The organism is Pseudomonas sp. P867, from assembly GCF_019891455.1.
Taxonomy (GTDB): domain Bacteria; phylum Pseudomonadota; class Gammaproteobacteria; order Pseudomonadales; family Pseudomonadaceae; genus Aquipseudomonas; species Aquipseudomonas synxantha_A.
In genome coordinates this window covers 453,987-511,657 of sequence record NZ_JAFLXB010000003.1, presented here as the reverse complement: position 1 = coordinate 511,657, position 57,671 = coordinate 453,987, and the positions used below count along the sequence as shown (strand labels likewise).

The following is a 57,671-nucleotide window of genomic DNA, read 5'->3' as shown; positions in this document are numbered from 1 at the left end:
GAACTGCGCCCGCTGAATGAAACCCGCGAACTGTGGCCCGCTGTTGATCTGGAGCATGATACGTCCATCCGGTTCCACATCGCCCACAGCGCCCAGCGCGAAGTGGAAATCCTCCACGACCAATTGCTCCAACGCTTCAGCGCCGATCCAACGTTGCGCCCTCGGGACATCATCGTCATGGTTCCCGACGTCGACAGCTACGCGCCGCACATCCGCGCGGTCTTCGGCCAGCTTGAGCGAAATGACCCACGCTTCATCCCCTATACCCTGACAGACCAAGGCCAACGCGGCCGCGATCCTCTACTGATCGCCGTCGAACATCTGCTCAAGCTTCCCGACAGTCGTTTCCCCGTCAGTGAAATCCTCGACCTGCTCGACGTTCCCGCCCTGCGTGAGCGTTTTGCTATCAAAGAGCGCGACCTGCCCACCCTGCATCGCTGGATCGAAGGCGCCGGTATCCGTTGGGGGCTGAACGCCGAACAACGTGTCGGTTTGGGTCTACCCACAGATCTGGAACAAAACAGCTGGCGATTCGGCCTGCGCCGTATGTTGCTGGGCTATGCAGTCGGCACTGGCATGGCCTGTGAAGGTATTGAGCCCTACGACGAAATCGGCGGCCTCGATGCGGCATTGATCGGCCCGCTGGTCGCCCTGCTCGATGCCTTGAATGATGCCCATCAGGCGTTATCACAACCGGCTGCTCCCAGGGTGTGGGGCGAGCGATTGCAACGCTTGATGCAGCTGTTCTTCCTGCCCAGCAGCGAGCACGATGACTACCTCTTGGGCCAGCTTGAGCAACTGAGAGAGACCTGGCTGGAAACCTGCGAATCCGTTGGCTTGCAGGACGAGTTACCGCTTACGGTCGTCCGTGAGGCATGGCTGGCCGGATTGGATCAGGGTCGCTTGTCCCAGCGCTTTCTCGCCGGAGCTGTCAATTTTTGTACCCTGATGCCCATGCGTGCGATCCCGTTCAAGCTGGTCTGCCTGCTCGGCATGAACGACGGCGACTACCCACGAGCACAACCGCCGCTGGACTTCGACCTGATGGGCAGCGACTACCGTCCCGGTGACCGTTCGCGCCGCGAAGACGACCGCTACTTACTGCTCGAAGCGCTGCTCTCGGCCCGCGACCAGCTCTATATCAGTTGGGTTGGCCGCAGCATCCGCGATAACAGCGATCGCCCTGCCTCGGTATTGATCGGCCAGTTGCGCGACCACCTCGCCAGCGGCTGGCAGCACGCCGGCAGCGATAAGCCGCTGATCGACGCAATGACCCAGGAACACCCGCTCCAACCCTTCAGCGCCCGCTACTTCCATGAAGGCGATCCACTGTTCAGCTACGCCCGCGAATGGCAATTGCTGCATGAAGCGCGGGATGTCATGCCCCCAGCGAATGTATTGCTGCAGCATCAACAGGAAGAACCCCTGAGCCTCGGTCAGTTGCAGGACTTCTTGCGCAACCCAGTCAAACATTTCTTCAGCCAGCGTCTGAAAGTATTCTTCGAAGCCGCAGAAGTGCCTCTGGCTGACGAAGAACCCTTCGTCCTCGACGCACTGCAGCGCTATAGCCTCAGCGACAGTCTGCTAAATGCTGCACTGACCCACCCCGATCACCTCGACCAGGCCCTCAACGCCCAAGCCCTGCGTTTGCAGGGCAGTGGCCTGTTGCCGATGGTCGGTTTCGGTGAGTGCCTGCGTAAGGAGTTGATCGAGCCGTTGCCTGACCTGGTGCAGCGCTATCAACAGCTTCTGGCGCTGTGGCCGACCCCACATACCGGCGCTGAACCTATCAGTTTTGAGTATCGAGGCATTCAGTTGGAAGGCTGGATCAGCGGCTTGCATCGCCGCAGCGATGGCGGCCTGTTAAGCGTTACCACCATCCCCAACAGCATTGGCTCGATCAAGACACGCAAGTGGCATCGCTTGATCCGCCCCTGGGTCAACCATGTGGTGGCCTGCGCCTGTGGCCTGCCATTGAGTACCGGCCTGGTAGCAAGTGACGACACCTTGCTGCTCGAGCCGTTGGATAAACCTACTGCCCAGGAAATCCTCGGCAACCTGCTGCTGGCTTGGCACACCGGTATGAGCACACCGCTGCCCGTTGCAGTAAAAACCGCTTTCGCCTGGCTCGGCCAAACTGACCCCGCCAAGGCCCAAGCCGCGGCCAGCAAAGCTTACGAAGGCGATGGCATCACCACTGACGGCGAACGCCGCGAAACGCCTGCTCTCACGCGGCAATTTCCCGACTACGCGGCGTTGGTCGCCAGTGAGGAATTCGAAGGCTGGTGCGAAACCCTGTATCGCCCGCTCATCAACGCACCATGGCGATCGCTTTCCAGCGCGGAGGCCAGCGCATGATCGGCAAACCCTTGGCCCTGGCATTCCCGCTTAAAGGCAGCCAGTTGATTGAAGCCAGTGCCGGCACTGGCAAGACCTTCACCATCTCCGCGTTATACCTGCGCCTGGTGCTCGGCCATGGTGGTGATGAGTCAGGCTTCGGCCGCGAACTGCTGCCGCCGCAAATTCTCGTCGTCACGTTCACCGATGCGGCCACCAAGGAGCTGCGTGAACGCATCCGCATCCGCCTGGCCGAAGCTGCGCGCTTCTTTCGCGACGAAATCGAACAGCCCGATGCGTTGATCGCCGACCTGCGCGAGCAATACGCTCCGCAGCAATGGCCGGCCTGCGCCAACCGCCTGGACATCGCCGCGCAATGGATGGATGAAGCCGCCGTCTCGACTATCCACAGCTGGTGCCAGCGCATGTTGCGTGAACATGCGTTCGACAGTGGCAGCCTGTTCACCCAGACCCTGGAAACTGACCATAGCGACCTGCTGGGCGAAGTGCTGCGCGATTACTGGCGATTGTTCTGCTACCCGATGCACGACGATGCGCTCAACTGGGTGCGCAACAATTGGGGCGGCCCCGCGGCGCTGATGCCAAGGGTGCGTGCGCTGTTCGGCAGCGAGCGGCCCACCGACGAAAGTCGCGAGCCGGCCGAACTGATCAACGCTTGTTTGCAAGAGCGTCGCGCCGCGCTGACGACCCTCAAGGCACCCTGGCAACAATGGGCGGCCGAGCTGCGCGATATCTGCCTGCAAGCCGTCGCCGCCAAAACGGTCGATGGGCGCAAGATGCAAGCGCGCTACTTCGAACCCTGGTTCGAAAAGATCAGTGCCTGGGCCGCCGATGAAACCCTGGAGCAATTGGACATCGGTACCGGCTTCACGCGCCTGACGCCCGAGGGCATGGCCGAAGCCTGGAAGGGCGAACCGCCGCAGCACCCGGGGATCGAGGCGATGGCCGGCCTCAAAGCCAGCCTCGATGCATTGCCAACGCCCGACGCCGCGGTATTGCAACATGCGGCTGGCTGGGTGGGTAAACGCTTCGAAGAAGAGAAACGTCGCCGCGCTGAAATGGGCTTCGACGACATGCTGATCCGCCTCAACGCGGCCCTTCAGGCAGACGGTGGCGAGCGCCTGGCCAGTGTGATCCGTGAGCAATTCCCGGTGGCGCTGATTGATGAATTTCAAGACACCGACCCGGTGCAATACAGCATCTTCGACAGCATCTACCGCATCGACGAAAACCACCTGGACAGTGGCCTGTTCTTGATCGGCGACCCCAAGCAGGCAATCTATGCCTTTCGCGGTGCCGACATCTACACCTACCTGCGCGCCCGGCAGTCCACCACCGGCCGCCATCACACCCTGGGCACCAACTTCCGCTCCAGCCATGCGATGGTCGAAGCGGTGAACCACGTGTTCCAGCGTGCGGAAACCGGCCGTGGTGCGTTCCTGTTCCGCGAGCCCAACGGCGAGAACCCGGTGCCGTTTCACCCGGTGCTGTCCCAGGGCCGCAGCGAGCACCTGCAGGTTGACGGCCAACCGTTGCCGGCCATGAACCTGTGGCACCTGCCTACCGACCAGCCGATTTCCACCGCGGTTTACCGTCAGCACTTGGCTGCGGCCTGCGCCACACAGATCGTCGCGTTGCTCAATGGTGGGCAGCAAGGCACAGCAGGTTTTGTAAAAGAGGGCAGCCTCAAGGGCGTATTGCCGTCAGACATCGCCATCCTCGTACGCGACGGCAAGGAAGCCCAGGCCGTGCGCGCTGAGTTGGCCAGCCGTGGCGTGCGCAGTGTGTACCTGTCGGATAAGGACTCGGTTTTCGCCGCCCAGGAAGCTCACGACCTGCTGGCCTGGCTCAAGGCCTGCGCCGAGCCGGATGTCGAGCGCCCGCTGCGCGCCGCCCTGGCCTGCGTCACCTTGAACCTGTCCCTGGCGGAACTGGAGCGTCTGAACCAGGACGAATTGGCGTGGGAATCGCGCGTGATGCAGTTCCGTGGCTACCGCGCAATCTGGCGCACCCAAGGCGTGCTGCCGATGCTGCGTCGCCTGCTCCACGACTTCAAGCTGCCTCAAACCCTTATCGCCCGCAGTGATGGCGAGCGCGTGCTGACCAACTTGTTGCACCTCAGTGAGTTGCTGCAACAAGCCGCGTCGGAACTCGATGGTGAACAGGCGTTGATCCGCCACTTGGCCGATCACCTGGCACTGTCGGGCCAGGCCGGTGAAGAACAGATCCTGCGTCTGGAAAGCGATGAGCAACTGGTCAAGGTGGTGACCATCCACAAATCCAAGGGCCTGGAATACGACCTGGTGTTCTTGCCCTTCATCTGCTCGGCCAAACCGGTGGATGGCAGTCGCTTGCCGCTGCATTACCACGATGAACACGGCAAGTCCCAAGTGAGCCTGCGGCCAACGGCCGAGCTGATCGCCCAAGCCGATGACGAGCGCCTGGCCGAAGACCTGCGTTTGTTCTACGTGGCCTTGACCCGCGCCAAACACGCGTGCTGGCTGGGCATTGCCGACCTCAAGCGCGGAAATAACAGCAGCTCGGTCTTGCACCTGTCGGCATTGGGGTATTTGCTGGGGGGCGGGACGTCGTTGGGCGAGTCCACCGGCCTGGCGCGCTGGTTGCTGGATTTACAGGAAGGTTGCCTGGCCATCCGTTATGGCCTTGTGCCGGATATCCAGGACATCCTGTTTCACCCGCCGCGCAATGAAGCGACGTTGCTTGCGCCATTGCTGCCCAAACGCAAGGCTGCGGAAAACTGGTGGATTGCCTCCTACAGTGCCTTGCGCATTGGCGACAGCATGAGCGCCGCCAGCCTCGAAGCGCCGGAAAGCCCGCAGGCCCAGAAGCTGTTCGATGACGAACGCCTCGACCCCGATGCACCACGGGAAGTGGTGGCGTCCGGCGGTGATATTCACCGTTTCCCACGCGGGCCTAATCCAGGCACCTTCCTCCACGGCTTGTTGGAGTGGGCCGGTGAAGAGGGTTTCAACGTGACGCCCGAGGCCATTGAAAAGGCCGTGGGCGCACGCTGTAACCGCCGCAATTGGGAAGGCTGGATCGTCACCCTCAGCGGCTGGCTGGGGCATCTGTTGCAAACGCCGTTGCCGCTGTACAACGACCACGTGACCCTCAGCGGTCTTGAGCAGTACCAGATTGAAATGGAGTTCTGGTTCGCCAGTCACACAGTCGATGTGCTCGCCCTCGACAAGCTGGTGTGCCGGCACACCCACGGCGGCGTTTCCCGTGTGGCCGCGGAGCCGGTGCTGCTCAACGGCATGTTCAAGGGATTTATCGACCTGACGTTCGAACACGAGGGGCGCTACTACGTGGCGGACTACAAATCCAACTGGCTCGGCCCCGACGATTCGGCCTACACCCAGCAAGCCATGGAGCAGTCGATCCTTGAGCATCGGTACGACCTGCAATACGTACTTTACCTGCTGGCCCTGCATCGCCAGCTCAAGGCACGCCTGCCCGATTATGACTACGACCAGCACGTCGGCGGCGCCTTGTACCTGTTCCTGCGTGGCACTCAGTCGGTGAGCCAGGGGGCGTATTTCACCCGGCCGCCCCGTGAGCTGATCGAAAGCCTGGACCTGTTGTTCCAGGGCAAGCCAATTGCGCCCAAGGTCGAGCCCGTCTGGGAACAAGGAGTGTTGCTATGAGCCTGTCGCCGTTACCGCTGGAGGAGCTGGCACCGCTGAGTCACGCCACTGACCTGGTGCAGTTGCTTGAGCGTTGGGTCGAGCGTGGCTGGTTGCGGGCCCTGGACAAAGCCTTCGTCGGCTTCCTGCACGAGCTTGATGCCCAGGCCGATCCCTTGGTGCTGCTGGCGGCCGCGTTGACCAGCCATCAACTGGGCCATGGCCACGTCTGCCTGGACCTGTTCGAAACCCTCAAGACGCCGGACTTCGCCCTGTCTTTGCCGCCCGAAGGCGACCTGCACACCGGCGCCATGCTGCTGCCGTCGCAGTTGCTGCACGGCCTGGACGGTGCCCATTGGTGCCATGCCCTGGCGGGCAGCCCACTGGTCGCGCTGGCGGTCGATGGCAGCGACGTGGCCCAGAGCCGGCCATTGGTGTTGTCCGGCAAACGCCTGTACCTGCGCCGCTACTGGACCTACGAGCGACGTATCGATCGCGCCCTGCGCCTGCGCCTCGCGAGCGTGGAGCCCGCAGCTGCCGATTTGCCACAACGCCTCAACCGCCTGTTCGACCAACCGGCGCCGGATGGGGTGATTGATTGGCAAAAACTTGCCTGTGCGCTGGCTACCCGCGGCGCATTCAGTATCGTCACCGGCGGCCCCGGCACCGGCAAGACCACCACCGTAGTGCGCCTGCTTGCGTTGCTGCAGGCGCCCGCCGTGGAGTCCGGCAGCCCGTTGCGCATTCGCCTGGCCGCGCCCACCGGTAAAGCCGCTGCGCGCCTGACCGAATCCATCAGCCAGCAAGTGCTGTCGCTGACAGTGCCCGACAGCGTGCGGGAAAAAATCCCGACGCAGGTCACCACGGTTCACCGCCTGCTGGGCAGTCGTCCCGGTACTCGCCACTTCCGGCATCACCTCGGTAATCCATTGCCGTTGGACGTGCTGGTGGTGGATGAAGCCTCGATGATCGACCTGGAAATGATGGCCAACCTGCTCGACGCCTTGCCATCCCATGCGCGTCTGGTATTGCTGGGCGACAAGGACCAATTGGCGTCGGTGGAAGCGGGTGCGGTACTCGGTGATTTGTGTCGTGATGCCGAAGACGGCTGGTACAGCCCGCACACTCGGCAATGGCTGCAAGCCGTCAGCGGCGAAGACCTCAGTGCCAGCGGCCTGCAAGAAGACCTCGACGGTAGCCATCCCCTGGCCCAGCAGGTGGTGATGCTGCGCTATTCACGTCGTTTCGGCGAAGGCAGCGGCATCGGCCAGCTGGCGCGCTGGGTCAACCAGCAAAATGCCGAACAGGCACGTCAGCTGTTGGCCGCAGGTCGTCATGACGACCTGTTTTGCGTCAGCCTCAAGGGCGAGCATGACTATGCCCTTGAGCGCCTGGTGCTGGACGGCCAGGGCGACGGCGCCCAAGGCTATCGCTACTACCTGAATCTGCTGCAATCGGCACGTCCACCCTTGGATACGCCACGTGATGACGCGGCCTGGACGCATTGGGCGCAACAGTTGCTGCAAGCCTTCGATGCGTTCCAACTGCTCTGCGCGGTGCGCAAAGGCCCTTGGGGCGTTGAAGGGTTGAATCAGCGCATCACCGCGGCCCTGCGCAAAGTACGCCTGATCGAAGGCGACGAGCAGTGGTACGAAGGTCGTCCGGTACTGATGACCCGTAACGATTACGGCCTGGGCCTGATGAACGGCGACATCGGTATCGCGTTGAAATTGCCCGAAAACGAGGGCGGCTCCCACGTGCTGCGGGTGGCCTTCCCACGTAACGATGGCCAGGGCGGCGTACGTTTTGTGCTGCCCAGCCGCTTGAATGATGTTGAAACCGTGTATGCGATGACCGTGCACAAATCCCAGGGCTCGGAGTTCACCCATACGGCGCTGATCCTTCCGGACGCTTTGAACCCGGTGTTGACCAAGGAGTTGATCTATACCGGTGTTACCCGCGCCAAGCGCTGGTTCAGCTTGATCGAGCCCCGCGGTGGGGTGTTTGAGGAGGCGGTACGGCGCAAGGTCAAGCGTTTGAGCGGGTTGATGCTGGAGTTGGACGCCGTGCCTGAAAAACTGACTGATAGGTCATGAAATATTTCTGATTCAGATGTCTGATTTTTCTGAAAAAATAGTAGGCCTCGTGTCAGCCGTGCGGCATGGGGTTTCCCGCCGCTGTGCTATCGTTGCGGCATCACCCTGGAAAATACCTGAGAGAAGTGCTGCATGAACGTGGCTGTCTCGCCCACAGAGCGCAGTTTGAGCTGGAGACGGATGTTGCTGGTGGCGGTTCTGTGCCTGCTCGCACCGCGCGTCTGGGCGCAGACGCCGAGCCTCGCCGAGCAGCGCGCCCAGGCGGTCACCCAGGTCGTCCTGGGCATTCTCAGTTATGCGCGATGGCCGGTGGAGCCTGCGCAATTGCGGCTGTGTGTTGTGGGGCCGACTCAGTACACCGATGACCTGGTCAAAGGCACGACCCAGGCCACCGGTCGTCCAGTGCTGGTACGGCGCCTGCTGGTCGATCATCCGGATATCGTCAATGCCTGCGATGCCGTCTACATCGGCAAAATCACCCCCGACGAACGCAACCGCCTGTTTACCTCATTGATTGGCCACCCTGTACTCAGCATTAGCGAAGGGGGCGACCAGTGCACGGTGGGCAGCCTGTTCTGCCTGCGCGTCAGCGATGAGCAGGTGTCGTTCGAGGTCAACCTGGATTCCGTCGCCCGCAGCGGCGTGCGTATCCATCCCAGTGTGTTGCAGTTGTCTCGCCGTCGAGCGCCTGGCTCATGAGCCGCGATAAAGTGCGGCCGACCCTGCGCTCGGTGATTGCCCGCGGGCATATGATTCTGGCGCTGGTGGCGGTCACCCTGGCCAGTGTGTCCCTGACCCTGCTCGGCGTACTTGCCCTGCGGGTTTACGCCGAGCACAACCTGCACCTGATCGCCCGCTCCATCAACTACACCGTGGAAGCGGCTGTAGTGTTCAACGACAGCGCGGCGGCCACCGAAGCCCTGAGCCTGATCGCCTCCACCGAAGAAGTGGCCCAGGCAGAAGTATTCGATATCAACGGCAAGCTGCTGGCGCGCTGGGTTCGCCCGGAAACCGGCATGTTGTCACGGGTCGAGTTGCAAATAGCGCACGCCCTGCTCGAACAGCCCATCAGCCAGCCGATTCTGCGCCAAGGGCAAACCGTCGGCAGCATCCATCTGGTCGGCCACGGTGGCAGCCTGTTGCGCTTCTTGCTCAGCGGCCTGATCGGGATTCTGATCTGCACCGCCCTCAGCGCCTGGGTGGCCTTGCACTTGTCGCGGCGTCTGTTAAATGGCATCACCGTGCCACTGCAACGCCTGGCCGCCGTCGCTCACGCCGCGCGCAGCGAGCGAGACTTTGACCGCCGCGTACCCTCGGCGCAGATCGCCGAACTCGACAGCCTGGGCAGCGACTTCAACGCCCTGCTCGGCGAGATGGAGGCCTGGCAGAGCCACCTGCAAAGCGAAAACGAAACCCTGGCCCACCAGGCCAGCCATGACAGCCTCACTGGCCTGCCCAACCGCGCGTTCTTCGAAGGCCGGCTTATTCGCGCCTTGCGTAGTGCCGCCAAGGTCAACGAGCGGGTGGCGGTGCTGTTTCTCGACAGCGACCGCTTCAAAGACATCAACGACAGCTTCGGTCACGCTGCTGGCGATGCCGTGTTAGTGGCTGTTGCCGATCGCGTGCGTGCGCAACTGCGCGAGGATGACCTGGTGGCACGCCTGGGCGGCGATGAATTTGCGGTATTGCTGGCGCCGCTGCACAAGGCCGAAGACGCCCATCGCATCGCCGATAAAATCATTGCCAGCATGGACGTGCCGATTTCGCTGCCAGGGGGTACTCAGGTGTTGACCTCCCTCAGTATCGGCATTGCCATTTATCCCGATCATGGCGCCACTCCCGGCACCTTGCTCAACGCCGCCGATGCGGCGATGTACCAGGCCAAACGCCTGTCTTCAGGCGGCCAGCAAACGGCGGAGTCGGAGCATCCCGTCGTCAACGTTCAACACAGGAGTTGATTCCCTTGTTCGCTAACACACGCGTTTTATTTATTTCCTTACTCGTCGCCTTCCTGGCCCTCAGCGGCTGCCAGACGCCCCCGCCCAAGGGGCTCACCCCGGCGCAAGTCGCCGTACTCAAGCAGCAAGGCTTCGAGCTGACCGACGAGGGCTGGGCCTTCGGCCTGTCCGGCAAGGTCCTGTTTGGCAGCGACATCGAAACCCTCAATAAACCCAGCACCGACATCGTCGAACGCATCGGCCAGGCCCTGGTAGGCGCGGGCATCGAGCGCGTACGTGTCGACGGCCACACCGACGCCTCGGGCAAAGAACCCTACAACGTGGCGCTGTCCCTGCGCCGCGCCAAGAGCGTGGGCAAGGTGCTGACCCGCGAGGGTATGAAAGAAGAAAACATCCAACTGCGCGGTTTGGGCAGCAGCGAGCCGGTGGCGCCGAATACGACCACAGCAGGCCGCACCGAGAATCGCCGGGTGTCGATTGTTGTGATCGCAGACTAAGCGGGTTCACCTTCCCCCAGCTGAAATGCATTCAATATGTGGGAGCTGGCTTGCCTGCGATGGCGGTTGATCGGTAGATATAGCTTTTGCTGATACACCGCTATCGCAGGCAAGCTAGCTCCCACATTCAGCCTGCAAACCGCATCTCCCGCGTCTGCCCCATCAACAACCCTTGATTCTGCTCAGTCACCTCCCTGATGTAATCCCACAACAACGTAATCCGTTTCAACTTCCTCAAATCCTCCCGGCAATACATCCAGAACTGCCGCGTAATCGCAATCTGCTCTCCCAGCACCGGCAACAAGCGCGGATCCTGCGCCGCCAGAAAACACGGCAATATCGCCATCGACCGGCCCTGCTGCGCCGCCACGTACTGCGCGATCACGCTGGTACTGCGCAGGCTGGCGCTGGCGCCGGGCACCACGTTGGCCAGGTACAGCAGCTCCGAGCTGAAGGCCAGGTCATCCACGTAGCTGATAAACGGATGCTCGGCCAAATCCGCAGGTTTGCGGATTGGCGGGTGTTGGTCGAGGTAGTCCTGGGTGGCGTACAGCTGCAGTTTGTAGTCGCACAGTTTGCAGCACACATACGGCCCGTGTTCCGGGCGCTCCAGGGCGATGACGATGTCGGCTTCGCGCTTGGACAGGCTGATGAAGTGGGGCAGGGGCAGGATGTCTACCGAGATCGCGGGATAAGTGTCGACGAAATGGCTCAACTGCGGGGTGACGAAGAAGCTACCGAACCCTTCTGTGCAGCCCATGCGCACATGGCCGGACAGCGCCACGCCGGAGCCGGAGACTTGTTCGCAGGCCATGTGCAGGGTGCTTTCGATGGACTCCGCGTAGCCGAGCAAACGCTGGCCCTCGGTGGTGAGCACGAAGCCGTTGGTCCGGGATTTTTCGAACAGCAACGTACCGAGCGACACTTCCAGTGAACTGATGCGCCGCGACACGGTGGTGTAGTCCACCGCCAGGCGCTTGGCGGCCACGCTGGCCTTGCGGGTGCGCGCCACTTCGAGGAAAAACTTCAGGTCATCCCAGTTCAGGGCGCCTAGAGAGGTGATGTTTTTTTGCATATTGGACCGGCTTTTATGTGCGTTCTTATTAGAAGTTTGCACATCTATACTCCAAAAACAGTCCGAACGCCTCATTCTTCAAGGCGATTCAACGCCTTGGTTCTCTGCATAACTACAAGATTCTGGAGACCACATGAACGCATCTGCCGATATTTCCGTGCAACAGGTCAAGTTGCTGATCAACGGCGAGTGGGTCGAATCCAAGACCACCGAGTGGCAAGACATCGTCAACCCGGCCACCCAACAAGTGCTGGCCAAGGTCCCGTTTGCCACTGCCGATGAAGTCAACGCTGCCATCGACGCCGCCCATCGCGCCTTTCAGACCTGGAAGCTGACGCCGATCGGTGCGCGGATGCGCATCATGCTCAAGCTGCAAGCCCTGATCCGTGAACACTCCAAGCGTATCGCCGTGGTCCTCAGCGCCGAGCAGGGCAAGACCATTGCCGATGCCGAGGGCGATATTTTCCGTGGCCTGGAAGTGGTCGAACACGCCTGTTCCATCGGCACCCTGCAAATGGGCGAATTCGCCGAAAACGTGGCCGGTGGCGTGGACACCTACACCCTGCGCCAACCTATCGGTGTGTGCGCCGGCATCACTCCGTTCAACTTCCCGGCGATGATTCCGCTGTGGATGTTCCCGATGGCGATTGCCTGCGGTAATACCTTCGTCCTCAAGCCTTCCGAGCAAGACCCGTTGTCGACCATGCTGCTGGTGGAGCTGGCGCTGGAAGCCGGTGTGCCGGCCGGTGTGCTCAACGTGGTGCATGGCGGTAAGGACGTGGTGGATGCGCTCTGTACTCACAAAGATATCAAGGCCGTGTCCTTCGTCGGTTCCACCGCCGTCGGCACCCATGTCTACGACCTGGCCGGCAAACACGGCAAGCGCGTGCAGTCGATGATGGGCGCCAAGAACCACGCCGTGGTGCTGCCGGATGCCAACCGTGAACACACCCTCAATGCCCTGGTCGGCGCCGGTTTCGGCGCGGCGGGCCAGCGTTGCATGGCCACCTCGGTGGTGGTGCTGGTGGGCGCGTCCAAGCAGTGGCTGCCGGATCTCAAGGCCCTGGCACAAAAGCTCAAGGTCAATGCTGGCAGCGAAGCCGGCACGGATGTCGGCCCGGTGATCTCCAAGCGCGCCAAGGCACGCATTCTTGAACTGATCGAAAGCGGCGTGAAAGAAGGCGCCAAGCTGGAGCTGGATGGCCGCGATATCAAGGTGCCGGGCTTCGAACAAGGTAACTTTGTCGGCCCGACTCTGTTCTCGGGCGTGACCACCGACATGCGCATCTACACCGAGGAAATCTTCGGCCCCGTGCTGGTAGTGCTGGAAGTCGACACCCTCGACCAAGCCATCGCCCTGGTTAACGCCAACCCGTTCGGCAATGGCACGGGCCTGTTCACCCAAAGTGGTGCGGCGGCGCGTAAATTCCAGAGCGAAATCGATGTGGGCCAGGTCGGCATCAACATTCCGATTCCGGTGCCAGTGCCGTTCTTCAGCTTCACCGGCTCGCGCGGTTCCAAGCTCGGCGACCTGGGCCCGTACGGCAAGCAAGTGGTGCAGTTCTACACCCAGACCAAAACCGTCACCAGCCGCTGGTTCGATGACGACACGGTCAACGATGGCGTCAACACCACCATCAACCTGCGCTGAACCTGGGAGACGACCATGAAGATTGCATTTATCGGCCTGGGCAACATGGGCGCGCCCATGGCCCGCAACCTGATCAAGGCTGGGCACGCGCTTAACCTGTTCGACCTGAACCAGGCGGTACTCAAGGAACTCGCCGAACTGGGCGGCACCATCAGCAGCTCACCGCGTGATGCGGCCCAGGGCGCAGAACTGGTGATTACCATGCTGCCGGCCGCTGCTCACGTGCGCAGCGTATGGCTCAATGACGACGGTGTGCTCGCGGGCATCGGCAAAGGCGTCCCAGCGGTGGATTGCAGCACCATCGATCCGCAAACCATCCGTGATGTAGCGGCAGCGGCAGCGAAACAAGGCGTGGCAGTGGCCGATGCACCGGTCTCCGGTGGCACCGGCGGTGCCCAGGCCGGGACGCTGACCTTTATGGTCGGCGCCAACCCGGAATTATTCGCTACCCTGCAACCGGTGCTGGCGCAGATGGGCCGCAACATCGTGCACTGCGGCGATGTCGGCACCGGGCAAATCGCCAAGATCTGTAACAACCTGCTGCTGGGTATCAGCATGGTCGGCGTCAGTGAGGCCATGGCCCTGGGCGATGCGCTCGGCATTGATACGCAAGTGCTGGCCGGCATCATCAACAGCTCCACCGGGCGCTGCTGGAGTTCCGATACCTATAATCCTTGGCCGGGCGTGATCGAAACCGCGCCATCATCGCGTGGCTATACCGGTGGCTTTGGTGCCGACCTGATGCTCAAGGATTTGGGCCTGGCCACGGAAGCCGCACGCCAGGCGCATCAGCCGGTGATCCTCGGCGCAGTGGCCCAGCAGTTGTACCAGTCGATGAGCCAGCGCGGGGAGGGGGGTAAAGACTTCTCGGCCATCATCAATAGCTATCGCAAACCTCAATAAAGGCAAGTTCCGAGAGCCCTCCTTGGGTGGGTTCTCGGAGGTTGGCTTGTCTATGCGTTCGCAGCATTTCAGGCGCCTTGTGCACCTGCCCCCTCGATATATCCCCTAATACCTGTCCCCATCGTGATTACAACTTTTGCTGCCTCGCATTACGCGAGCTTCGCTGCTATATGCGTTTTTATTACTAATCAACTAACTGGTTCGCATGAGCCTGTTTGAGGTGTGTACCACCTTGAAATAAATTATTACAACTTGAAAAGGTTTGATGGTTTTTCTCGGTTTTTGATCATTGATTCATCATGTGGGTCGCATATGTGGAGTGATTAATTATCATGGTGTGATGATGAAAAAATAATTGATGGGCGTCATATATGTGATGGGCATGACCGTTAATTAGGCGTGCTTAATACCTGTTTAGTTTTCCCTTTGATGTCGGCTATTGCCTCGCTAGTATCTGGCTGGCGGGAGTTTTCAGTTGGGTATGCCTCCACAGTTTTCTCCGCAGTGTTTTATTTTTTCCAGGTTGTGCAGGTGCCTTAAAAATGGCTAGCGAAAGGAAGCGGACAGCGAGTATTGCCGAGCGATCAGCTGCTTTGGCCCACACCGGTCAGGGACTCGACAAGGCCAGTCTCATGGCTCTCCATCTCTCCCGATTGCTTGAGTTGTGGGCTTGCGGGCGTACCCACTCATTGCCGGTGGCGGCGCCTTCCAGGCTTACCTGCCTGTCACATCAATTGCCGCCTGTGAGTCGCGAGTCCGAGCCCATCAACGCGCGACTGCGTGAAGAAACGGGCGTGGGGTGATTGCCACTTAGTCCGAACAGTTCACCAATAACGCAAAAACAAATTTAGCGCTCGACGGTAATCACTGTCGTGGGCATTCGCTCGCGCTGAGCTTTGTGTGTCCATAAATTGAAACGGGTGAGAGATGAAAAATATAACAATTGTCGATAAGGCGACGGGGACGGCGACGGAACATGCCTTGGGAACTACCAGCCTCAAAGGCACCAGCATTGTAAAGTTGCCCTTCGGGCCGGAAAGCGTTCAGTCGTTTCAACAGTCCGGGCAGAATCTGGTAGTCACGCTGAAGTCAGGTGAGACCGTTACGGTTCAGAACTTTTTTGTGGTGGGCGCCGACGGTGCGAAAAACCAACTGGTGCTGGAGGGTGAAGACGGTACTTTGTTGCTTGGCAACTATTCCACGCCTTATTCGGGCTTCACCTTTACTGAAATTTCGACCCTCGACGAGCTGGGTGTGGCCGCCATTGCCGCAGACAGTTCCATCCCGAGCTGGGTGCTGTGGGGGCTGGGGCTACTCGCCGTGGGCGGTGCTGCGGCGGCAATGAGCGGCGGCGGCGGAGGCGGTGGTAACGATTCGCCACCCGCCGCTCCAGGAGCCGCGAGCGGTCTGGCCGTCAACAGTGCGGGCACACTCCTCACCGGTAAAGGCCAGAGCGGTACGACGGTAACGGTCAAAGATGCTGCGGGCAATGTGCTCGGCACCAGCACCGTTGGCACAGACGGTAATTTCCAGGTCAGCCTGGGCACACCGCAAACCAATGGTGAAACGCTGCAAGTCACCCTCAAGGATGCCTTGGGCCAAGTCTCGCCGCCTGCAACCGTTGTCGCCGGCGACACCACGGCACCTGCCGCCGCTTCAGCGTTGGAGGTCAGCGTTGACGGCTCGACCGTTAGCGGTAAAGGCGAACCCAATGCCACGGTGACCATAAAGGATGCCGATGGCAATGTAATCGGCACCGGCACGGTGGGGGATGACGGCAGCTTCCAGGTCACCTTGAACACGCCGCAGACTAACGGCGAAACGCTGAGCGTCATTCTCAAAGACGCTGCCGGCAATGAATCCCCTGCCAGCCCTGTGGTGGCGGGTGATACCACCGCACCTTCCGCACCGACCGACCTGGCGTTGAGCACCGACGGCGCAACGCTCAGCGGTAAAGGCGAACCCAATGCCACGGTGACCATAAAGGATACCGATGGCAATGTAATCGGCACTGGGGCAGTGGGAGATGATGGCACCTTCCAAGTGACCTTGAACACGCCTCAGGTTAACGGTGAAACGCTTGCCGTCACCTTGACGGACCCTGCGGGGAATGAGTCTGTCCCGACTAACGTGGTCGCCGTTGATATTGATGATACCGACGCGGACGCAGATGCGGATGCCGACGCTGACGCCGACGCCGATGCTGACGCCGACGCCGACGCCGACGCCGATGCTGATGCTGATGCTGATGCTGATGCTGATGCTGACGCCGACGCCGACGCCGACGCCGATGCTGATGCCGATGCCGATGCCGATGCTGACGCTGACGCTGACGCTGACGCTGATGCTGATGCTGATGCCGATGCCGATGCCGATGCCGATGCCGATGCTGATGCCGACGCCGACGCCGATGCTGATGCTGATGCTGATGCTGATGCTGATGCTGATGCTGATGCTGATGCTGATGCCGACGCTGATGCTGATGCCGATGCCGATGCGGATGCCGATGCGGATGCCGACGCCGATGCTGATGCGGATGCCGATGCGGATGCCGATGCGGATGCCGACGCCGATGCTGACGCTGATGCCGACGCCGACGCCGACGCCGATGCGGATGCCGATGCTGACGCTGATGCGGACGCCGACGCCGACGCGGATGCCGATGCGGATGCGGATGCTGATGCCGACGCCGATGCTGACGCTGATGCCGACGCCGACGCCGACGCCGACGCTGATGCCGATGCCGATGCCGATGCCGATGCCGATGCCGATGCTGACGCCGATGCCGATGCCGACGCCGATGCTGATGCTGATGCTGACGCCGATGCTGACGCTGACGCTGACGCTGACGCCGATGCCGACGCCGACGCCGACGCCGATGCCGATGCCGATGCCGACGCCGATGCGGACGCCGACGCCGATGCTGATGCTGATGCTGACGCCGATGCCGATGCCGATGCCGATGCCGATGCTGACGCCGATGCCGATGCTGACGCCGATGCCGATGCCGACCTAGAAGCCTTCGACGACCTCGCCACAAGCGAAGTGACCATCAAACCCGTTACATCCAACACCAACCTGGCTGATATGCGTGTCTTCACCCTGCTGGGTGTTGGCGGGATCATCCTGGGCGATCACACCAAGGCGCAGGAGTTCACGGTTGCCGAAGGTTCCAGCGGCACGCTGAATCTGCAGTTTGCCCAGGCGGATCTGGTTTCGCTGCTGGGAGGCGGTTTCACTGCGGTCCTGGAGGTGAGCGACGGCGCGGGTGGCTGGTTGCCGGTTCAACAGGGCAGTAACGGTTCGGGCTTGCTGGATCTGTTGGGCCTGTTCGGTCAAAGCACCACTGCCGAGATCGAAGGGCTGCAGGCCGGGCAATACCGCTTCACCCTCCAGCTGGACCCAAACCTGGTCAGCATCGGTGCGGGGGCGACGGCGGTATTGAGCGTCACCAACAACAGCCTGACTGATTTCACTGGCGAAGCCGGTCCCGAAGTCTCCGGCAACGTCATCACCGACCCGGGTGTGGGAGGCACTCCGGATGTGCCGGGCAACGGCGGGCCCGTCAAGGTGCAGGTCGAGGTCGGCGGTGAATTCGTCGATGCGGACGCCACTACCGGCACGGTGCTGCAAGGCCAATATGGTCAACTGACTATTTTTGCCAATGGTGACTACAAGTACACCCCGAACGGCGATGTCGCCAACATCGGCAAAGTGGATGCGTTCGAATACCACTTGGTCAATGGTGCGGGTGGTTCTGCCGCCGCCACCTTGTATGTGCGCATCGACAGCCCAAGTGTCGACGTGACCTGGAACGCAACAGACCCATCGGCTCCAGGCACGGTCAGCCCGGTAGCGAACGATGACCTGGGCTCGGCGCAGATAGCGATCGTCAACCTGGTGACAGAAGCCAACGCGCCGGCCTTGAGCTACAACCTGCCGGCGATCGGCACGGGCTCGGGTACGGGCGAAGTCATCGTCGTGGCTGCCGACTCTACGGCTGTATTGAAGGTCGATGTCAGCGCTTCCGGCTTGACCCTGTTGCCGTCCACCACCGTCAATCTGCAAAAACTGATTGCAGGCCAATGGGAAACGCAACAGACCACCACCCAGTCGTCGCATACGTTCACCGGGCTGGACGCCGGTTCGTATCGGGTCACCGCATCCACAGGCTCGGTGCTGTCATTGTCGACCATCACGGTGGCTCAGACCTTGACTACCACCTTCACCACGCAATTTGTGGCCGGTGAAATGACCAACGCCACCGGCGACTTGTTGGCTGGCAGCCTGGCCGGACCGGATGTGCTCGGTTCGCCATTGACGGTGTTGAGCGTGCTGGTAGCCGGGGCCTATGTGGTGCCTGGGCAGACGGGGGCGCAAGTCGTCGGTGAGCACGGCACGTTGACCGTCTTTGCCGATGGCAAATACGTCTACACGCCGAATGCCGGCCTGACGTTGGATGAGATTGGCCAGGTGGATAAATTCACCTACAAACTCACCACGCCGACGGGTCAGGAGGAGACCGCAGACGTGTACATCCGCATCGACTCGCCAGACCGTGACCTGGTCTGGGACGACGCCAACCCGGGCGCGCCTGCCACTGAGGGTGTCGGCTTTGCCGCAGCCCTGGGGGCGGTGGATCAGGCCGCGGATGACGCCGCCAGCGTTGATGCTCAGCACCACGATGCGGTGGTGGTTGATGACACCGACTTCACCCACGTCGATGCGGGCGCGGGTGCAAACGGGTTGCTGTGGGAAGGGGGGGATGCTGCCATCAACCTCACCGACCTGATCGGCAAAGTCAGCGATGTGCAGAGTATCGACCTGAACGATATCAGCGCAGTGGACCTGACGTTGAGCCTGGAAGACCTGGTGTCCATCACCGGGCCTGAGTCGGATCGCTTGATGATTCAGGGCGACGATCAGGACAGCGTGCACCTGACCGGCGACTGGACTGGCGGTGTGACGCAAGTAGAGAACGGTCTGGAGTACGTGGTCTACACCAGTGCGGAAGATCAGGCCCATCAGCTTTGGGTACAAAGCGGCATCAACGTGGTGTAACGCCACTTCCCGATAACCGGGCCGCAATGCCCGGTTTTCCTTACCAACAAGCTTGCAGCGATGGGCCGTGACTGATGCCAGTCACGGTTCGTTGTTGTCCCCCTCCGGTTTGACAACAGTCAGGTGACTTGCAGTGAGGCATAAGAGTTTGGCCAACCAACTGTCTGCCACGGTTCTGGCAGTCTCAATGATCGCGCCAGGGATTGAGCCGGTCATGGCCACGTCGCTTTTCGACGATGAAGAACCCGTCAACATCATCAGCCCCAGCAACCTGGGCACGAATTTACCGGGAGGGCCAGCGGGCGTCAGCGCACCGGTGGCACCCCAGCGCAACATACCGAGCAACCTCGACCTCATGCGCGCCATTCAGTTGGCCGTAGAGTGGCACCCGGCGATTGCCGAGGCGATCGGCCAGCTGTACCAACAAAACGAGAACGTGAACATCGCCCGGTCCGGGTATTACCCGCAAGTCAGCGGTGGCTTCAATTCGGGCTATGACAGCAGCTTGAGTGGCAATGGCCAAAGCCGAGCGTTTTCGTTGTCGGCGTCGCAGATGCTTTATGACTTCGGCAAGGTTTCCAGCTCAGTGGACAGCGCACTGGCGCGGGTCAGCGGCAGCCAGGCGGCGATCTTGTTGTCGATTGACCAAGTGGCCCGCGACACCTCGTTTGCAATGATCGAACTGCAACGCTCGCAACGTTTGGTGACTGTGGCCCGCGAGCAGATCGAGGGGATTTCGGCGATTGCCGAACTGGCCAAAAAACGCAGCGACATGGGCGCCAGCACCCGTTCCGATTTGATCCAGGCCCGTTCGCGGGTCGAGGCGTCAATGGCCACCCAAATGCAGTTCACCGCGCAATTCAACCGCTGGCGCAGCGCCTTGAGCAGTTTGCTGGGGGCCCAGTCGCCGGTGAACGTGGCCAGCGGCTTTCCTGCCAGCCTGGAACAGTCCTGCGTGGGCGTGGTGCCCGATGCCGCCGTCACCCCGACGTTGCTGATCGCCCAGGCCCAGCGGGTCGATGCCTTGGCACTGATTGCACAGGCGCGTGCCGAAGCCTTGCCCACGGTGTCGCTGGACCCGTCCATCACGCACTACCTGGACAACAACGATGAAAGCAACCTTCCCGGCGGCCGCGATCGCACCCGCTACGGCGTGTTTCTCAACGTGAAGATGCCGCTGTACCAGGGCGGCGCAATCACCGCGCGCAAAACCGCGGCGCAGCAGGCGCTGCGCTCGGCCGAGGCGGCCAACGACGCCGCACGGCTTGCGGTTCGCCAGGGTTTGCTCGAAGCCCGCGACCAGATATCAAGCTTGTCGCAACGTCTGTCGACCCTGGATTTTCGTGAGCGCAGCATCTCCGAAACCCGTGACCTTTATCGCCAGCAATACCTTGAGCTGGGCACGCGGCCGTTACTCGACTTGCTCAATGCCGAGCAGGAAATCCACCAGGCGCGCATGGATCGGGAAAACACGGCGGCAGACCTACGTCGCCTGAATATCGATTGCCTCTACAACACGGGCGGGCTTCGCACGGCGTTCCATTTGGACAACAGCACCCTGCAGGGTGTGGAGATTCGGCCATGAATGAAGCCGTGAAACTGGATGACGACTTGAGTGCAGCGCCCCTACAGCACACACCGCCGCCGACCTTTGATTACGAGGTATGGCTGGAGGCAATTCTGGGGGTGGCCCGCCATTACCGCCTGGAGTGTTCAGCGCAAAGCGTGCGCCTGGCAGCCCAATGGACTGACAGCGCGTCGGTGGAAGACGTGGTGCGGCGTATGGCGCGTCAGGCCGGGTTGAATTGCGTGATCGGCGACTTTAGCGCCTCGACCCTGATGCAGCGCCAGTTGCCGATGGTGGTGCAGTTTGCGGATGGGCAGGTCGGTGTGCTGGAGCTCATCGGTGAGGATGACAGCATCGGCATCGCCTACAGCGGTGATGGCGGTTTGCAAAGCCGTCTGGGCCGCCGCGAATTGCTTGAGCAGGCACGCAAGACGGTGATTTTGCGGCCAATGCGCGCGGTGCGCGACACTCGCGTCGATGATTACATCAAGCCGTACCAAAAGAACTGGTTCAGTGCCATCGTGCTGCGCGACCTGCGGCCGTATGGCTACGTGATGCTGGCGTCCCTGGTCACCAGCGTACTCGGCCTCGCCGGGGTGCTCTTTTCGATGCAGGTGTACGACCGCGTTATTCCCGCCGAGTCCATGCCCACCCTGTATGTGCTGTTCGGCGGCGTGATGTTGGCGCTGGTCTTTGATTTCATCATGCGCATCACCCGCGTGCGCATCACTGACATGCTCGGCAAACGCGCCGACCTGCGCGTCTCGGACCTGGTGTTCGGGCACGCCATCCGCCTGCGCAACAGCGCCCGACCCAAGTCCACCGGTTCGTTCATTTCCCAACTCAAGGAATTGGAACAACTGCGTGAACTGATCACCTCAAGCACGGCGACCGCGCTGGCAGACCTGCCGTTTTTCCTGCTGTTTCTGGTGATCTATTGGTTGATCGCCGGTCCGTTGGTCGCTGTGCCCCTGGTGGCCGTGCTGTTTCTGGTGGTGCCGGGCCTGCTGGCGCAGAAAAAACTCGCGGCGTTGGCCACTGAGTCGATGCGCGAAGGCGCGTTGCGCAGCGCGATGCTGGTTGAAACCGTACAAGGCCTCGACGACATCAAGGCCCTGCAAGCCGAGCAGCGTTTTTCGCAGCAATGGAACCATTACAACGCCACTTGTGGCGATGCCAGCCTGCGCCTGCGCCTGCTCACCAATAAGTTGGTGGCATGGAGCAACAACGTCCAGGGCTCGGTGTTTGCCGTGGTCGTCGTATTCGGGGCGCCCATGGTCATGGCCAGCGATATGACCACCGGCAGCCTGGTGGCCGCCTCGATCCTGGCCTCGCGCATGATGGCGCCGATGTCGCAGATCACTCAGGTACTCACGCGCTGGCAGCAGGCCAAGGTGGCATTGCAGAGTTTGAACCGCATCATGGAATTGCCGGTGGACCACGCTGAAGGCAGCAAGCGCGTGCATTTACCGCTGGTGCGCGGTCACTATGTGCTCAAACAGGCGGCCTTCCAGTATTGCGACGAAGCGCCGGTGCCGGCGTTATTGGTGGCGGATCTGCAGATCCAGCCGGGCGAGCGCATCGCCATTCTCGGCCGTAACGGCGCGGGCAAATCGACCTTGCTGCAGGCCCTGGCCGGGATGCTCGACCTCAAGAGCGGCAACATCAGCCTCGACGGGGTTGCCCTGGGCCACCTCGACCCGGCGGACGTGCGCCGGGATGTGGGGTTGATGACGCAAAACTCGCGTCTGTTCCACGGCACCCTGCGTGACAATCTGATCATGGGGGCGCCGCATGCATCGGATGAGGAAATCCTCCAGGCCCTGGCGGTAACCGGCGCCGCCGACTTCATCGGCAAATTCGCCGACGGCATGGACCACCTGATCCTCGAAGGCGGCCTCGGCCTCTCCGGCGGCCAGCGCCAATCGTTGCTGTTGTCACGCTTGATCATTCGCCAACCGCATATTGTCTTGCTCGACGAGCCCACCGCGTCCCTGGATGAAGCCACCGAGCGCCAATTGATTCAGAACCTGGATCGCTGGGCGGCCCATCGCACGCTGATCATCGCCACCCACCGCATGAGTGTATTGAGCCTGGTCAACCGCATCATTGTGGTCGACAACGGCCAGGTCATCGTCGATGACAGCAAGGACAACGCCATTGCACGGCTATCCAGACCCAAGGGGAAAAACCAGTGAAAACCCATGCGCTGAAAACAATCCCCCTGCTTGCCAGTGAAGACGAACACATCGGCCGCCCCCACGCGGGCGTGGATGACAGTACGGTGCTGCGCGCTACACGGGTGGTGGCGTGGGTGGCCGTCATGCTTGTCGCCTTTGGCGCCTGGGCCTACGTGTTTGAAGTGGACGAGGTGTCCACCGGCAGCGGCAAGGTCATTCCCACCTCCCGCGAGCAGATCATTCAGTCCCTGGAAGGCGGGATCGTCACGGAGCTGAATGTGGGGGAGGGCGATATCGTCAAACAGGGGCAGGTCCTGGCCAGGCTTGATCCGACCAAGACCGAATCCAACTTCGATGAAAGCGCTTCCAAGTATCGTGCGTCCCTGGCCAGCGTGGCGCGGTTGCAGGCGGAAGTGAACGGCAAACCGTTGGCATTCCCGGCGGAGCTGTCACGTTACCCGGCGCTGATCAGCGCTGAAACCGATCTGTTCAACACCCGGCGCAAAGGCCTTGAGGAATCCCTGGCCGGTGTACGCTCTTCCCTGGGGCTGGTGCGCAGTGAGCTGGAGATTACCGAAAACCTGGCCAAGGTTGGGGCTGCCAGCAATGTCGAGGTGCTGCGCCTCAAGCGCCAGAAGGCCGAGCTGGAATTGAAACTCAGCCAGGCGCGCTCCGATTACCTGGTGCGCGCCGGTGAGGACCTGGCCAAGGTCAACGCGGATGTGCAGACGCTGTCGTCGGTGATGCGCGGGCGTTCGGATTCGGTAACCCGCCTGACCTTGCGCTCGCCGGTGCGCGGTATCGTCAAGGATATCGAGGTCACGACCATCGGCGGCGTTATCCCTCCCAATGGGCGGCTGATGCAGATTGTGCCGCTGGATGAACAGCTGCTGATCGAGGCGCGAGTCTCGCCCAGGGACATTGCCTTCATCCATCCCGACCAGATGGCCAAGGTCAAGATCACGGCCTATGACTATGCCATTTACGGCGGCATGGACGGTAAGGTAGTGACCATTTCGCCGGACACCATTCAGGACGAAGTCAAACCGGAAGTTTTTTACTATCGGGTGTTTATCCGCACCGATGCCGACACCTTGAAAAACAAGGCCGGCAAGACGTTCTCGATCGTGCCCGGCATGATCGCCTCGGTAGACATCAAGACCGGTCAGAAAACCGTGCTCGACTACCTGATCAAGCCGATGAACCGGGCACGCGAAGCGTTGCGAGAACGCTAGGGAGGCAGGATGGGTAGAACGTTCGGCATCGGTGTGCTGTTGGGCCTGACGATGGCCTGTACGTCCTGGGTGCAGGCGTTCGATGAGGCGACGACCCCACTGCGCTGGAATGCGCCCGCCGACCGCGGCACCTGCACTGAGCCAGGTTCGGCGCTGTGGGTCGAAATTGCCCGAGGCGATGCGTGCATTCGTTACTTCGCTGGCGGCGCCCTGGAGCGTGCGCCCGTGGTGATTGTGATGTTCCACGGTGATCGCACGAGCGAGATGCATCGTGCGCCGCAGGCGATTGCCGGCAACACCCTGGCCGCCAAAGTCAGCCAGGCCACGATGCTGACCAAGCGCGCGGGTGTGCCCCTGGTGATCGTAGCGCGCCCCGGCACCTACGGTTCCAGCGGCAACCACGGGCAACGGCGTCAGGCGCAGGAGTTCATTGCGCTCAATGGGGCGCTGGATCAGTTGCGCGAGCGCTATGGCATTGGGCAGTTCGTGTTGCTCGGGCACAGTGGCGGCGCTACGGTTGCCGCTGCACTGTTGACGCTGGGCCGTACCGACGTGAAATGCGCGGTGATGACCTCCGGTGCTTTCTCGCTGGTGCAGCGGGCGCAGATGATCCGCCAGAGCAAGGGCCTGCCTTCAAGGCCTGGGCGTGACACCAATGGGTTGCTGCACCCTTATGACCCGGCCCGGCACATCGATGGTATCGCCGTCGCACCCGCACGGCAGTTGTATGTGATTGGCAGCCCGGACGATCAAGTCGCACCGTTCGCCCTGCAGGAAGCTTTCTTCCAGGCCCTGAAGCGGGCCGGGCACCAGGCGCATTTGATCAAGGCCCAGGGCGTGCCCACGGCCTTTCACCAGTTGCGCCATGACATCGGGCTGAAGACGGCGGCGCAGTGCGCGGGCTAGACCGGCACCGCCTGTTCGCGTGAGGTCAACCAATCACACAGCTGCGACAACCCCGTCCCGCCGGAGCTCTTGACCATGACCCAGTCGCCAGGCTGAAACCACGGTTGCGGGTCGTTCGCCAGTGCCTGGTTCAGCGCCTTGGCATTCTCGAACCATTGCACTGGCAGCTCGTCACGCAACGACAGGTACAGCACGTGCATCAACGGGCCGCACAGCACCACATGCCGTGGCGCCACCGCCCGCAAAGGCTCGGCCATCTCCAGGTGATAACGTTGGGCGTCGGCCCCGAGTTCGAGCATATCCCCCAGCACCAGCACACGGTGCTGCGGTGGGGCAGGCAGATCGGTCATTGAGCGCAGCGCGGCACTCATCGAGCCAGGGTTGGCGTTGTAGGCATCGTTGATCAGTTGGAAATGGCCGCCTGTGCAGGTAATTGACAGGGTATTGCCGCGGCCTTCGACGGGCATGAACGCGCCCAGGGTTTCCAGCGCCTGCTCGACCGCAAGCCCGCGTGCAGACAGGGCCGCCAGTACTCCCAACGCGTTGATTACCATATGCCTGCCGCGCGCCTTCAGACTGAAATTCAAGGGTTGCCCGGCAAGGAGTGCGTTGACGTTTACTTGATGGACTTCACTGTTCCAATCCAGCAAGCGCAGGTCCGCTTCGGGGTGTTCGCCGAAGCTGATCATGTGCAAGTGGGCCACCTCGGCGGCTTCGGCGAACAGCTCGTAGTAAGGCATGTCGCGACAGAGTACCGCGTGACCGCCCGGGGCCATGGAGGCGAATATTGCGCTTTTTTTGCGCGCCAGGTTTTCCAGGGTTCCGTGATACTCCAAGTGCGCCGGTGCGATGCCGGTGACGACGGCGATCTGCGGGCGAACCAGCGCCGAGTTGATCGGCATACGCCCAACGGCCATTTCCAGCACCCAGAATTCTGCCGGCTCAGTCATGCTCGCCAGGTTCCAGGCAATGCCATGGGGCAGGTTGGCGTTGGCTTCGGTCTGGCCCACGTTGCCCCAGGGTTTCAACGCCTGGGCAAGCATTGCCACCACAGTGGTCTTGCCGAAACTGCCGGTCACGCCAAACACTGTTCCACTGAAGTGCTGCCGGGCGTGACGGCCCATCTGCAACATGGCCTCGCTGGTGTCGGCAACCTGCAATACCGGCAGCCCACTGCTCAGGTAGGGGGTGGGGTCTACACACAGGAAGGCTGACGGTCGACGTTCGGGTTTGGCCTGGGCCCAGCGTTGCGCCGATTGCGCTTCATTGGGGCCGACCCGGCTGGGATGGCGACTGAGGATCCGCTGCGGCTTGAAGAACTGCATGGAGGGCGTCAGCCCCGTTGCGCGCCAGCCGGGCGGCGGTGGGGTTGCCCACGTGCCCTGGGTGACTTGCGCCAGGGTATCTGCGTTCCAGGCTCGATCCACGCCGGTTGCGGCCTGGACCCAACTGACCTGAGGGGCACCATCAAGCAGATAACGGTGGTAAGCGATCAGCCCGGAAAGATAGTGTTCTACATCGTCGATCCGTACCCGGAACGCGTGATGACGAATAAAGAAGGCCCCGGCGATGCGCGCCGGGTTGGCAAAATACATCGCCAGTTCCGGCCAGAAATAGCCATTGAGCAGGTAGCGCGCGCGATGATGCAGCGCGCGGTAGAACGCGTGCAGATCAATCTCTTCAAGCAGGTGGCGCAGTGATGGTTGCTGGGCGATGCGTGTCAGCATCTGCTGCGCTGCCATCATCAACTCCAGCAACGTCGGAAAGGTGGTGATGCGTTGCTGGACGAACCCCAGATAGCCGGCGACGTTGTTCAGGCCAAAGCGAAAATATTTTTCGTCAGGTCGGTAGCGGGTCAGTTCGTTCACGCAGTAGCTGAGCCAATGGTCATGCTCGCGCCAGTGCTCTTTCTCGATGAAATAGTCGAAGGCTTTTTCCACCACGGCCAGCCAGCGCTCGTTGCGGGTCAGCCCATAGAGACGGATCAACCCGAAAGCGGCCTCGCCATCGTAGTAGATAATCCTGAAGGGCTCTTTGACACTCAGGTCATGGGCATGCAAAACGTGCACAAACGCCCCGCTGACAGGATCCTGCATCCAGGCCATGCCGTTGGCGAGGGCTTCAAGAAGCGGTAGGTAACGGCGAGTGCCGGTGACTTCGCTGTACTTGACCAGTGCCAGCAGGCACACCGCATTGCCGCCCAGCTTGATCTCGTTGTCGGTGTCGATGAGAAACGCCGCCACGCTGCCATTGGGCAGCAAGGAGGGCCTGATCAGTACCTCGGCGAGGTGAGTCAGCGAGCGCTCGATCGCTGCCTTGAGCTGTTCATCGCCGGTCAGTGCCCAGGCCTCGATCATCGAGTAAGTGGTGCTTGCGTGGCGTAGCGTGTTGTAGTTTTTGATGGTTCGGTCAAAGCAGGGGAAGTAGCCGTAGATAAATTGCCCGCTGTCTTGCACCTGCGTGCTCAGGTAGCTGGATGCGCTGTTTATACACGCCCGAACATCATCAGGTGCGAGCGCTCCCAGGGCACGCCAGCCGGTTTGCGGCCCGCTGCTGTTAAGGGGGTGGGCGACGCCATCTTCGGCGCAGAACACACCGATGGTGTTGAAGGTGAACACGCGGGTTTCGGGGGCAAGCGCTGCCACGATGGCTGCGGCCTGTGAGCCGCTGAACCGCCGCTTGGCATAGGTGACGAAGTTATTGGTGTTGAAGGTCGCGTGGGCAATGTCGCTGCCGCCGTACAGGATGGCATTGGCATTCAATTCCTGTTCGGTGATTGCCAGCTGCATATCGGCATCGAATGCAAGGCCGTGCCTGAAGTAATTGCGCTTGTGGCGCCTGAGGCGTTCACTGAACTTTTCCCAGGTTATTGGCGTCACGTTGAACGCACGTTCGACGCGGATCCATGAACGATCGGTTTTATCAGTCCCTTGGCGTGCAGCGTGGGAGCAGAGACGTTCGAATTCAAGCTCACCCAATTGCCAGGCAGTTTCGAAGTTGTCAGCGGTAATATGAAAAACCACCGCACGGTAGGTACCATCACTTATTGAAAAAAATAAAGTGCAGGTGTGCGGGGCGTCTGTTGAGACAGTCAGCTCGTTAGCGTGTTTGCTCAAAAGAGTGTAGCAAGCGAGCAGTTGCTGTTTCACAGGCGAAACTCTCCATGCATCATAACTTGCCGACGGTTATTATTAATTGACGCTGGGTACGTCAAGAAATGCAAACTTTCTCGCAGCAGAAGTTATTGTCCGTACGTAGGCTGATGTTCGAATTTATATATCAGGAATACATCGAAGAGTCTTCCTTTGCAGGCTCTCGGACAGGTGAAGCCACGAGGTTTTCGTGCTGTTGGAGGTGATCGCGAATCAGTTTGCGAATGACCTGAGAGATAGTAAGGTCAACGTCGTTGGACAAGGACTCCAGCCGTTGTTTGGTCGGCGCGTCGATGAGGATGGTCAGGCGCGTAGTTTTATCAGGCATTTTTCTAGTCCTTTTACATACAAAAGCGCGGTCTCAACTGCCGCGGGCAGCAAGTGATACGAGAAGTGTTGAAGGCTTAGAGCCGTGCAGTCAATACACCGGGATTCTAATTCAACTCTCCTGGCATTTTCTACAGAAGGTGATTGAAAGTTCAGATAATGTGAGCTTCTGCACCTTTTACCTATATCCCTATTATCATGCGATTGTAATCCAATGAGCCTGAATACTAACAAGGCTGCAATGAAATTATACGAAGCAGGCGCAGCTGTCAAAATTAATACTATCTATAACTAAAGTAGTGTATAGGCGCGCTGATAATGTAGGCAGGCGACTTTTTTTCATTATGCCGGTTTTTTTTGGAGTGTTTCGCCGAAAAATACAACTCGAAAAAACGGCTGTTGTTTGTTTTTACTTTTTGTGGTTTGGGGGGGCAGCGGGGCAGTTGGCACGACGCCGGGGCGTTGAAGCAAAAAAGGGCCAGGGTGACCCTTTTTCAGGTGGCGGGATCAAGCAAAAACGAAGTACTTGCGCACGGTCTCCACTACTTCCCAGGTACCTTTCATGCCTGGCTCCACCACGAAGATATCCCCAGCGCGCAGATGGATCGGCGCCATCCCTTCAGGCGTGATCACGCAGTAGCCTTCCTGGAAATGGCAGTATTCCCACTTCACGTATTCCACGTACCATTTGCCCGGTGTGCAGATCCAGGTGCCCATGATCTTGCTGCCGTCTTCGCTGGTGTAAGCGTTGAGGTTGACGGTGTGCGGGTCGCCTTCAAGCTTTTCCCATTTGCAGGCATCCAGGACCGGCAGTGGGTGGGTGTCGCGCAGTACGGTGATGGGCTTGGACATGATGACTCCGAGGCAGGGAAGGGAAAGCTCAACCCTAAGGCCTTGGGCGCTGCGCCAGTGGTCTGAACTCGACATCGGGATGTCCAGAAGCGCAGGCCATGTGATGAACTGGAAATCACCCCCATCCCTGTGGGAGCCGGGCTTGCCCGCGATAGCGGAGTGTCAGGCAATGAAGAGGCTGGCTGCGCCATCGTCATCGCGGGCAAGCCCGGCTCCCACAAGGGGCATGTCTAAACGAAAGATTTGTGCAGTAACTGACCATTTCCTCGCAGTAAGTGCGAAATATTTCCCATCTCACGCCAGAATTCGCAAGAAAATTCAGAGCTGGCCCTCGTATCATTCACCCCAGTACCCAGTGAGAGCCTTGCAATGAACCCAATAAAAACGTGGTGGGATATCAGCCCGCCCTTGAGCACGGCGACCCCGACCTGGCCGGGCGATACGCCGTTCCAGGAAGAGCGCGTGTGGCAGTTCGGCCCGGAGTGTCCGGTAAATGTGGGCCGCGTAACCCTGTCGCCGCACACCGGTGCCCATGTGGATGCACCGCTGCATTACAGCGCCGATGGCGCGCCGATTGGCGAGGTTTCGCTGGATGTGTACATGGGCCCGTGCCGGGTATTGCATTGCCTGGGCAGCGGCGCGTTGGTGCAGCCGCATCAGTTGCAAGGGCGTGTGGATAACCTGCCGGAGCGCGTGCTCTTGCGTACTTATCCACAAGCGCCACTGACTGAATGGGATTCGAATTTCACTGCCATCGCCCCGCAAACCATTGAGCTGCTCGCCGGCCTGGGTGTGCGCCTGATCGGTATCGATACGCCGTCCCTGGACCCGCAACAATCCAAGACCATGGATTCCCACAACGCCGTGGCGCGCCATGGCATGGCGATCCTCGAAGGCATCGTGCTCGATGAAGTGCCGGAGGGCGACTATGAACTGATCGCGCTGCCGCTACGTTTTGCCCATCTCGATGCCAGCCCGGTCCGCGCCATTCTCCGCCCGCTCAAGGAGCCCACGCGATGAGCCAATGTCCTTTCTCAGCTGATTACCAACCGCCGGAAGAATGGCATAACGCCGAACTGAATTTTTCCGAGTCCATGAGCTATGGCGATTACCTGGACCTGGGCAAAGTCCTCAGCGCCCAGCACCCGCTTTCTCCAGACCACAACGAAATGCTCTTCATCATCCAGCACCAGACCTCGGAGCTGTGGATGAAGCTGATGCTTCACGAACTCAAGGCTGCCCGCGAACATGTGCGCCTGGGTGAGCTGCCACCAGCGTTCAAGATGCTGGCGCGGGTGTCGCGGATCTTCGATCAACTGGTACACGCCTGGGCCGTGCTGGCGACCATGACGCCGTCGGAGTACAAGGCGATTCGCCCGTTCCTGGGGCAGTCGTCGGGGTTTCAGTCGTTCCAGTACCGTGAGATCGAATTCATCCTGGGCAACAAAAGCCCGGCGCTGCTGCGGCCCCATGCTCATCGCCCGGATTTGCTGCAGCAATTGCAGGTGGCAATTGCCACGCCGTCGCTGTATGACGAAGCGGTCAACCTGATGGTCAAGGCCGGACTGGCGATTGACCCGCAGCGCGCCGAACGCGACCCGACGGCGGCCACAGTGCATGACGACTCCGTGGAGGCGGCGTGGCGGGAGGTGTATCGCGACCCGAATCGGTACTGGGACCTGTATCAGTTGGCCGAGAAGTTTATCGACCTGGAAGATTCGTTCCGCCAATGGCGCTTCCGGCATGTCACCACGGTGGAGCGCATCATCGGCTTCCAGCCGGGTACCGGCGGCACAGAGGGCGTGGGGTATTTGCGCAAGATGCTCGACACGGTGCTGTTCCCTGAACTCTGGCGAGTACGTTCCACGCTCTAAACAAAAAAGCCCCGGATCTCCGGGGCTTTTCATTTGGAATGCAGCTAAAAATGTGGGAGGGAGCAAGCCCCCTCCCACAGAGGTTACTGGGTTACTGCAACTTTCCCGTTTCTGATCCGAAACCGATAGGCGATGTAGATAATTCCCACCCACACCGGCATCGCATACACCGACTCGCGAATCCCCGGAATCGCCAGCATCACGCCAATGATCATCACCATGAACGCCAGGCACAGGTAGTTGCTGAACGGGAACCAGAAGGTCTTGAACGACGGTGTCACGCCTTGCTCGCCCATGGCCTTGCGGAACTTGATGTGGGTCAGGCTGATCAGCGCCCAGTTGATCATCAACGAAGCAACCACCAGCGCGAACAGCAACTCCAGCGCACTGTGCGGCGCGACGTAGTTGACCACCACGCACAGCATCGTCACTAACGCCGAAATCGCCAGGGCCCGCAGCGGCACGCCTTGTTTGTTGAGCTTCATCAGCGCCTTGGGCGCGTCACCCTGCTCGGCCAGGCCGAACAACATGCGGCTGTTGCAGTACACGCCGCTGTTGTACACCGACAACGCCGCGGTCAGCACCACGAAGTTGAGGATGTGGGCGGCGGTGTCGTTGCCGATCAACGAGAAGATCTGCACAAACGGGCTGCCGCTGTAGGCATCGCCCGACGCGCCGAGGGTTTGCAGCAATTGATCCCACGGGTACAGCGACAACAGCACGGTCAGCGCGCCGACGTAGAAAATCAGGATGCGGTACACCACCTGATTGATCGCTTTGGGGATGACCTTGCGCGGTTCGCTGGCTTCGGCGGCGGTGATGCCGACCAGTTCCAGGCCACCGAACGAGAACATGATGAAGGCCATGGACATCAGCAGCCCCATGCCGCCGTTGGGGAAGAAACCGCCGTGGCTCCACAGGTTGCTGACCGACGCTTGCGGGCCGCCAGTGCCGCTGAACAGCAGGTAGCAGCCGAGCACGATCATGCCGACAATCGCCACCACCTTGATGATCGCAAACCAGAACTCGGCTTCACCGAAGAACTTCACGTTCAGGGTGTTGATCAGGTTCACCGCAACAAAGAACACCAACGCGCTGACCCAGGTTGGAATCTCCGGCCACCAGAACTGGATGTACTTGCCCACCGCGGTTAACTCGGCCATGCCCACCAGCACGTAGAGCACCCAGTAGTTCCAGCCGGCCAGAAAACCCGCGTAGCCGCCCCAGTATTTGTGCGCAAAGTGGCTGAAGGAGCCGGCCACCGGCTCTTCGACGATCATCTCGCCGAGCTGGCGCATGATCAGGAACGCGATAAAGCCGGCCACCGCATAGCCCAGGATCATCGACGGCCCCGCCGACTTGAGTACCCCGGCCGAGCCGAGGAACAAGCCTGTACCAATCGCGCCTCCCAAGGCGATCAGCTGAATGTGCCGGTTCTTCAGGCCACGCTTGAGGCCCACCGGGTTAACCATGTCATCCGCCATTAACATTCCCTTCTACTTGTTTTTCTCAAGGGTGATTGCACGCCGCATCGGCCCCTCAGAACTGCTGAGGGTCAGATATTACTCTGCGTAAACTTTTCGTAATACAGCTGAACGCCATCAAGTGCCTGATCCACCAGCCATTGTTGAATGGATTCGACCATTGGAGGGGGGCCGCACACGTACATATCCGCCGATCTGTCCCGCAATTCGGCCAGGTCAAAATGTTCGGTGAGGTAGCCGCGCTTGCCGGGCCATTCGGATGAAGCATCGCTGAGTACTTCGGTGTAGCGAAAGCCCGGGATTGTCCTCGCGTAGTCCTGGATACGCGCCGCTTCGCATAAATCCTCGGCACTGCGCACGCCGTAGTAGAGGTGCACCGGTTGCGAGCAGCCGTTGGCCGCCAGTTCATCGAGCATACCCAGCAACGCCGACAACCCGGTACCGCCCGCCACCAGCACCAGCGGCCGGATGACATGCCGGAGGTAGAACGCACCCAATGGCGCCTCCAGCAGTATCGCGTCGCCTACCTGGCAGCGTTCGCGCAGGTAGTTGCTCATCACCCCATCCGGCAGCAGGCGCACCAGGAACTGCAGTTGGTTACCCGGCCGATTGGCGAAGGAGTAGGAGCGCCAACTGTCGGTGCCGGGCACCGCGACACGAGCGTACTGGCCGGGCAGGAAATCCAGTGGCTGGTCCAGTTGCACCTGCAAGATCGCCGTACTGGTGGAGACCTGCTGCACGTCGCTCACCGTACCGCGTACCTGCACTGGCCCGGATGCATTGCACAGGCTTGAATCGAAGTCGAAGTAGAAGGTGGCGTCGGACTGCACCCGAGTCTGGCAACTGAGCATCTTGCGTTGCTGCAGGTCGAGGCTCGAGAGCGCTTCTTCGTCGACATAGTCCTGGGTGTACTCGCCGGATTCGCAACGCCCCTGGCAAGTGCCGCACACGCCTTCGCGGCAATCGAGCGGGATCTTGATACCGTTGCGCAGGGCTGCATCCAACAGGATTTCATTGGCGCCCACCGGGAAGAACAGGGTCTTGCCATCGGCAAAGCTGAAGGCCACTTTGTGATTCATAGGAAAAACTCCCGGTGCCTATAGGTGATAGAAATCCAGCACCGAGTTGATGGTGTCGTTGAGCAGCAAGGCGTGCTTGCGCATGATCAGCCAGCTGTCGCCCGCAGGCTTCAGGTGGTACGTGGCATGCCCGTAGAACTGCTCGGACGTGGCCAGGCGATAGAACAACGTGTGCCAGTTCAAGCGCACCTCCAACGTGCCGTCAGCCTGCTCCGAAATGCGCAGGTTATTGATCAGGTGCAGAGTGCGCGGCATTGGCGTCGCCGAGGCAGCCTTGCCGGTGCGCAGGCGGAACACGCGGTCTTCCAGGCCCGAACGGTTGGCGTAGTAGATCAACGACATCTCACGTTTTGGGTCTTTGGTGTAGACGTGTTCCGAGTCCCATTGCGGCAAATGGAATTCGCTCTGGGGGTCGAACAACTGCACGTAGGCGTCCCAGTCCTGGGCGTCGCACAGTTCGGATTTACGGTAAAAAAACTGCTCGACCCGGTACTGCAATTGCGCATTCATCACTTCACCTCCCGCAGGCTCAGGGCCCGCTGGTCCAAACCCTTGAGCAGAAACTGTTGCCAATTGCGGTGCTGGTTGACGTACAAGCCTTCGTGGGTGAATTCAGTGCCGGTCATGGCCGGTTGAATGCCGATGGCTTCACTGTTAGGCGTGGGTCCGGTCTCCCAGCGGTGGCTGCCCCGTGATATATCGCTCCAGCGTTCCAGGCGGCCCTGGAAACCGCGCTGGGCTTCGCGAAACTCCACCAGGTCGTCCGGCGTGCCCATGCCCGAGACGTTGAAGAAATCTTCGAACTGGCGAATGCGGTTTTCGCGATCCGCGTCGGATTCACCCTTGACCCCCAGGCATTGGCTGATGATCTCGGTCTTGTTCCAGGCCACTGGGCGGATGATGCGCAGCTGCGAACTGATCTGGTCGAGAAAGAACAGGCTAGGGTAGATGTTCAGGTTGCGCAGGCGGTGCATCATCCATTCGGCCTTTTGCTGGCCATGTTCGGCCACCAGGCGCGGCATGATGGTGGCGTAGCCGGAACGTACGCTGGGGTTGGGCATGTCGCTGAACAACACACTGTGGCCGTTATTGAAGGCGAACCAGCCGTCATCGGTATTCGCGTCGCCGGCGCCGAGCTTGCTGTAGTCCAGCGTTGTGCTTGCGCCTGCGCCGTTCTCGGTATTGACCTGCTGGCGATGCTGCACCGTGGCCACGTAGTTGTAGTGCACGGTGCTGACGTGATAACCGTCCAGCCCGTTTTCGTTTTGCAGCTTCCAGTTGCCGTCGTAGGTGTAGGCCGACTTGCCCGGCAGCACTTCCAGCTCACCGGTCGCCGATTGCGCGACCATCATGTCGAAGAACACTTTGGCGTCGCCGAGGAAATCTTCCAGGCTGTTGGTGCCGTTTACGTCGAGGCTGATAAAGACAAAGCCTTTGTAGCTGTCAATGCGCGCCTTTTTCAGGCCGCGGGTGGCTTTGTCGAAACCTTCCGTGTATTCCCCCGGCGCCTTGACCTTGACCAGCCGGCCATCGCTTTTGTAGCACCAGGCGTGGAACGGGCAGGTAAAGGTGGACTGGTTGCCCTTGCCCACCCGGGTGAGGGTGGTGCCGCGGTGCTGGCAGGCATTGATCAGCGCGTTGAGCCGGCCTTCGCCGTCGCGGGTGATGATCATCGGCTGGCGCCCGGCGCGCATCGTCACGAAGTCGTGGTTATTGGCCAGTTCGCTTTCGTGACAGGCATAGATCCAGTTTTTCTCGAAGATCAGTTCCATCTCCAGGTCGAACAACTCGGGTTCGGTGAACATGTCGCGGGCGATGCGGAACACTTCATCTGCCGGGCGAAAGTCCAGGCAGCTTTCGATAAAGGTTTTCCACTGCTCGACGGTTCTTGCACCACTCATGGGAGGCACCTTTTGATAATGGCTAAAACGGGTGAGCCATTAAGCCGCTGCAGAAGGGCGGTGGGCTATCCGCTTAATGGGGGAAGATGGGCCGCAAAGTTGGGCAGCAAATACTCAACACGGTGCGGCGCGGTGACGCAATGGGCTACTGTCATTGCAGGTGACGGTCGCAGAAAACCTGAATTTATCCACATAGTCGACGGTTGCTATCCACGTGGTTGCAACGGCGCCGACGTGGCTTGGAACTTGCTGTCGATGTTCAACGATGCGCCGCCAGAGCGCGCAAACGCCTAACCGCCGTGGGTGCAGCCCGATGAGTAGCCAGACACACGATATTCATATTCAACGCTTTGACCTCGAAGGTGCCCGCAGCTGGATGTCCGGCATCTGCGGGCCCCATCGCCTGGCGACGGCTACCCCCGAGCGCCTGCGATTTCATCACAGCGCCAACGTGTTCAAGTCCCGCGCCACCACCCTGGGTGTGATTGAGTACGGCACCGACGTGACTATCGACATCGAAGACGCCGAGCATTTCAGCAGCTACAGCCTGAGCCTGCCGTTGGTGGGCGAACAGGAGCTGAGCAAGAACGGTGAACGCCTCAGTTCCAACCGCGACCAGGGCGTGATCATTTCACCCAACGAGCACCAGGTGCTGGCGATTTCCGGTGACTGTCGCAAGTTGCAGGTGGTGATCACCCGTACGGCGATGAGCGAGTCGCTGGAAGGTTTGCTGCAACGGCCCATTGATGCGCCGCTGCGCTTTGAATCGGTGATGGATGCCGTGGACGGCGCCCCGGCTTCGTGGTGGCGCATGGCACGATACTTCATCGCCGAACTGGAATGCAGCAGCGAGTTGTACGAGCAGGCCGCATTTACCCGGGACCTGGAAAGCTCGCTGATCAAAGGGCTGATCCTGGCCCAGCCGAATAACTATTCTGAAGAGTTGCGCGAGGTGTTGGGGGTAAAACTGCCGCACTACCTGATTCGTGCGCGCCAGTACATCCACGACAACGCCCGTGAAGCGCTGCACCTGGAAGACCTGGAAGCGGCGGCCGGGGTGTCGCGGTTCAAGCTGTTCGATGCGTTTCGCAAGTACTTCGCCTTGTCGCCCATGGCGTATCTGAAGAAGCATCGGTTGGGGGCGGTGCGACAGGAGATTCTTGAACAGGGCTCGGTGCGTACTATCTCTGAAATTGCGTTGGGTTGGGGCTTTACTCACCTGGGGCGGTTTTCGGCGGAGTACCGCAAGTTGTTTGATGAGTCGCCCAGTCAGACACAGCAGCGCAAGCGCATGCGCATTACTTGAACCTGATGAAGATCAAAATGTGGGAGAGGGCTTGCTCCCGATAGCGGTGTGTCAGGCACTGGAAAAGTTGACTGAACCACAGCTATCGGGAGCAAGCCCCCCCACATTGGATTTTCAGTGCATATGGAATCTCAGATCAACTCTTCCACCAGTTGCAGGCAATGAGTCAGCCCCGGCGACTGGTCATTCACCCGTCGGCTCAGAATGATCGGCGAGGTCGCAGTCGCCTCCACCACCGGCGTATAGCCAATATCCGCCCGATGCAGCACCTGCACCGACGCCGGTACCAGCGTTACACCCATACCGGCGCCTACCAGGCCGATGGCGGTCTGCAACTCGTTGGTCCACTGCGCCACCTTCAGGCTCAAACCGTGGGCGTCGAACAGCGCGATCACATGGTCGGCATAACTGGGGCGCGGGTTGCCTGGGTAGAGCACAAAGGGCTCGGTGGTCAACTGGGCGAGGGTGGCAGGGGCACCCAGCAAGGGGTGACCGCTGGGCAGCACGGCCACCAGGCGATCCTCCACCAATACGCGCTGGACGATGGCCGGGTCGTCGATGCGAATGCGCCCGAAACCCACATCGATGCGCCCGGCCTTGAGCGCTTCGACCTGTTGCAGCGTAGTCATCTCCGACAAGCCCAACTCCAGCTCCAGGGCCTCGTGATTGCGCAGCCTGCGAATCAGTTCCGGCAGCACGCCGTACAAGGTCGAGGGTGCAAAGCCGATGCCCAGCCACGTCTTTTCGCCCAGGCCAATGCGCCGTGTGTTGTCGCAAACCGTGCCCAGCTGTTCGAGCAGCACATTGGCGTGTTCATAGAAAAACCGCCCGGCTTCGGTCAGGCGCAACGGTCGGCTACGCTCCAGCAGCAGCACCCCCAGTTCATCCTCCAGCTGCTGGATTTGCCGGCTCAAGGGCGGCTGGGCGATGTGCAGGCGTTCGGCAGCCCGGGTGAAATTGAGGGTCTCGCCCAGCACCTGGAAATAGCGCAAGTGACGCAGTTCCATATCGACTCCTTTCATACCTTGAGGGTATCGCACAAGACCAATTCTATATTGGAAGCCCGAAAAAATGCGGAACAGAATCGACGCAAATCTATAAAGAACCCAACGGGTATTGCCATGCCGATTTGCACCATCGAGTCGATCGACACCCTCATCGTCGATCTCCCCACCATTCGCCCGCACAAGCTGGCGATGCACACCATGCAAAACCAGACCCTGGTGATTATCCGTCTGCGGTGCACCGACGGCATTGAAGGCATCGGCGAAGCTACCACCATCGGTGGCCTCAGCTATGGCAATGAAAGCCCTGACAGCATCAAGGTCAACATCGACCGCCATTTCGCGCCGCTGCTGATCGGCCAGGATGCGAGCAACATCAACGCGGCCATGTTGCGCCTGGAGCGCAGTATTCGCGGCAACACCTTTGCCAAGTCCGGCATCGAAAGCGCCTTGCTCGACGCCCTCGGCAAACGCCTGGGGCTGCCGGTCAGCGAACTGCTGGGCGGGCGTGTGCGTGACGCGTTGCCGGTGGCCTGGACCCTGGCCAGCGGCAATACCGAACAGGACATCAGCGAGGCCGAGAAAATGCTCGACCTGCGCCGTCACCGCATCTTCAAATTGAAGATCGGCGCCGGTGAAGTCAGCCGCGACCTGGCCCATGTGATCGCGATCAAAAAAGCCCTGGGCGAGCGCGCCAGTGTGCGTGTCGACGTCAACCAGGCCTGGGATGAGGCCGTGGCGCTGCGGGCGTGCAAGGTGCTCGGCGACAACGGTATCGACCTTATCGAGCAACCCATCTCACGCAACAACCGTGGCGGTATGGCCCGGCTCAACCTGTCGAGCCCGGTGCCGATCATGGCCGATGAGTCCATCGAGTGTGTCGAAGATGCGTTCAACCTGGCGCGTGAAGGCGCGGCCTCGGTGTTTGCCCTCAAGATCGCCAAGAACGGTGGGCCCCGCGCCGTGCTGCGTACGGCGGCGATCGGCGAGGCGGCAGGCATCGGCCTGTACGGCGGCACCATGCTCGAAGGCGGTATCGGCACCCTGGCGTCGGCCCATGCCTTCCTCACGCTGAACACACTGGCGTGGGGCACCGAGCTGTTCGGCCCGTTGTTACTCACCGAAGACATCCTTGCCGAGCCACCGGTGTACCGCGATTTCCAGCTGCATGTTTCCACCGCACCGGGCCTGGGCCTGGCGCTCGATGAAGAGCGTCTGGCGTTCTTTAGCCGTGACAAATACTAAGAGGCGCCTGCCATGTTGTTCCACGTAAAAATGACTGTGAACCTGCCCCTCGACATGCATCCCGAGCGTGCCGACAGCCTCAAGGCCGAAGAGAAAACCCTGGCGCAACGCCTGCAACAAGAGGGCAAGTGGCGCCACCTGTGGCGCATCGCCGGGCACTACGCCAACTACAGCGTGTTCGATGTCGACAGCGTGCAGGACCTGCATGACCTGCTGATGCAACTGCCATTGTTTCCTTACATGGCTATCGAAGTGAATGCGCTGTGCCGGCACCCGTCGTCCATCCATGCGGACGACCGCTAAGCCGGTTTCAACCTGATAATTACAAGATGAGGAGTGCACCATGTCCATCCGCCTGTCCCAGACTGCCCACGCCCAACGCTTTCTCGAAGAAGCCAGCGGCAACCTCAATGACGCCGGCAACCCGCGCGCCAAGGCGCTGATCTACCGGATCCTGCGCGACACTGTGAACATCATCGAAGACCTGGAAGTGACTCCCGAGGAGTTCTGGAAGGCGGTCAACTACCTCAATGATCTGGGTAAAAACCAGGAAGCCGGCCTGCTCGCCGCTGGCCTGGGCCTGGAGCATTACCTGGACCTGTTGATGGACGCCGCCGATGAGCAGGCGGGCAAGTCCGGCGGTACACCGCGCACCATCGAAGGCCCGCTGTACGTGGCCGGCGCGCCGCTGTCCAAATACGAGGCACGGCTGGATGATGGCAAGGATGACGCGGTGCCGTTGTTCATGCGCGGGCAAGTGCGCGATACCGAGGGCAAGCCATTGGCGGGGGCGATTGTCGATGTGTGGCAGGCCAATACGGGCGGTACTTATTCGTGGTTCGACCCGAACCAGTCTGAATTCAACCTGCGCCGACGTATCGAGACGGATGCCCAGGGCCACTACCGTTTTCGCAGCATCGTACCTTCGGGCTACGGCTGCCCGCCGACCGGGCCGACGCAGCAGTTGCTCGACCAATTGGGGCGCCACGGGCAACGGCCGGCGCATATCCACTTTTTCATCTCGGCGCCCGGGCATCGGCACCTGACCACCCAGATCAACCTCTCGGATGACCCGTACCTGCATGATGACTTTGCCTATGCCACCCGCGATGAACTGATTGCCGAGATCCGCTTCAGCGACGATCCGCAACTGGCGCGGGAATTTGGCGTGGAAGGGCGGTTTGCGCAGATTGATTTTGACTTTGAGTTGCAGGTGGCTGATGCGCCGGTGGAGCAAAAGCGCATGCAACGCACACGGGCTCTCGAGGACTGAGCGCGGGCAGAATGTGGGAGGGGGCTTGCCCCCCGATAGCAGTGTGTCAGTCACTTATTTACTAACTGATCCTCCGCTATCGGGAGCAAGCTCCCTCCCACATTTAGTTCACATTTGATCTGTAGTGATGGGTTACTTGCGCAGGACCAGATCCAGCACCTCATCCCGATCCTTGATCTTCTGCAGCACAATTTCAGAGCGAATATCCATCACCCCCGCCGTGCGGTTCAGGTGGTTCACGATAAAGTCCGAAAAGTGCTTGAGGTTGCGTGCCTGCACCCGCAGCACATAGTTGCTGGCACCGGTGATCACATAGGCGCTCGCCACCTCAGGCCAGCCTTGCACCTTCTTGATAAAGGTCTCATGCCAGTCCTCGATATCCTGGCGCAGCGACAGGTGCACGATGGCTTCGAGTTCGATCCCCAACTGTTCGGCATTCAATACCGCGCGATAGCCGCTGATGATTCCTTCGCTCTCCAACAAACGCAAACGGCGCAGGCAGGCAGAGGGTGACAGCGCGACTTTTTCCGCCAGTTCCTGGTTGCTGATACGGCCATCCTGTTGCAGAAAATGCAGGAGGCGCAGGTCGGTGGCGTCGAGAATCATGCTTGGAAGATATCCGCGTATTTTGAGATTAAATTCGAATTTCCTACAGCTTAAATAGCCGTTTACCCACCACTTTGCACGAAAATTCTCTAAAAGTTCGTTCATTATTTGGTCCATCCTCACTTATAAAAACCAGGACGACCCATGACCACTCGAAGCCATTGCCAAGCCCTCGACACCCAGGACCCTTTGGCACCCCTGCGTGCCCAATTCGCCCTGCCCGAGGGCGTGATCTACCTCGACGGCAACTCCCTCGGCGCGCGCCCGGTGGCAGCGCTGGAGCGGGCACAGCAGGTGATCGCCCAAGAGTGGGGCAATGGCTTGATTCGCAGCTGGAACAGCGCAGGCTGGGCGGATTTGTCCCAGCGCCTGGGTAATCGCCTCGCACCGTTGATCGGTGCGCGTGAGGGCGAAGTGGTGGTCACCGATACCACTTCGATCAACCTGTTCAAGGTGCTGAGCGCGGCGTTGAGTGTGCAGCGTCAACGCTCCCCGGCGCGCAAGGTGATCGTCAGCGAAGCGAATAACTTTCCCACCGATTTGTATATCGCCGAGGGCCTGGCCGAACTGCTGCAACAAGGCTATTCCCTGCGCCTGGTCAACAGCCCGGCCGAACTGCCTCAAGCCATCGACGCAGACGTGGCGGTGGTGATGCTCACCCACGTCAACTACAAGACTGGCTACATGTACGACATGGCGGCGCTGACTGCGCTGAGCCACGAGTGTGGCGCGCTGAGCCTTTGGGACCTGGCGCACTCAGCGGGCGCGGTGCCTGTGGACCTGCACCAGGCCGGCGCTGATTATGCCATTGGCTGCACCTACAAATACCTCAACGGCGGCCCGGGCTCCCAGGCATTTGTTTGGGTCAACCCGGCGTTGGTGGATGTGGTGCGCCAGCCGTTGTCAGGCTGGTTCGGGCATACCCGTCAGTTCGCCATGGAATCGAGCTACGCCCCCAGCGCCGGCATCGCGCGCTACCTGTGCGGTACCCAGCCGATCACTTCGTTGGCCATGGTGGAATGCGGCCTGGACATTTTCGCCCAGACCGACATGGCCAGCCTGCGCCGCAAATCCCTGGCATTGACCGACCTGTTTATCGCGTTGGTCGAAAGCCGCTGCGCCGCCCATGGCCTGGAACTGATCACGCCGCGTGAGCACGCCCGGCGCGGCAGCCATGTGAGCTTCGAACACCCCGAAGGTTACGCGGTGATCCAGGCCCTGATCGCCCGAGGCGTGATCGGCGATTACCGTGAGCCGCGGATCATGCGCTTTGGTTTCACGCCGCTGTACACAAGCTTTACCGAGGTGTGGGACGCGGTGGAAATCCTTGGTGAAATTCTCGACAACCGCACCTGGGACCAGCCGCAATTCAAAGTCCGAAACAGCGTTACTTAATAGCACCACACACCCAATGTGGGAGGGGGCTTGCTCCCGATAGCGGTCTGTCAGTTGACATATCAGTGACTGACACACTGCTATCGGGAGCAAGCCCCCTCCCACAGGATTCACCGCCAGCAGCAACCATCACAATAATAAAGGGGCACTCCAGTGACCACGCCAGACAACGGCTTTGCAGAAATCACCCACCGCGAACTGGGCCTCAGGCGCCAGCTCACTTCCGGCCAGATGAGCATGATCGCTATCGGTGGCGCCATCGGCACCGGGCTGTTCATGGGCAGCGCCTATGCCATTGGCTATGCCGGGCCCAGCGTGCTGGTGAGCTACGCCATTGGCGCGTTGATCACCTTGTTGCTGATGGGCTGCCTGGCGGAGATGACCGTGGCCCATTCCACCTCTGGCTCGTTTGGCGCCTATGCCGAGTTCTACATCAGCCCACTGGCCGGGTTCCTGGTGCGCTATGCCTACTGGGCGGCAATTGTGCTGGCGGTGGGGGCCGAGGTCACGGCGGTGGCGATGTACATGAAGTACTGGTTCGCCAACGTGCCGGAATGGGTGTGGATCGTGTCGTTTTCCAGTGTATTGATTGTGCTCAATGCGATCAGCGTGAAGACCTTCGGCAACTTCGAATACTGGTTCTCGACCATCAAGATCAGCGCCATTGTCGGCTTCATCATCCTGGCGGTGTATGTGGTGTTCGGTTCTGGCAACCCGCAGTACGGCGTGCAGAACTACACGGCCCACGAGGGCTTTTTTCCCCATGGCTTGAGTGGCATGTGGATCGCGGTGATCGTGTCGATCTTCAGTTACTTAAGCGTCGAGATGATCGCCGTGGCCGCCGGTGAAGCCGCCGACCCGGAGCAGGCGGTGAAGAAAGCGTTCCGCGCTACCATCGTACGGCTGGTGGTGTTCTACCTGCTGACCCTGGCGCTGATGCTCGCCATCGTGCCGTGGAACCAGGCCGGCCAGGCCCAGAGCCCGTTCGTCACGGTGATGCAGACCATCGGCATTCCGGGCGCCACCGGGGTGATGAATTTCGTGATTCTGATCGCAGCGCTGTCGGCGATGAACAGCCAGCTCTACATCACCACGCGCATGATGTTCAGCCTGTCGCGCGCAGGTTTTGCACCCAAGTCCATGGGCGCCTTGAGCAAGAACGGCATCCCGCTGAATGCCTTGTTGCTTTCCAGCTCGGGCATTGCCCTGGCGACCCTGCTGAATGTGGTGTACCCGGAAAGCTCATTCACCCTGATGATGGCGATCGCGATGTTTGGCGCGATCTTCACCTGGTTCATGATCTTCCTCACGCACCTGTTCTTTCGCCGCTATCGCAAGCGCCATGGCGGAGCGAAGTTGTCGTTCCAGCTGCGGTTTTTTCCCTACAGTACGCTGCTGGGGTTGGTGCTGATGGGGGCGGTAATGATCACCACCTATTTCACCGAAGCGTTCAAGATGACCTTGGTATTCGGCGTGCCGTTCCTGTTGATTCTGTCGGCGGTGTATTACGGGTTCTTCCGCAAGGGCAGGGCCAAGGCGTCGAACAAAGCCCTGGCGTAACCCGGCAGTTGCTCGAACGAGCGTGCGCATAACAGCAACGAGCGGCAGGCCCACTCCTCTTGCAGGGGGTGGGCCTTGAAACGGCGTTCTGACGGCCAGCGCTCCAAGGCTGCCTGCGGCACGATGCCCAGACCCGCGCCGCCGGCGACCATGCGAATCAACCCATCAAAACCGTCGGCGCGAATGCGTGTCTGCAAGCGAAAGCCTGTGTGCAGTGCCTGTTCTTCGAGATAAACCGCCAGCGCGCTGTTGGCCGCCAGGCCCACGTAGTCGTATTGCAAGCTGTCGATAAAACTCGGGCGGGTCAACGGGTGGTCCAGGGGCATGATCAGCACCAGCGGATCATCGCGAAACGCCAGGGTCTGCAAGCCGTGGGTGTCCACGGCATCGGAAATAATCCCCAGGTCGGCGGTGCCCTGGCGCAAGGCTTGGGTGATGCGCAGGCTGGGCAATTCTTGCAGGTCGATATCGAGGTTGGGGTGCTCGCGCAAAAAGTGTGCGAGCAATTCAGGCAGGTACTCGCTAAGGGCGGTGGTATTGCACAGCAAGCGTACCTGGCCTTTGACGCCATTGGCGTATTCGGCCAGGTCCTGTTGCAGGTGTTCGGCCTGTTGCAACAGCAGGCGAGCATGCCGAGCCAGGGCTTTGCCTGCCGGCGTTGGGGTGACGCCACGGCGGCCACGCTCAAGAAACGCGATGCCCAGTGAAGACTCCATTGCCCGGATGCGTGCGCTGGCGGCCGCCAGGGATAAATGACTACGGGCTGCACCGGCAGTGATATTGCCGCTGTCGAGGATGTGCAGATAGAGGCGCAGGTCGATCAGGTCAAAGTGCATGGCTGCAGGTTTCCGGTGACTGGGCGGGCGTCATCGCAGGCAAGCCAGCTCCCACACTTGGATGTATTCACAGTTCAAAATGTGGGAGCTGGCTTGCCTGCGATGACGGCATCAGCCTCACAAAAAACAAGAGGCTGCCTCAGTATATGGCGAATTTTCAGCCTCTCTCCAGCCCTGCACAATCGGTGCATGAATACCTTCCTAGCGTTCTACCAAAACCTCGGTCCAGCCCTGACAGCGTTGGTCATCACTACCTTCCTGCTGGCCGGTACGGTCAAAGGCATCATCGGCCTTGGCCTGCCCACTGTAGCCATGGGCATGCTCGGCCTGGCTATGTTACCGGCGCAGGCTGCGGCGTTGCTGATCATTCCTTCGACTATCACCAATCTCTGGCAGCTGACGTTTGGCGGTCATTTGAGTGCCTTGCTCAAACGCCTGTGGCCGATGCTGTCGCTTATTTTCTGCGGCACCGGGCTAGGCTCCGTGTGGCTGGGCATGGACGGTGGGCCGTGGGTGGTCCGCGCGTTGGGTGCGGCGTTGCTGGTATATGCGTTGAGCGGCTTGTTCCTGCCGACCTTCAAGGTCGCGCCCCGGACCGAGCGCTGGCTGGGGCCCTTGTGTGGACTGATCACCGGCATCATCACCTCGGCCACCGGTGTTTTCGTGATCCCTGCGGTGCCGTATCTGCAAGCGCTGGGCTTGAGCCGTGATCAGTTGGTGCAGGCGCTGGGGCTGTCGTTCACGGTGTCGACACTGGCGCTGGCCGCCGGGGTGGCCTGGCGCGGAGCCCTGGGCGGTGGTGAAATCGGTGCGTCAGTGTTGGCGCTGGTGCCGGCATTGCTGGGGATGTGGCTGGGCCAAGTGGTTCGCCGACGCATTAGTGCGCTGTGGTTCAAGCGTGGGTTTTTCACGGGCATGGCGTTGTTGGGAGGCCATTTGTTGCTGGCTGGTTAATAATGACTGTGCCTGTGCCCGCCGATAAATGAAGGACCGCCCGTGAAAGCCCGTTCCGATGAGCTACAGATCTTCGTCAGCGTGATTGAATGCGGCTCGATTTCTGCCGCCGCCGAAAAGGTCGGGCAAACGCCGTCTGCGGTCAGCCGCACGCTGTCGCGCCTGGAAGCCAAGCTCGACACCACGCTGATCAACCGCACCACGCGACGCATGGACCTGACTGAAGAGGGCAAGTACTTCTTCGAGCAGGCCAAGGTGATCCTGGCGCAGATGGACGAGCTGGAAGAGCGCCTGTCGTCGCGCCAGAAAAAACCGGCCGGTCGCCTGCGTATCAATGCCGCCGTGCCGTTCATGCTGCACGGGATCGTGCCGTACATCGCCGAGTTTCGCCGCTTGTACCCGGATATCCAGTTGGAGCTCAACAGCGACGACTTGATCATCGACCTGCTCGAACAAAGCACCGACATCGCCATTCGTATCGGCACCCTGGCCGACTCGACCCTTCATGCGCGCTCCCTGGGCAGCACGCCGCTGCATATCCTGGCCAGCCCCGACTACCTCAAGCAATACGGCACGCCGACGACCGTTGCCGAGTTGGCCGATCACACCTTGCTGGGCTTCACCCACACCGAGACCCTCAACCACTGGCCGCTGCGTCATGGTGAAGGTGACCGCTGGCTGATCCAGCCCAGTGTCAGCGCATCCAGTGGCGAAACTGTGCGCCAGTTGGCGCTGCAGGGGCAGGGTATTTGTTGCCTGTCGAATTTCATGACGGTCGACGATATCGATGCCGGCCGCCTGGTGCCCATGCTGGAGGCGTCCAACAGCGGTTATCGCCAGCCGATCCACGCGGTGTTCTATCGCAACTCGCAATTGGCGCTGCGCATTCAGTGCTTCCTGGACTTCATTCAGGCCAAGCTGGCGCGGTATGCGCGCTGATTCGTGACTTGCACGCAAGAGTGAATTGGGCCGTACGGGCTTATTCGACAGCAGTGGGGGCTGGATACTGGGTGCATCACTTACCCAGTCAGGAGCAACCTCCATGAATGTATTCGTTACCGGCGCAGCAGGGTTTATCGGCGGTTCCATCGCCACCGGCCTGGTCAACGCTGGCCATGACGTCACCGGCCTGGTGCGCAGCGCCGAACAAGCCGCGGAAATGACCGCCCTGGGCATTACGCCGGTGATCGGCACCCTCGACGACGCAGCCGTATTGACCGAGCAGGCACAGAAGGCTGATGCGGTGATCAACGCTGCCAGCAGCGACCATCGCGCCGCCGTGGAAACCTTGCTGGCCGCCTTGAAAGGCTCGAACAAGCCGTTCCTGCATACCAGCGGGTCGAGCATTGTCGGTGATGCGTCGGGCGGCAAGGCCAGTGAAGTCATCTACTTCGAAGGCAACCTGCCTGAGCCGACCGTCGACAAAGCCGCGCGGGTGGCGATCGACAACCTGATCCTCGCGGCGGCCAGTGACGGTGTGAATTCGGCGGTGATCTGCAACACCCTGATCTACGGCCACAGCCTGGGCGTGAAGCGTGACAGCGTGCAATTGCCACGCTTGCTCAAGCAGGCACGCAAGAGCGGTGTAGTGCGCCATGTGGGCAGCGGGCAGAACATCTGGTCCAACGTGCACATTGAGGATGTGGTCGCCCTGTATCTGCTGGCACTGACCAAAAACGTCCCGGGTACTTTCTACTTTGTGGAAAGCGGCGAAGCGGCGTTTATCGACATGACTACGGCCATTGCCCAGGCGCTGAACCTGGGCGAACCGCAGGATTGGCCGTTGGCCGAGGCTGAAGCCGAGTGGGGCTATGAAATGGCCAACTACGGGTTGGGCTCCAACAGTCGCGTACGCGGCAAGCACGCTCGCGAACTGCTGGGCTGGGTGCCCAAGCGTACGTCGGTGGTGGAGTGGATTCGCAACGAGATGGTCTGATTCGCTTGAGACCTGGGTGTAGCTATCGGGAGCAAGCCCCCTCCCACATTTGACCGAATTCCAACTTTGGAATGCATTCAAGTGTGGGAGGGGGCTTGCTCCCGATTGGGGCCACTCAGTTCTGGAGGCTAGCCCCACTCGCCGCAATTCCGTACCATTCCTCGCCTCATCCCTCGCAATTCCCCGGTACTCCATGAACCTCACCCGTCTGCGCGCCGACGCCCTGGCCGGCCTCACCACGTCTTTTGCGCTGCTGCCCGAATGCATCGCCTTTGCCCTGGTGGCCCACCTCAACCCGCTGATGGGGCTCTACGGCGCCTTTATCATCTGCACTCTCACCGCCTTGTTCGGCGGCCGCCCGGGCATGGTCTCGGGCGCGGCCGGCTCGATGGCGGTGGTGATCGTCGCGCTGGTGGTGCAACACGGGGTGGAGTATCTGCTTGCGACAGTGCTATTGGGCGGGTTGATCATGATCGCCTTCGGCTTGCTGCGCCTGGGCAAGCTGGTGCGCATGGTGCCGCACTCGGTGATGCTCGGTTTCGTCAACGGCCTGGCGATTATCATTGCGCTGGCGCAACTGGAACATTTCAAGAGCGGCGAACGCTGGCTAAGCGGCACGCCTTTATATGTGATGGCGGGCCTGGTTGTGGTGACCATGGCGATTGTCTACCTGCTGCCACGCCTGACCCGCGCTGTGCCGCCCGCGTTGGTGGCGATCCTTGGCGTTGGTCTGGCGGTGTACCTGCTTGGTCTGCCGACCCGTACGCTGGGCGATATGGCGCATATCGCCGGTGGCTTGCCGACCTTCGCCCTGCCGCAAATCCCCTGGACCTTCGACACTCTCGGCATCATCGCGCCCTACGCGTTCCTGATGGCGATGGTCGGCCTGCTGGAAACCCTGCTGACCCTCAACCTCACCGACGAAATCACCGAAACCCGAGGCTACCCCGACCGCGAAAGCGTGGCGCTGGGCGCAGCGAATATGGTCTCGGGCCTGTTTGGCGGCATGGGCGGTTGCGCGATGATCGGGCAAACCGTGATCAACCTCAGCTCCGGTGGGCGCGGGCGTTTCTCCGGGGTGTTTGCCGGGGTGATGATCCTGTTGTTCATTCTGTTTCTGTCACCGCTGATTGAGCGTATTCCGCTGGCGGCGCTGGTGGGCGTGATGTTTGTAGTGTCGCAGCAGACCTTCGCCTGGGCCTCGTTGCGGGTGATCAACAAGGTGCCGCTCAATGATGTGCTGGTGATCATGGCGGTGACGATCATCACCGTGTTCACGGATCTGGCCACCGCGGTGCTGTGCGGTATCGTCATCGCCGCGTTGAATTTTGCCTGGCAGCAGGCGCGAGAGCTGTACGCCGATGAACATCTGGAGGCCGACGGCAGCAAGCTTTACCGGGTGCATGGCACCTTGTTCTTCGCCTCGACCACGCCGTTCTTGAACCAATTCGACCCGGCCAATGACCCGGCCCAGGTGACGCTGGATTGCCGCCACCTGAGTGTTGTCGACTATTCGGCGATCGCTGCGCTGATGACGTTGCGCGAGCGCTATGCCAAGGCCGGTAAGCATCTGCGGGTGCTGCATTTATCCGAGCGCTGCAAGAAGCTGCTCAAGCGCGCCAGGGTTCACCATGACTGAGTGAGCCCCTGTGGCGAGGGAGCAAGCTCCCTCGCCACAATAGACCGGCTCCAGCAGTCAGGGGCCTACCAGGTCTTCAAGCTCCTGGGCGCGGGTCTGGGTCATGTCCAACACGCAGCCGGAGCCGTTGACCTGATCAATGGTGCCGCCGGTGGCGCTGCCGGCGAAGGCGCAGTTGGCATCGCGGTATTTGATCCACAGGCGCTGCACGTCTTGCAGTTGCTGCTTGTGCGCGCCGTCCTGGGCGGCGAGGGCGGTCTTGTAGGCGCGGTTCAAGCGCTCGTCCTGCACCTTGGCTTGTTTGGCGTTGCAATTGACCATGTCTGCCGTGGTATTGGCGCTGTCCATGCATTTTTTCAACGCGGCATTGTCGGCGGCATACGCTGTGCCACCCAAGCAGAGAAGCAGGGCGCTGGCGGCGAGTGTGGTGCGAATCATGGGCGGTTTCCTGAGCATAAGTGGATGCGCATTCTATGACTCAAGGGCGGCGCTTGAGTTTCCGGTATTCCTGATCTTCATGTAAGAACATCCCCCGGATTTACATGGGCTGGCGCTGGACATATCTCCATGCGACAGCGCTTGTCCGTGGGCGAAAATTACTTTCATGAAAATTGAAAATACTCCTCGGTAATGATTTATGAGTTTCACAACCAATTCGACGTGACCCTTTCCGAGGAGTACCGCATGGCCGCATTACCGGGCTTCGGGCTACTGGCATACGCTGCCATTGCCATCATTGCATTGATCGTGCTGATTGCACGTTACCGACTCAACCCGTTTATCGTCATTACGCTGGTGTCCATCGGCCTCGCGCTGATGGCCGGAATGCCGGCGGACACGATCATGGGGTCGTATGAGGCGGGCGTCGGTAAAACCCTGGGGCATATCGCCCTGGTGGTGGCGCTGGGCACCATGCTCGGCAAGATGATGGCCGAGTCGGGTGGCGCCGAGCAGGTGGCGCGTACGCTGATCAACCGCTTCGGTGAACGCAACGCCCACTGGGCGATGGTGTGCATTGCGTTCCTGGTGGGGCTGCCGCTGTTTTTCGAGGTCGGCTTTGTGCTGCTGGTGCCGATTGCCTTTACCGTGGCGCGGCGCGTGGGCGTATCGATCCTGATGGTCGGCCTGCCGATGGTCGCCGGCTTGTCGGTGGTGCACGCGCTGGTGCCACCGCATCCGGCGGCGATGATGGCGGTGCTGGCCTACAACGCCTCGGTCGGGCAGACGGTGCTGTATGCGATTTTGATCGGTATCCCCACGGCGATCATCGCCGGCCCCGTCTACGCCAAGTTCATCGTGCCGCATATTCACCTGCCGGCCGAGAACCCGCTGGAGCGCCAGTTTATCGAGCGCGAACCGCGTACTCGCCTGCCCAGTTTTGCACTGACCATGGGCACCATCCTGTTGCCGGTGGTACTGATGATGATCGGCGGCTGGGCCAATGTGATTTCCACCCCGGGCAGTGGTGTCAATCAGTTCCTGCTGTTTATCGGCAATTCGGTGATCGCCCTGCTGGTGGCGACCCTGGTGAGTTTCTGGACCCTGGGCCTGGCCCAGGGCTTCAACCGGGAGTCGATTCTCAAGTTCACCAACGAGTGCCTGGCGCCGACCGCCAGTATCACCTTGCTGGTGGGCGCGGGCGGTGGCTTGAATCGCATTCTGGTGGATGCCGGTGTGACCAATGAAATCCTCGGCCTGGCCCACGCGTTCCACTTGTCGCCGCTGGTGATGGGCTGGCTGTTCGCTGCGTTGATGCGCATCGCCACGGGCTCGGCCACCGTTGCCATGACCACTGCATCCGGGGTGGTCGCGCCCGTTGCTTTGGGCCTGGGTTATCCACACCCTGAATTGCTGGTGCTGGCGACCGGCGCGGGCTCGGTGATTTTTTCCCACGTTAACGACGGCGGCTTCTGGCTGATCAAGGAATACTTCAATATGACGGTGATCCAGACCTTCAAGACCTGGACCGTACTGGAGACCCTGATTTCGCTGGTCGCCTTCGGTCTGACCTACGGCTTGTCACTGGTTTTATGAGCCTGACCCTCTAACCGGAGCCTCCATGGACATCCTCTACCAGATCCGCGCCCGCCAGGACTCGTTCAGCGCCGGCGAAGGGCGTATCGCCAAGTTGATGCTTGAGGATGTGGGCTTTGCCGCCTCGGCCAGCCTGGAGGCGTTGTCTCAGCGGGCCGAGGTCAGCACCGCGACCTTGTCGCGTTTTGCCCGCAGCGTCGGCTGCCTTGACTTGCGCGATTTGCGCCTGCAACTGGCCCAGGCCAGTGGCGTGGGCAGTCGCTTCCTGGACCCGGCGGGGTTGCCGGAACAGTCGGCCTTTCATCGGCAAATCCTGGGCGATATCGAAGCGACGTTGCGCCAGCATTTGTCAGGTTTCAACCAGCACAGCTTTGCCGACGCGGTCACTTTGCTGAGCAAGGCGCGGATGATTCACGCGTTCGGCATGGGCGGCCCCTCCAGCCTGTGCAGTGATGAACTGCAAGTGCGCCTGGTGCGTCTGGGCTACCCGATTGCCGCCTGCCATGACCCGGTGATGATGCGCGTCACGGCCGCGACCCTGGGCCCGCAACATGCCTTGATTGTCTGTTCCCTCACCGGCCGTACGCCCGAATTACTGGATGTGGTGAAGCTGGCGCGCAACTACGACGCGCGGATTATTGCCCTCACCCTCGCGGACTCACCCCTGGCCGAACTGGCGGATGTGTTGCTGCCGCTGCAACCGGCGGAGACCAGCTTTATCTACAAACCCACCGCCGCCCGCTACGGCATGTTACTGGCCATCGACCTGCTTGCCACCGAGCTGGCGCTGGCCTTGCCGGACGACAATCAGGAACGCCTGCGCCGGATCAAGCTGGCCCTGGATGATTACCGCGGCGGCCCTGACAGCCTGCCGCTTGGAGACTGATATGAAATACGACACGCTGATTCGCCAGGCGCTGGTCATTGATGGCAGCAACACCGAAGGGTTTGTCGCCGATGTGGGCGTGCGCGGTGGGCGCATCCAGGCGATGGGTGACCTGTCCGCCGACGAGGCCGCGCATGTCATCGATGCGCATGGCCGGGTATTGGCGCCGGGCTTTATCGATGTGCACACCCACGATGACACGGTGGTGATCCGCCAGCCGCAGATGCTGCCCAAGCTCAGCCAGGGCGTGACCACGGTGATTGTCGGCAACTGTGGCATCAGCGCTTCGCCAGTGAGTTTGCGCAGTGACCCGCCAGACCCAATGAACTTGTTGGGCAGCCGTGAGCAGTTCTGTTATCCGCGGTTCAGCGATTATCGCAACGCAGTGCAAGGCGCCCATCCGGCGGTGAACGTTGCGGCATTGATCGGCCACACCGCGCTGCGCAGCAACCATATGGATGACCTGCATCGCACCGCCACACCGTATGAAATCGCGGCCATGCGCGTGCAGTTGCAAGAGAGCCTGGAGGCCGGTGCCCTGGGGTTATCCACAGGCCTGGCCTACGCCAGCGCATTCAACGCCGAGACCGATGAAGTGTTGCAACTCGTTGAGGAACTGACGGCCTATGGTGCGGTGTACACCACGCATTTACGCAGCGAGTTCGAGCCGGTGCTGGAGGCAATGGATGAGGCGTTTCTGATCGGCCGACATGCCAGGGTGCCAGTGATTATTTCCCACCTTAAATGCGCTGGTGCCGGTAACTGGGGGCGTAGTCCGCAGTTGTTGGCGGCCCTGGAAGCTGCGGCAAAAAACCATCCGGTGGGCTGTGATTGCTATCCCTATGCCGCCAGCTCCTCGACCCTGGATCTCAAGCAGGTGACCGACGCGTTTCGCATCACCATCACCTGGTCGACGCCGCACCCCGAAATGGGTGGGCGGGATCTGCAGGCTATCGCTGCCGAGTGGGGCGTTTCGCTAATGGACGCTGCCCGTCGCCTGCAACCGGCGGGAGCGGTGTACTACGGGATGGACGAAGACGATGTGCGGCGCATCCTCGCCCATCCGTTGTCGATGGTGGGCTCCGATGGTTTGCCCGAAGATCCGTTTCCCCACCCGCGCTTGTGGGGGGCGTTCCCGCGGGTGCTGGGGCACTTCAGCCGCGATATCGGCTTGTTCCCGTTGCACACGGCGGTGCACAAGATGACTGGTCTGTCGGCAGCGCGCTTTGGCTTATCCGAGCGTGGCGAAATCCGCGAAGGGTACTGGGCCGACCTGGTGTTGTTCGACCCGTTGCGGGTGCGTGATGTGGCAGATTTCAACACACCGCAACGTGCAGCGGAAGGGATCGACGGTGTGTGGGTTAACGGCGTACTGAGCTACAGCAATGGGCAGGCCAACGGCCAGCGGCCAGGGCGATTCCTGGCGCGCAGTGGGGATTTGCGTGGCGGCTTTTCGTCTTTATAGTGGGCGTTCTCATACACGGAGCGGTCGCCATGCACTTAGGAAAAGTCACCCCCATCCTGCGGATTTTCGACGAGACCAAAGCGTTGGAATTCTACGTCGACTTCCTGGGGTTCAAGGTCGATTGGCAGCATCGGTTCGAGGCGAATTTCCCGTTGTACCTGCAAGTGTCGCTGGGTGAGTGCGTGTTGCATTTGTCCGAGCACCATGGCGATGCTTCGCCGGGCGCGGCGGTGCGGATCCAGGCGCAAAGGGTGGATGCGTACCAGCAGCAATTGCTCGGCAAGGATTACCGCTATGCCAAGCCTGGGGTCGAGGAAACGCCTTGGGGATCGCGGGAAATGAGCATCCGGGATCCGTTCGGGAATCGCTTGGTGTTTGTCGAGGACAGCGAGGGCTAAGTGGCAAATGGCAGGCAATAAAAAACCGCCTTGATAGGGCGGTTTTTTTTGCAAACCCAGTTAGTGGCTGGGGTTGCGGCTTCACAGGAGCACTGGCGTGGTCACAATACTACTGCTGCTTTAGGGCGTTATGCAACATCAGACGAACAAGAGTTTTTCACGGCAGCATTGATCTTTTGTGTTGTTTAACTTTGCAAAAAACAGCAACAGATTTTAAGGCTAGCTGGCCGTTGTTCGTTACACCTTGGAGCAGAGTGCTGAGCTAGTATCGCCCTCGTTCTGTGTTCGTCGTGAAGTAGGTTGGCTGGGTTCGCGCGCAAATTTTGGACCGCCCGCCACGGGCTAGTAATCCGTGCCGGATTCACGCGGGAGGACCATAAGCCCAGCCGCCTCACAGGAGCACTGGTGTGCATCCAAAGGCCCACATGTTCCGGTAAGTGCGCTGGAGGTAAGGCCCAACTCACGGAGGGCCGAGTATGTCTAAGTTTGCACGACGTACATGGAACCTCGTAGTGAACTGCCTGCGTGCGTATCACGTATGGAAGTTCCTGCGGGACAGCTTCGATGACCGTTAAGGTCTGAGAGGTGGAGCCGCCTCGGTCTAGATCGAGGCGGCTTTTTGGTGTCTACACCCGGAAATGACTGACCATCTGCTGCAACTGGCTACCCAATCGAGCCAGTTCCACACTCGACTTGGCCGTCTCATCACTGGCAGTCGCGGTCTGCTCGGACACGTCCCGCACATTCACGATACTGCGGCTGATCTCTTCCGCCACGGCGCTTTGCTGCTCGGCGGCCGCGGCAATCTGCTGGTTCATCGACTGGATATTCGACACCGTACGGGTGATGTTTTCCAGGGATACCCCGGCCTTGCGCGTCAGTTCGACGCTGCTGTCGGTGAGGCTGCGGCTGTTGTTCATCACGCTGGCGACTTGTTGGGTGCCGTTCTGCAAGCCGGCCACCAGGCCTTCGATTTCCTCGGTGGATTTCTGTGTACGCTGGGCCAGGCCGCGTACTTCGTCGGCGACCACGGCAAAGCCACGGCCGGCTTCACCGGCACGCGCGGCTTCAATGGCGGCGTTGAGGGCCAGCAGGTTGGTCTGTTCGGCCACGGCCTTGATCACGTCCATCACGCTGCCGATCTTGTTGCTCTCTTGTTGCAGGTGCGTCATGGCGTCGGTGGAGCGGGCGACTTCGGCCGCCAGGCGTTCGATCTGGGCGATAGCTTCGGCCACCACCTTGTCGCCTTCGCGGGCCTGGCCGTCGGCGTCGGAGGCGGCTTGGGACGCCTGCTCGGCATTGCGCGCAACTTCCTGCACGGTAGCGGTCATTTCATGCATGGCGGTGGCCACCTGATCGGTCTCGATCTTCTGGCTGTTCACACCGGCGCTGGTTTGCTCGGTCACGGCTGATAGCTCCTCAGCGGCGCTGGCGATCTGGGTCACGCCATCGCGGATGCCGCTGATCAACTCGCGCAGGGTCGTGCCCATGCGCTGGATGCCTTGTTGCAATACGCCCAGCTCATCACGACGGGTCACCTGGATGTTGTGGCTCAAGTCGCCTGAAGCGATGCGCTCCACCACCGCCAGGGTGTCCTGGATCGGGCGGGTGATCTGACGGGTGATGACCCAGGCGGCAATCACGCCGACCAGCAGTGCCAACAAGGTGCTGATCAATTGCAGGCTGCGGGCCTGGGTGCTTTCAGCGTCGCGACGTTCCAGTTGGATGTCGTACAGCTTGTCGCTGATCGTCACGATATCGGCGCCCTGGGTGGTCATTTCGGCGCGGGCGGTGACGATGTTGGCGTTGGCTGCCTTGTAGCTCTGCACGGCGCTGCGATAGGCACCGAGGGCGGCTTCCAGTGCGGACAATGCGTTTTGCTGGCCGGTACCGAACGCCGCGCTAAGGCCCTTCAAACCGCCGACGGCTTTTTCCAGTTGCGCAGCAGCGCGGGCTTCGGTTTCTGCGTTGGGGCTATTGGTATAGCCGCGCACTTCGTAGCGAGCTTGCTGGAACTCATTCTTGGCTTGGGTCACGGCCAGAAATTGCGTGAAGCGCTCCGGGCTATCGGGCGCCTGCTGCACACTGATTTGCAGTGCATTGATTTGTGCGTTGGCGACATCGGCTTTGGCGCCCATGACGTCGCGCGCAGCGTTGCCATTGCGGTAGGCCTCGCGCATTTTGTTCAGGGACTGGCGGTAAGCAGTGATGACGGCTTTCTGGTCATTGAGCAGTTTGAGGTTTTCCGGGCTCTTGAAGCTGTCCAGCAATTTCTGTTGTTGAGCTGCGAAGGCATCCAGGCTGGTCTGCACATTCTGCGCCACGGCTTCGTCGCCATTGGCCAGCATGTATTGCAGGCGTACGATCCGCAGCTTGGTCAGCGAGGCGTTGAGCTGGGTGATGTCGCTCATCCAGTTGCTGCGGTCGATCAGGCCGCCCAGGCTGGTCCAGCCGGTGAGCGCCAGGATCGAGGTGAGGACCAGCACCAGGCCAAAGCCCAGGCCGAGTTTGAGATTGACGCTGATGTTACCGAACCAGCTGTTCATCGAAAGCTCCTTGAAGAGTGATGTCTGTCTGCTGGACGGTGTGTTGTTGTTTGAGCCAGCCAAGATGTGTAGGGCTGTATCGGCGGCAAAGGATGATTCTGAAGTACTTTTCTTGCGGGGTGACGAAGGGTCGCCATTACCGTGCAGCAATGGCGATCCGATGCGCTCAGGACTCCGCCGTGTTGGGCACCACGGTAAGCCTGAGGCAGGAGGCGGCGGCGTGGCTCAGGTGCACATTATTGTGGGCAACCCGAGGGTGGCTGGCCTGGCCTGAAGGCTCGCCGCTGTTGGGGTTGACGTCAAAGCGCGGGAAATTGCTGCTGGCGATGTCCAGGCGCAACCGATGGCCGCGCTTGAACAGGTTGCAGGTGGCGAAAGGCTCGATCAGCACTTTCACTCGCTCACCCGGCGTCAGGGCCGTCGGTTGTTCCCATGAGTTGCGATAACGACAGCGGCGGATGCCGTCGGTGATGTTCATCGCAAAGCCCTCGGGATAGTCGGCGCTGGGCGGGTACACGTCCACCAGCTTGGCGGTGAAGTCGGTGTCGGGTGCATCGCTGTCGATCCACAGCTCGATCTGCACGTCACCGGCGACGATCAGGTCGTCGTCGAGCGGCTCGGTCTGGAACACCAGCACGTCATCGCGCTGGGCCAGGGGACGGTTGTCCCCTTGGGTGCCGAAAAAATCGAGGCGCTCCCGTTGATCGAAGGCTCCGCCGACAAACACGGGGGCACCGGAGGTTAGTGCGCCGCCGATGGTCGGGACCGGGTGGGCCGGGTCGGCG

At 60.7% G+C, this 57,671-nt stretch carries 43 protein-coding genes (2 of these 43 cut by a window edge); 29 read left to right on the top strand and 14 right to left on the bottom strand.

Annotation, left to right across the window (positions count from 1 at the left end):
- From recC to J1G33_RS08695, 6 genes are all read left to right on the top strand, one after another.
- Positions 1 to 2,358: the 3' portion of an exodeoxyribonuclease V subunit gamma gene (gene recC / locus J1G33_RS08720; protein WP_032879473.1), read on the top strand. It extends 1,095 nt beyond the left edge of the window; 2,358 of the gene's 3,453 nt are visible here — the last part of the coding sequence; the start codon falls outside the window, past its left edge; its stop codon occupies positions 2,356 to 2,358.
- Positions 2,355 to 6,026 (top strand): exodeoxyribonuclease V subunit beta, encoded by a 3,672-nt coding sequence (gene recB / locus J1G33_RS08715; RefSeq protein WP_223017938.1) that lies wholly within the window; start codon positions 2,355 to 2,357, stop codon positions 6,024 to 6,026. The genes recC and recB overlap by 4 nt, the downstream gene beginning before the upstream one ends.
- Positions 6,023 to 8,101, top strand: a complete 2,079-nt coding sequence (recD, locus tag J1G33_RS08710; protein WP_223017937.1) for an exodeoxyribonuclease V subunit alpha — start codon at positions 6,023 to 6,025, stop codon at positions 8,099 to 8,101. Before recB ends, recD begins: the two co-directional genes overlap by 4 nt.
- A 132-nt stretch (positions 8,102 to 8,233) precedes the next feature.
- Positions 8,234 to 8,800: a YfiR family protein gene (locus J1G33_RS08705; protein WP_032879475.1), complete on the top strand. Its 567-nt coding sequence runs from the start codon at positions 8,234 to 8,236 to the stop codon at positions 8,798 to 8,800.
- Complete coding sequence (locus J1G33_RS08700; protein ID WP_032879477.1) at positions 8,797 to 10,059, top strand: diguanylate cyclase; 1,263 nt, start codon at positions 8,797 to 8,799, stop codon at positions 10,057 to 10,059. Before J1G33_RS08705 ends, J1G33_RS08700 begins: the two co-directional genes overlap by 4 nt.
- A 5-nt stretch (positions 10,060 to 10,064) precedes the next feature.
- Positions 10,065 to 10,556, top strand: coding sequence for an OmpA family protein (locus J1G33_RS08695; RefSeq protein WP_223017936.1), 492 nt, complete (start codon positions 10,065 to 10,067; stop codon positions 10,554 to 10,556).
- 127 nt (positions 10,557 to 10,683) lie between these two features.
- On the opposite strand, the gene J1G33_RS08690 is transcribed toward J1G33_RS08695, so the two are convergent.
- Entirely contained in the window at positions 10,684 to 11,631 is a 948-nt protein-coding gene (locus J1G33_RS08690) for a LysR family transcriptional regulator (RefSeq protein WP_032879480.1), read from the bottom strand.
- A 133-nt stretch (positions 11,632 to 11,764) separates the two neighbouring features.
- Here J1G33_RS08690 and J1G33_RS08685 point away from each other — a divergent pair, with 133 nt between their 5' ends.
- From J1G33_RS08685 to J1G33_RS08655, 7 genes are all read left to right on the top strand, one after another.
- Positions 11,765 to 13,282, top strand: coding sequence for a CoA-acylating methylmalonate-semialdehyde dehydrogenase (locus J1G33_RS08685; RefSeq protein WP_032879481.1), 1,518 nt, complete (start codon positions 11,765 to 11,767; stop codon positions 13,280 to 13,282).
- A 15-nt stretch (positions 13,283 to 13,297) separates the two neighbouring features.
- Positions 13,298 to 14,185 (top strand): 3-hydroxyisobutyrate dehydrogenase, encoded by an 888-nt coding sequence (gene mmsB / locus J1G33_RS08680; protein WP_005791381.1) that lies wholly within the window; start codon positions 13,298 to 13,300, stop codon positions 14,183 to 14,185.
- A 927-nt stretch (positions 14,186 to 15,112) separates the two neighbouring features.
- Positions 15,113 to 19,246, top strand: coding sequence for a BapA/Bap/LapF family large adhesin (locus J1G33_RS08675; protein WP_223017935.1), 4,134 nt, complete (start codon positions 15,113 to 15,115; stop codon positions 19,244 to 19,246).
- 187 nt (positions 19,247 to 19,433) lie between these two features.
- Positions 19,434 to 20,831, top strand: a complete 1,398-nt coding sequence (locus J1G33_RS08670; protein WP_223017945.1) for a TolC family outer membrane protein — start codon at positions 19,434 to 19,436, stop codon at positions 20,829 to 20,831.
- Positions 20,828 to 23,011 (top strand): type I secretion system permease/ATPase, encoded by a 2,184-nt coding sequence (locus J1G33_RS08665; RefSeq protein ID WP_223017934.1) that lies wholly within the window; start codon positions 20,828 to 20,830, stop codon positions 23,009 to 23,011. Before J1G33_RS08670 ends, J1G33_RS08665 begins: the two co-directional genes overlap by 4 nt.
- 50 nt (positions 23,012 to 23,061) lie before the next feature.
- Positions 23,062 to 24,228, top strand: a complete 1,167-nt coding sequence (locus J1G33_RS08660) for an HlyD family efflux transporter periplasmic adaptor subunit (RefSeq protein WP_032803970.1) — start codon at positions 23,062 to 23,064, stop codon at positions 24,226 to 24,228.
- 9 nt (positions 24,229 to 24,237) lie between these two features.
- Positions 24,238 to 25,134, top strand: a complete 897-nt coding sequence (locus J1G33_RS08655) for an alpha/beta fold hydrolase (RefSeq protein ID WP_223017933.1) — start codon at positions 24,238 to 24,240, stop codon at positions 25,132 to 25,134.
- On the opposite strand, the gene J1G33_RS08650 is transcribed toward J1G33_RS08655, so the two are convergent.
- From J1G33_RS08650 to J1G33_RS08640, 3 genes are all read right to left on the bottom strand, one after another.
- The gene (locus J1G33_RS08650; protein ID WP_347709533.1) at positions 25,131 to 28,157 is read right to left on the bottom strand and encodes a Mur ligase family protein; all 3,027 of its coding nucleotides are present in this window, start codon (positions 28,155 to 28,157) and stop codon (positions 25,131 to 25,133) included. The genes J1G33_RS08655 and J1G33_RS08650 overlap by 4 nt on opposite strands.
- A 256-nt stretch (positions 28,158 to 28,413) precedes the next feature.
- A complete protein-coding gene (locus tag J1G33_RS08645; protein ID WP_005791371.1) occupies positions 28,414 to 28,614 on the bottom strand; it encodes a hypothetical protein in 201 nt (66 codons plus the stop codon).
- A gap of 506 nt (positions 28,615 to 29,120) precedes the next feature.
- Positions 29,121 to 29,465: a cupin domain-containing protein gene (locus J1G33_RS08640; RefSeq protein WP_003194115.1), complete on the bottom strand. Its 345-nt coding sequence runs from the start codon at positions 29,463 to 29,465 to the stop codon at positions 29,121 to 29,123.
- Positions 29,466 to 29,834: 369 nt separating this feature from the next.
- Here J1G33_RS08640 and kynB point away from each other — a divergent pair, with 369 nt between their 5' ends.
- Both kynB and kynA read left to right on the top strand, forming a co-directional pair.
- Positions 29,835 to 30,485 carry an arylformamidase gene (kynB, locus tag J1G33_RS08635; protein ID WP_005791369.1) on the top strand — a complete coding sequence of 217 codons (651 nt, stop codon included), beginning with the start codon at positions 29,835 to 29,837 and terminating at the stop codon, positions 30,483 to 30,485.
- Entirely contained in the window at positions 30,482 to 31,339 is an 858-nt protein-coding gene (kynA, locus tag J1G33_RS08630) for a tryptophan 2,3-dioxygenase (RefSeq protein WP_005791367.1), read from the top strand. Before kynB ends, kynA begins: the two co-directional genes overlap by 4 nt.
- A gap of 83 nt (positions 31,340 to 31,422) precedes the next feature.
- On the opposite strand, the gene J1G33_RS08625 is transcribed toward kynA, so the two are convergent.
- From J1G33_RS08625 to antA, 4 genes are all read right to left on the bottom strand, one after another.
- Positions 31,423 to 32,823, bottom strand: coding sequence for an amino acid permease (locus tag J1G33_RS08625; protein ID WP_005791366.1), 1,401 nt, complete (start codon positions 32,821 to 32,823; stop codon positions 31,423 to 31,425).
- A 71-nt stretch (positions 32,824 to 32,894) separates the two neighbouring features.
- Entirely contained in the window at positions 32,895 to 33,902 is a 1,008-nt protein-coding gene (antC, locus tag J1G33_RS08620) for an anthranilate 1,2-dioxygenase electron transfer component AntC (protein ID WP_223017932.1), read from the bottom strand.
- An 18-nt stretch (positions 33,903 to 33,920) separates the two neighbouring features.
- Positions 33,921 to 34,412, bottom strand: coding sequence for an anthranilate 1,2-dioxygenase small subunit (antB, locus tag J1G33_RS08615; protein ID WP_005791362.1), 492 nt, complete (start codon positions 34,410 to 34,412; stop codon positions 33,921 to 33,923).
- Positions 34,412 to 35,803, bottom strand: coding sequence for an anthranilate 1,2-dioxygenase large subunit (gene antA, locus J1G33_RS08610; RefSeq protein WP_223017931.1), 1,392 nt, complete (start codon positions 35,801 to 35,803; stop codon positions 34,412 to 34,414). The genes antB and antA overlap by 1 nt, the downstream gene beginning before the upstream one ends.
- Before the next feature lie 313 nt (positions 35,804 to 36,116).
- On the opposite strand from antA, the gene J1G33_RS08605 reads away from it, so the two are divergent.
- The gene (locus J1G33_RS08605) at positions 36,117 to 37,109 is read left to right on the top strand and encodes an AraC family transcriptional regulator (protein ID WP_103734932.1); all 993 of its coding nucleotides are present in this window, start codon (positions 36,117 to 36,119) and stop codon (positions 37,107 to 37,109) included.
- A gap of 131 nt (positions 37,110 to 37,240) precedes the next feature.
- Here J1G33_RS08605 and J1G33_RS08600 read toward each other — a convergent pair whose 3' ends face one another.
- A complete protein-coding gene (locus J1G33_RS08600) occupies positions 37,241 to 38,116 on the bottom strand; it encodes a LysR family transcriptional regulator (protein ID WP_223017930.1) in 876 nt (291 codons plus the stop codon).
- 114 nt (positions 38,117 to 38,230) lie between these two features.
- Here J1G33_RS08600 and J1G33_RS08595 point away from each other — a divergent pair, with 114 nt between their 5' ends.
- From J1G33_RS08595 to catA, 3 genes are read left to right on the top strand one after another with little or no spacing between them, the layout of a single operon-like run.
- Positions 38,231 to 39,358 (top strand): muconate cycloisomerase family protein, encoded by a 1,128-nt coding sequence (locus J1G33_RS08595; protein ID WP_032879498.1) that lies wholly within the window; start codon positions 38,231 to 38,233, stop codon positions 39,356 to 39,358.
- A gap of 12 nt (positions 39,359 to 39,370) precedes the next feature.
- Positions 39,371 to 39,661 carry a muconolactone Delta-isomerase gene (gene catC, locus J1G33_RS08590; RefSeq protein WP_032879502.1) on the top strand — a complete coding sequence of 97 codons (291 nt, stop codon included), beginning with the start codon at positions 39,371 to 39,373 and terminating at the stop codon, positions 39,659 to 39,661.
- A gap of 40 nt (positions 39,662 to 39,701) precedes the next feature.
- Positions 39,702 to 40,631: a catechol 1,2-dioxygenase gene (gene catA, locus J1G33_RS08585; protein ID WP_032879505.1), complete on the top strand. Its 930-nt coding sequence runs from the start codon at positions 39,702 to 39,704 to the stop codon at positions 40,629 to 40,631.
- A gap of 132 nt (positions 40,632 to 40,763) precedes the next feature.
- Here the strand turns inward: catA and J1G33_RS08580 are convergent, their stop codons facing one another.
- Positions 40,764 to 41,237, bottom strand: a complete 474-nt coding sequence (locus J1G33_RS08580; RefSeq protein ID WP_032879507.1) for an Lrp/AsnC family transcriptional regulator — start codon at positions 41,235 to 41,237, stop codon at positions 40,764 to 40,766.
- Positions 41,238 to 41,381: 144 nt separating this feature from the next.
- Between J1G33_RS08580 and kynU the strand changes: the two genes are divergently transcribed.
- Both kynU and J1G33_RS08570 read left to right on the top strand, forming a co-directional pair.
- Positions 41,382 to 42,632, top strand: a complete 1,251-nt coding sequence (gene kynU / locus J1G33_RS08575; RefSeq protein WP_223017929.1) for a kynureninase — start codon at positions 41,382 to 41,384, stop codon at positions 42,630 to 42,632.
- 153 nt (positions 42,633 to 42,785) lie between these two features.
- Complete coding sequence (locus J1G33_RS08570; RefSeq protein ID WP_223017928.1) at positions 42,786 to 44,192, top strand: amino acid permease; 1,407 nt, start codon at positions 42,786 to 42,788, stop codon at positions 44,190 to 44,192.
- On the opposite strand, the gene J1G33_RS08565 is transcribed toward J1G33_RS08570, so the two are convergent.
- Entirely contained in the window at positions 44,138 to 45,028 is an 891-nt protein-coding gene (locus J1G33_RS08565) for a LysR substrate-binding domain-containing protein (RefSeq protein WP_005791344.1), read from the bottom strand. The genes J1G33_RS08570 and J1G33_RS08565 overlap by 55 nt on opposite strands.
- A 189-nt stretch (positions 45,029 to 45,217) precedes the next feature.
- Between J1G33_RS08565 and J1G33_RS08560 the strand changes: the two genes are divergently transcribed.
- From J1G33_RS08560 to J1G33_RS08545, 4 genes are all read left to right on the top strand, one after another.
- Complete coding sequence (locus J1G33_RS08560) at positions 45,218 to 45,982, top strand: sulfite exporter TauE/SafE family protein (protein WP_223017927.1); 765 nt, start codon at positions 45,218 to 45,220, stop codon at positions 45,980 to 45,982.
- A gap of 42 nt (positions 45,983 to 46,024) precedes the next feature.
- A complete protein-coding gene (locus tag J1G33_RS08555) occupies positions 46,025 to 46,921 on the top strand; it encodes a LysR family transcriptional regulator (protein ID WP_223017926.1) in 897 nt (298 codons plus the stop codon).
- A gap of 103 nt (positions 46,922 to 47,024) precedes the next feature.
- A complete protein-coding gene (locus J1G33_RS08550; protein ID WP_223017925.1) occupies positions 47,025 to 47,918 on the top strand; it encodes an NAD-dependent epimerase/dehydratase family protein in 894 nt (297 codons plus the stop codon).
- 193 nt (positions 47,919 to 48,111) lie between these two features.
- On the top strand, positions 48,112 to 49,557 hold the full coding sequence (locus J1G33_RS08545) for a SulP family inorganic anion transporter (protein ID WP_032879517.1): 1,446 nt from the start codon (positions 48,112 to 48,114) through the stop codon (positions 49,555 to 49,557).
- 57 nt (positions 49,558 to 49,614) lie between these two features.
- Here J1G33_RS08545 and J1G33_RS08540 read toward each other — a convergent pair whose 3' ends face one another.
- On the bottom strand, positions 49,615 to 49,995 hold the full coding sequence (locus tag J1G33_RS08540) for a lysozyme inhibitor LprI family protein (RefSeq protein ID WP_032803711.1): 381 nt from the start codon (positions 49,993 to 49,995) through the stop codon (positions 49,615 to 49,617).
- Between the two features lie 246 nt (positions 49,996 to 50,241).
- Between J1G33_RS08540 and J1G33_RS08535 the strand changes: the two genes are divergently transcribed.
- From J1G33_RS08535 to J1G33_RS08520, 4 genes are read left to right on the top strand one after another with little or no spacing between them, the layout of a single operon-like run.
- Complete coding sequence (locus J1G33_RS08535) at positions 50,242 to 51,591, top strand: gluconate:H+ symporter (RefSeq protein ID WP_248092511.1); 1,350 nt, start codon at positions 50,242 to 50,244, stop codon at positions 51,589 to 51,591.
- 25 nt (positions 51,592 to 51,616) lie between these two features.
- The gene (locus J1G33_RS08530; RefSeq protein WP_223017923.1) at positions 51,617 to 52,477 is read left to right on the top strand and encodes a MurR/RpiR family transcriptional regulator; all 861 of its coding nucleotides are present in this window, start codon (positions 51,617 to 51,619) and stop codon (positions 52,475 to 52,477) included.
- 1 nt (position 52,478) lies between these two features.
- Positions 52,479 to 53,942, top strand: coding sequence for a D-aminoacylase (locus J1G33_RS08525; protein WP_103734923.1), 1,464 nt, complete (start codon positions 52,479 to 52,481; stop codon positions 53,940 to 53,942).
- A 29-nt stretch (positions 53,943 to 53,971) separates the two neighbouring features.
- Positions 53,972 to 54,340, top strand: coding sequence for a glyoxalase superfamily protein (locus J1G33_RS08520; protein ID WP_032879523.1), 369 nt, complete (start codon positions 53,972 to 53,974; stop codon positions 54,338 to 54,340).
- 626 nt (positions 54,341 to 54,966) lie between these two features.
- Here the strand turns inward: J1G33_RS08520 and J1G33_RS08515 are convergent.
- Positions 54,967 to 56,886, bottom strand: a complete 1,920-nt coding sequence (locus tag J1G33_RS08515; RefSeq protein ID WP_223017922.1) for a methyl-accepting chemotaxis protein — start codon at positions 56,884 to 56,886, stop codon at positions 54,967 to 54,969.
- Between the two features lie 166 nt (positions 56,887 to 57,052).
- Positions 57,053 to 57,671, bottom strand: the end of a protein-coding gene (locus J1G33_RS08510; RefSeq protein ID WP_223017921.1) for a CocE/NonD family hydrolase. It continues 1,211 nt past the right edge of the window; the window shows 619 of its 1,830 coding nt (coding positions 1,212–1,830); its start codon lies beyond the right edge, outside the window; the stop codon is at positions 57,053 to 57,055.

Bases quoted from the DNA above. Each gene is read 5' to 3' on its own strand.
- recB (WP_223017938.1), top strand. From the start codon at position 2,355: ATGATCGGCAAACCCTTGGCCCTGGCATTCCCGCTTAAAGGCAGCCAG.
- recD (WP_223017937.1), top strand. From the start codon at position 6,023: ATGAGCCTGTCGCCGTTACCGCTGGAGGAGCTGGCACCGCTGAGTCAC.
- J1G33_RS08705 (WP_032879475.1), top strand. From the start codon at position 8,234: ATGAACGTGGCTGTCTCGCCCACAGAGCGCAGTTTGAGCTGGAGACGG.
- J1G33_RS08700 (WP_032879477.1), top strand. From the start codon at position 8,797: ATGAGCCGCGATAAAGTGCGGCCGACCCTGCGCTCGGTGATTGCCCGC.
- J1G33_RS08690 (WP_032879480.1), bottom strand. From the start codon at position 11,631: ATGCAAAAAAACATCACCTCTCTAGGCGCCCTGAACTGGGATGACCTG.
- J1G33_RS08685 (WP_032879481.1), top strand. From the start codon at position 11,765: ATGAACGCATCTGCCGATATTTCCGTGCAACAGGTCAAGTTGCTGATC.
- mmsB (WP_005791381.1), top strand. From the start codon at position 13,298: ATGAAGATTGCATTTATCGGCCTGGGCAACATGGGCGCGCCCATGGCC.
- J1G33_RS08675 (WP_223017935.1), top strand. From the start codon at position 15,113: ATGAAAAATATAACAATTGTCGATAAGGCGACGGGGACGGCGACGGAA.
- J1G33_RS08670 (WP_223017945.1), top strand. From the start codon at position 19,434: ATGATCGCGCCAGGGATTGAGCCGGTCATGGCCACGTCGCTTTTCGAC.
- J1G33_RS08665 (WP_223017934.1), top strand. From the start codon at position 20,828: ATGAATGAAGCCGTGAAACTGGATGACGACTTGAGTGCAGCGCCCCTA.
- J1G33_RS08655 (WP_223017933.1), top strand. From the start codon at position 24,238: ATGGGTAGAACGTTCGGCATCGGTGTGCTGTTGGGCCTGACGATGGCC.
- J1G33_RS08645 (WP_005791371.1), bottom strand. From the start codon at position 28,614: ATGCCTGATAAAACTACGCGCCTGACCATCCTCATCGACGCGCCGACC.
- J1G33_RS08640 (WP_003194115.1), bottom strand. From the start codon at position 29,465: ATGTCCAAGCCCATCACCGTACTGCGCGACACCCACCCACTGCCGGTC.
- kynB (WP_005791369.1), top strand. From the start codon at position 29,835: ATGAACCCAATAAAAACGTGGTGGGATATCAGCCCGCCCTTGAGCACG.
- kynA (WP_005791367.1), top strand. From the start codon at position 30,482: ATGAGCCAATGTCCTTTCTCAGCTGATTACCAACCGCCGGAAGAATGG.
- J1G33_RS08625 (WP_005791366.1), bottom strand. From the start codon at position 32,823: ATGGCGGATGACATGGTTAACCCGGTGGGCCTCAAGCGTGGCCTGAAG.
- antC (WP_223017932.1), bottom strand. From the start codon at position 33,902: ATGAATCACAAAGTGGCCTTCAGCTTTGCCGATGGCAAGACCCTGTTC.
- antB (WP_005791362.1), bottom strand. From the start codon at position 34,412: ATGAATGCGCAATTGCAGTACCGGGTCGAGCAGTTTTTTTACCGTAAA.
- antA (WP_223017931.1), bottom strand. From the start codon at position 35,803: ATGAGTGGTGCAAGAACCGTCGAGCAGTGGAAAACCTTTATCGAAAGC.
- J1G33_RS08605 (WP_103734932.1), top strand. From the start codon at position 36,117: ATGAGTAGCCAGACACACGATATTCATATTCAACGCTTTGACCTCGAA.
- J1G33_RS08600 (WP_223017930.1), bottom strand. From the start codon at position 38,116: ATGGAACTGCGTCACTTGCGCTATTTCCAGGTGCTGGGCGAGACCCTC.
- J1G33_RS08595 (WP_032879498.1), top strand. From the start codon at position 38,231: ATGCCGATTTGCACCATCGAGTCGATCGACACCCTCATCGTCGATCTC.
- catC (WP_032879502.1), top strand. From the start codon at position 39,371: ATGTTGTTCCACGTAAAAATGACTGTGAACCTGCCCCTCGACATGCAT.
- catA (WP_032879505.1), top strand. From the start codon at position 39,702: ATGTCCATCCGCCTGTCCCAGACTGCCCACGCCCAACGCTTTCTCGAA.
- J1G33_RS08580 (WP_032879507.1), bottom strand. From the start codon at position 41,237: ATGATTCTCGACGCCACCGACCTGCGCCTCCTGCATTTTCTGCAACAG.
- kynU (WP_223017929.1), top strand. From the start codon at position 41,382: ATGACCACTCGAAGCCATTGCCAAGCCCTCGACACCCAGGACCCTTTG.
- J1G33_RS08565 (WP_005791344.1), bottom strand. From the start codon at position 45,028: ATGCACTTTGACCTGATCGACCTGCGCCTCTATCTGCACATCCTCGAC.
- J1G33_RS08560 (WP_223017927.1), top strand. From the start codon at position 45,218: ATGAATACCTTCCTAGCGTTCTACCAAAACCTCGGTCCAGCCCTGACA.
- J1G33_RS08550 (WP_223017925.1), top strand. From the start codon at position 47,025: ATGAATGTATTCGTTACCGGCGCAGCAGGGTTTATCGGCGGTTCCATC.
- J1G33_RS08545 (WP_032879517.1), top strand. From the start codon at position 48,112: ATGAACCTCACCCGTCTGCGCGCCGACGCCCTGGCCGGCCTCACCACG.
- J1G33_RS08540 (WP_032803711.1), bottom strand. From the start codon at position 49,995: ATGATTCGCACCACACTCGCCGCCAGCGCCCTGCTTCTCTGCTTGGGT.
- J1G33_RS08535 (WP_248092511.1), top strand. From the start codon at position 50,242: ATGGCCGCATTACCGGGCTTCGGGCTACTGGCATACGCTGCCATTGCC.
- J1G33_RS08530 (WP_223017923.1), top strand. From the start codon at position 51,617: ATGGACATCCTCTACCAGATCCGCGCCCGCCAGGACTCGTTCAGCGCC.
- J1G33_RS08525 (WP_103734923.1), top strand. From the start codon at position 52,479: ATGAAATACGACACGCTGATTCGCCAGGCGCTGGTCATTGATGGCAGC.
- J1G33_RS08520 (WP_032879523.1), top strand. From the start codon at position 53,972: ATGCACTTAGGAAAAGTCACCCCCATCCTGCGGATTTTCGACGAGACC.
- J1G33_RS08515 (WP_223017922.1), bottom strand. From the start codon at position 56,886: ATGAACAGCTGGTTCGGTAACATCAGCGTCAATCTCAAACTCGGCCTG.